The sequence below is a fragment of the Thermus thermamylovorans genome (assembly GCF_004307015.1).
Lineage (GTDB): Bacteria > Deinococcota > Deinococci > Deinococcales > Thermaceae > Thermus > Thermus thermamylovorans.
Window position 1 is genome coordinate 53,682 of sequence record NZ_SIJL01000007.1, and the last position, 55,279, is coordinate 108,960.

Below are 55,279 nucleotides of genomic sequence, written 5' to 3' on the forward strand. Positions count from 1 at the left end.
TCACCACGATCTCGATGACCCCGGTGTGCAGGCTCTCCGTGGAGTACATGGGGGCGGTGCAGCCCTCGATGTAGTGCACCTCCGCCCCCTCGTCCACGATGATCAGGGTGCGCTCAAACTGGCCGAACTCGGGGGTGTTCACCCGGAAGTAGGCCTGCAAGGGAAGCTCCACCTTGACCCCGGGGGGGATGTAGACGAAGGAGCCCCCGGACCAGGCGGCGGAGTTCAGGGCGGCGAACTTGTTGTCCTCGGGGGGGACCACGGTGGCGAAGTGCTCCCGGAAGAGGTCCTCGTACCGGTTCATCCCCTCCTCGATGGCCACGAAGATGACCCCCTGCCGCTCCAGCTCCTCCTTCACCCGGTGGTAGACCATCTCCGAGTCGTACTGGGCCCCCACCCCGGCGAGCACCTTGCGCTCGGCCTCGGGGATGCCCAGGCGCTCGTAGGTCCTGCGGATCTCCTCGGGGATCTCCTCCCAGCTCCTGGCGTCCCGGGTCTCCGCCGGCTTCACGTAGTAGACCAGGTTGTCCAGGTCCAGGCCCGAGAGATCGGGGCCCCAGGTGGGCATGGGCTTCTTCTGGAAGATCTCCAGGGCCCGCAGGCGGAACTTCAGCATCCACTCGGGCTCGTCCTTGTGGTAGCTGATGGCCTCGATCACCCTCCGGGTGAGGCCCCGCTCGGCCACGTAGACCGGCTTGACCTTGTCCACGAAGTGGTACTTGTACTCCTCGCCCAGGGCCTTCAGGTCCACCTGGCTCATGCTCCCTCCTTTACCCTCTCCCGGAGCCACTCGTAGCCCTTCTCCTCCAGCTCCAGGGCCAGCTCAGGGCCGCCTGTGGCCACCACCTTCCCCTCCATCATCACGTGGACCACATCGGGCTGGATGTAGTTGAGGATCCGCTGGTAGTGGGTGATGACCAGGGCGCCGAAGCCGGGGCCCCGCATGGCGTTCACCCCCCGGGCCACCACCTTGAGGGCGTCGATGTCCAGGCCGGAGTCGGTCTCGTCCAAGACGGCGTAGGTGGGCTCCAGCACCAGAAGCTGCAGGATCTCGTTGCGCTTCTTCTCCCCGCCGGAGAAGCCCTCGTTGAGGTAGCGGGAGAGGTAGTCCTCGTCCCAGTCCAGAAGCTCCAGGGCCCGCTTTACCTTGCCCCAGAACTCCGCCACCCCCACCTCCCGGCCGAGCCGGGCCTGGAGGGCCAGGCGCAGGAAGTTGGCCAGGGTCACCCCCGGCACCTCCACCGGGTACTGGAAGGCCAGGAAGAGGCCCTTCCTCGCCCGTTCGTCCGGGGAGAGCTCCAGGATGTTCTCCCCGTCCAGGAGGATCTCCCCCCCCTCCACGGTGTACTCGGGGTCCCCGGCCAGGATCTTGCCCAGGGTGCTCTTGCCCGCCCCGTTGGGGCCCATGAGGGCGTGGACCTGGCCCTTGGGGACCACCAGGTTCACCCCCTTGAGGATGCGCTCACCGTCGATGGAAGCCCAGAGGTCGCGGATCTCCAGCTGGTTCATCTCGCCTCCCGGAACCGGGTCGCCCCTTACTGCGACCCGTTCGCACTAAGAGTATAGCCACCCTCCCCCCAAAAGTATAGTGATTCAGTCGGGATTTGCCAGGTGGAAGCCCAGGGCCTCGGGCAGGGCCAGGGGGGAGGGGGGAAGGCGCAGGTGCAGTTCGGGGCAGAAGCGGCCCAGGGCCCGGCCCAGCTGGAAGCGGAAGGGGGGAGGCAGGGGTCCCCGCCGGGCCTCCTCCAGCTTAGCCCAGGCGGCCTCCTTTTCCCCCAGGCCCAGGAGGGCCAGGACCTCCACCGCCCGGGCCTGGGCCAGGAGGCCTGGGTCCTCCAGGGGGGGGAGGGCCACCACCTGGCCCAAGGCTTCCCCGTAGCTCCCCCCCCGCACCAGCACCTCCGCGTAGCCCAGGCGGGCCTGGGCCCGCAGGTAGGGGTTTTCCAGCTCCAGGAGCGGCCGGAGCAGGGCCTTTCCCTCCTCCGGGGGGAGGAGGAGGGCGAGGAGGCCCGCGGCGTCCAGCCGCAGGGCGGTGTAGCGGTCGGTGTTTTCCCCGGGGAGTTCCTCCAGGAGGCGCGCCAGGAGGCCCCGGGCCGTGGGGGCCTCCTGGCCCCCCAGGAGGGGCGGGCGGTAGGGCTGGCCCGCCTCCAGGAGAAGGTAGGCAGCCCCCAGGCGGAAGAGGGTGCGCAGGTGGCGGTAGCGGGCCTCCTTGGGCCTTTCCTCCGTGCGGCGGAAGTAGGCCTCGGCCCGTTCCAAAAGCGCCAGGGCCTCGAAGGGGCGGCCCCGGGCCACCTCCAGGATGCCCGCCTCGCTCGCCACCCGGGCCTGGGTGAAGGGGTCCAGGGCCTCCTCGAGGGCCCTGCGGATGGCCCTGCCCGCCTCCTCGTAAAGCCCCAGGCGCCTGAGGAGGGTGGCATAGCGGGCCCGCACCCGGGCCACCTCGTCCCTGGGGGCCCCCCCTTCCTCCAGAGCCTTGAGGCCCTCCTCCATGTGCGCCCGGGCCTCGAGGCGCCCCAGGCGCATCAGGAGGTCCCCCATCTGGTAGCGGGCCCGCCCCAGGAGGAGGGGGTCGTGGCCCACCTGGGCCAGGGCGGCGAGGGCTTCCGCGTAGCGCCCCAGGTCCTTGGCCACCAGCCCCCGCCAAAGCTGTACCCGGTCCCGGAGGAAGGGGGCCACAGGCAGGCTTTCCGCCTCCTCCACGAAGCGGGCTGCCCGCTCGTAGTCCCCCTTCCAGCGCTCCACCGCGGCCATCACCAGGAGGCCTTCCGCCTGGGCGGTCTCGTCCAGGTGCCGGAGGTCCGCCTTGGGGGGGAGGAGTTCCTCCGCCTCCCGGTAAAGGGCGGCGTCCGCCTTGGCCTCCGCCCCCTTGATGCGGGCCCAGGTGCGCAGGGCGGGGTCTTGCGCCTGGGAGAGGACTTTTAGGGCCTCCTCCGCCTCAGGGTGGGCGTACTGGCCCAGGACCGCCCGGTAACGCACCACCGCCGCCGCCAGGGCCTCCTGGTCCTCCCGGGGCCAGGCCCTGGCCTCCTCCCAGAGGCCGGGGAGGAGGGCGAGGCGGGTGGGATCTTCCTGGACAAGCTCCAGGAGGACTCCGGTTTCCCAAGCTTTCCGGGCGTGGTAGAGCTTGCGGAACAGGTTCTCCTTGGGGAAAAACTCCAGGGCCAAGCGGTGGAGCGCCCTGGGGGTTTCCTCGGGAAGGAGGCTCCTGAGGGCGGGGCGCACCAGCCCCTCCCCCACCCAGTCCAGAAGGGCCCGTTCCGCCTGGGAGAGCCGTTCCAGGGGCCTTCCCAGGGCCTTTTCCAGGAGCTCCAGGGGGAAGGCGGGGTCGGCCTCGGGGCTGAAGGCGGCCAGGGCCAGGAGGAGGGGCCTCAGGGCGGGGTCGTCCTGCAGGGGGGTCTGGGGGTCGTGCTTGGCGGCCTCCAGGAGGACCAGGCGGGAGAGCTCCCCGAAGTTCCGCCCCGCCTGGTTCACAAGGGCCTCCAGCCTCTCCGGGGGCAGGTGGGGGAGGCGCTCCCGTACGAAGCGCCTGGCCTCCTCCCGGCTCGGGGGGGAGAGGGGCTGGTGGGGGAGGGTGGGGGGCGGCTCGCTCAGGGCGGCCAGGTAGGGGACGGTGAGGGTCTTGAGGAAGGGCTCCAGCCAGGTGGCAAGCCCCCGCTTGGCCCCGTCCGGGCCCCGCAAGGGGAGGCCCTCCAGGGTTCCCTCCGCCTCGGCCCGGAGGAGGAGGGGGCGGCCCGCCCGGTTCAGGGCTTGGGCCAGGAGGGCCAGGACCTCCTGCTGCAGGGCCCCCTGGAGGATGTAGGGCTGGGTGGGGGAGAGCTGGGCCAAAAGGCCCCGCACCTCCTCCGCCACCCCCAAGCCTTCCGCCAGGGGGACCAGGGCCTGGGCCAGCTCTCCCCCCAGGTTGAGGAGGAAGGGCTCCCGCCCCGGCAGGGCGGCCAGGGCCCGCCCTATGGCGGAGAGGAGCACCCCTTTCCCCGTGGCCGGACCGCCCACCACCGCCATCTGGGGCCTTTCCCCGGCCTCGAGCTCCTTCAAAAAGCGCCGGAAGATGCGCCGCTTGTCCCGGCCCAGGGCCTTGCGGGCGCTCTCCAGGAAGAGTTCCGCAGGGGGGGGCGGGGGCTCTAGCCCCGCCTCCCGGTAGAGGTCGGCGAAGACCCCGTAAAGGCGCTCCTTCTCCTCGGGGCTTCCCAGGTCCTTGTAGAGGATGTTGCGCACGGTGCCCGCCCGCCCCCCCCGCTCCCCCATGAGGGTCTCCAGCCAGCGCAAGGAGCCCCGCCTCCCCCGGTGGTCCCGGCCCCGGAGATGGGGACGGAGGTCTTCCAGGTAGCGCAGCCAGGGTGTAGGTGCCTCCGGCATGGTGTTTACACTTTATACCCGGGGTCCCGGTTTTTCCACACACTAAAAGCGGCCCCGCCGGGGCGGGGCCGGGCAAGCCTTCCTGGGGCTCAGGGCTGGGGCGCGGGCTCCGCGAACTGGGCCTCCTCGGTGGAGCCCTTGAGGGCCAGGGTGGAGGCCTCCCCCTGGGTGAGGGCCAGGACCACCTCGTCGTAGTAGCCCGCCCCCACCTCCCGCTGGTGTTTGACGGCGGTGAAGCCCTGGGCCTGGGCCAGGAACTCCTTCTGCTGGAGCTCCACGAAGGCGGGCATGCCCCGGGCCCTGTAGCCCTTGGCCAGCTCCCAGGTGTAGTAGTTGAGGGTGTGCCAGCCCGCCAGGGTGATGAACTGGAACTTGTAGCCCATGGCCCCCAGCTCCCGGTTGAACTTGGCGATGGTCTCGTCGTCCAGGAACTTCTTCCAGTTGAAGGAGGGGGAGAGGTTGTAGGCGAGGAGCTTGTCCGGGAACTCCCGCTTCACCGCCTCGGCGAACTTTCTGGCCTCCTCCAGGTCGGGCTTGGAGGTCTCCATCCAGAGCACGTCCGCGTAGGGGGCGTAGGCCAGGGCCCGGGCGATCCCCGCCTCGATCCCGTTCCGGACGCGGTAGAAGCCCTCGGGGGTGCGCTCGCCCTTCAGGATGAAAGGCCGGTCCCGCTCGTCGATGTCGCTGGTGATCAGGGTGGCGGCCTCGGCGTCGGTGCGGGCGATGATCACCGTGGGCACCCCCATCACGTCGGCGGCCAGCCGGGCCGCTTGCAGGGTGCGGATGTGCTGGGCGGTGGGCACCAGGACCTTCCCCCCCAGGTGGCCGCACTTCTTCTCCGAGGCCAGCTGGTCCTCGTAGTGGATCCCCGCCGCCCCGGCCTCGATCATGGCCCGGGTGAGCTCGAAGACGTTCAGCGCGCCTCCGAAGCCCGCCTCGGCGTCGGCCACGATGGGCACGTACCAGTCCCGGGTCACCTTGCCCTCGGCGCGCTCCACCTGGTCGGCCCGCATGAGGGCCTTGTTGAGCCGCCGCACCACCTGGGGTACGGAGTTCACCGGGTAGAGGGACTGGTCGGGATAGGTTTCGTAGGCCAGGTTGGCGTCCGCGGCCACCTGCCAGCCGGAGAGGTAGATGGCCTCCAGTCCGGCCCGCACCATCTCCACCGCCATGGCCCCGGTGTAGGCCCCGAAGGTGTGCACGTAGGGGCGCTCGTGCAGAAGCCGCCAGAGCTTCTCCGCCCCTCGCCTGGCCAGGGTGTGCTCCACCATCACGCTGGGGCGGAGCCGCACCACGTCCTCGGGGCGGTAGTCCCGCCGCACCCCTTTCCAGCGGGGGTTCGTCTCCCACTCCCGCCTCAGGGCCTCCGCCTCCTGCCGCATCTCCGGGGTCAGCACGCTCAGGGGTTCCATCCGCCACCTCCCAGGTCCAGTCTGGCCGGGGCGGACCCGGTGGTGTAGGGTGTAGCCGGAGTAGGTTTACACCCCGGTGCAGTGTAATCCTGGGTGGGGGGTGGGAGGGCGGGGGTTTGCCTCGAGGTCCTGCGCCCTGGTCCCCAAAGGGGCGCGCCCCTTTGGCCCTCCCAGGCCCCGCGGCGGGGCCGGGGTCCGGGGAGGCGGCCCAGCCGTTCCCACCCGGCCTTCCGCCCCGGGTGCCTAGCGGGCCTGCTGGGCGGCGATGAGAAGGGGGTCCCAGACGGGGCTATAGGGCGGGGCGTAGGCCAGGTCCAGGGCGAGGAGGTCCTCCACCGTGCCTCCGCGGTGGAGGAGGGCCGCCAGGGCGTCGATGCGCAGGGCCCCGTGGCCGCGGGCTACCACGGCCCCGCCCAGGAGCCTTCCCGTCCCTTCCTCGTGGACCAGCTCCACCCAGAGGGGCTGGCTTCCCGGGTAGTAATGGGCCCCGTCGCGGCTTTGGATGAAGACCTTCCGGGCCTGGAACCCCTCCTCGAGGGCCGCCTCCAGGGAGAGCCCGGTGGTGGCCACCGCCAGGCCGAAGGCCTTGAAGATGGCCGTGCCCACCACCCCGGCGAAGCGGGCCTCCTTGCCGGCGATGACGCTTCCGGCGGTGCGCCCCTGCTTGTTGGCCACGTCCCCCAGGGGCAGCCAGTAGGGGCGCTTGAGGACGCGGTGGAAGCTCTCCGCCACGTCCCCGGCGGCGTAGACCCCTTCCAGGTTGGTGCGCATCCCCTCGTCGGTGGCGATGGCCCCGGTGGGGCCCAGGGCCACCCCCATGGCCTGGGCCAAGAGGGTGTTGGGCTTGATCCCCGTGGCCAGGAGCACCAGGTCCACGGGCACCACCCCTTCCGAGGTCTCCACCGCCTCCACCCGGCCTTGGCCGCGGAGGGCCTTCACCCGCACCCCGGTCCAGACCTCCACCCCGTGCCGCTCCAGCTCCTCCTTAAGGAGGCTCCCCACCTCCCCGTCCCAGTGGGGCAGGGGGCGGTCCTTGAGCTCCAGAAGGGTCACCTCCAGGCCCCGCTTGCGGAAGGCCTCGGCCACCTCGAGGCCGATGTACCCCGCCCCCAGGATGGCGGCCCTTTTGGCCCCTTCCAGGGCCCTTAGGAGGGCTTCCCCATCCTCCATGCTCCTTAGGGTGTAGACCCCCCGCTGCTCCGTGCCGGGGATGGGGGGGATGAGGGGCCTCGCCCCGGTGGCCAGGACCAGGTGGTCGTACCGGTCCTGGAAGGTGCGGCCCTCCTTGTGGTCAAAGACGGTGAGGGTCCTAAGCTCCGGATCCACGTCCACCACCTCGTGGTGGGCGTGGATTTCTACCCCCTGTTTGCGAAATTCCTCCGGGGTTCTCGCCACCAGCTTTTCCAGACGGGGGATCTCCCCGGAAAGCACGTAAGGCAGGCCGCAAGCCCCATAGGAGACCCATCCCGACCGCTCGTAGACCACCACCTCCAGGTCCGGGTTCTCCCGCTTGGCCTTGGCGGCGGCGGAGGCCCCGCCCGCCACGCCCCCCACGACCACCAGGCGCTCGCCCATGGGGGGTATTCTGCCACGGGAGGGGTGGGCGGGATGTCCCGGCTCACCGGGAAGCCCGCGGCAGCTCCTCCCGCACCAGCTGCCCGTCCCGGAGGTAGAGGATGCGGTCCGCGCGGCGGGCCAGCTCCAGGTCGTGGGTGACCAGGACCAGGGTCCGCCGCTGCCCGGCCTGGAAGAGGAGGGCGGCCACCTGCTCCCGCGAGGCCGCGTCCAGGTTGCCCGTGGGCTCGTCGGCGAAGAGGATGGGGGGGTCCAGGGCCAGGGACCGGGCCAGGGCCACCCTTTGCTGCTCCCCTCCGGAGAGGCGGCTCGGCAGGTGGGAGGCCCGCTCCCCCAGGCCCACCTCCCGCAAAAGCTCCAAGGCCCGCTCCCGCCTGGCCTTGGGAGGCACCCCCGCGAGGAGGAGGGGGAAGGCCACGTTCTCCNTCCGGAGAGGCGGCTCGGCAGGTGGGAGGCCCGCTCCCCCAGGCCCACCTCCCGCAAAAGCTCCAAGGCCCGCTCCCGCCTGGCCTTGGGAGGCACCCCCGCGAGGAGGAGGGGGAAGGCCACGTTCTCCCAGGCGGTGAGGGTGGGGATCAGGTTCCACTGCTGGAAGACGAAGCCCATGTGCTTGAGGCGTACCCCTGCCCGCTCGTCCTCGGGGAGGCGGTGGAGGGCCACCTCCCCCAGGAAGACCCCGCCCTCCGTGGGCAGGTCGAAGCCCGCGAGGAGATTGAGCAGGGTGGTCTTGCCGCTCCCCGAGGGGCCCACCACCGCGGTGGCCCCTTGGGGGAAGGCGTAGGTAAAGCCCAGCAGGGCCACCACCTCCTTCTCCCCCTGGCGGTAGCGCTTGGTGAGGTTTTCTGCCCGCAGGACCATCCTCACACCCTTCCCAAGGCCTCCACCACCGGAAGGCGGCTGGCGTTGTAGGCGGGCAGGAGGCCCGCGGAAAGGCCCAGGCCCAGGGCCACCAGGAGGGCGAAGAGGGAAAGCCTCAGGGTCACCGCGGAAAGGGCCAGGCCCACCTCGCCCAGGGTGTAGAGGTTGATGAGGTGGGAGACCACCCCCCCCAGGGCCAGCCCCCCCAGGCCCCCCAGGAGGGCCAGGAGGAGGGCCTCCAGGACCACCAGCCGGAAGATGAAGCCCCGCCTGGCCCCCAGGGCCCGCATGACCCCGAACTCCCGGGTGCGCTCGTAAACGGACATCATGACGGTGTTGGCCACCAGGAGCCCCCCCACGATGAGGGCCACCAGGCTGATGCCGAAGCGCACCAGGTCGCTGATGCGCAAGGCGCGCTCGGCAAAGCGCATCACGTCCCCCGTGGTCTGGGCCCGGAGCCCGGGGACGGCGGCCTCCAGGGCCTGCGCCACCTCCTCGGCCTTTTGCTCCGGGGAGAGGGCTACCAGGACGGCGCTGTAGTTCTCGGTGCCCAGCACCTCCTGCAGGGGTGCGAGGGGCACGAAGATCAGGTTGTCCGCCAGACCCCCGCTTTCCCCCAGGATCCCCTCCACCCTGAGCTCCACCCGGGGGGAGAGGCGCAAGGGGTGCCCCAAGGCCAGCTCCGCCCGCCGGGCCAGAAGCCCCCCCACCACCGCTCCCCCCTCCGTGGGCGTCCCCCTCCCCTCCCGGGCCTCCACCCCGGGGTAGAGGAGGTCGGGGCCCACCCCCGGGGGCAGGCCTTGGAAAAAGAAGCTGGTGCGGGGGTCAAACCCTCCCCGGGCCAGGAAGAGGGTGGGGACCAGGGCCCGCACCCCTAAGGCCTTCCCCGCCTCCTCTAGGGCCCGGACCTGATCGGGGGTGATCTCGGGGTAGGCCCCGAAGGCCAGGCCCTCCGTGCCTTCGGGCACCACCTGGATGGCGGGGCCCACCCGGGAGAGCTCCTGGGCCAGGGAGCGCCGCAGGCCCTCCCCGAAGGAGAGGAAGAGGACCATGCTGGTGGTGGCGATGAGGACCCCCAGGAGGGTGAGGAGGCTGCGCACGGGGCGGGCCAGGAGGTTGCGCAGAACCAGGCGCAGGATCTCCACGCCTCCAAGCTTACCCTCTAGGGGTGGACCGGGTGTGGGAAGGGCTACGAGGTTGGCCTCGCCCGGGACCATGCCTCCCCTCGGGAGGCCCTGAAGGGGCGGTGGCCGCACCCCTTCCCCTCCCAGGGGCTTCCGGGGGCGGGAAAGGGCTCAGAGGAGCCTTTCCACGAAGCGGGTCTCGATCTCCTCTATGTACTGGCGGGGGTCCACCTTCCTCCTCTCGGGGTGGTCGTAGTAGGCCTTCTCCGCCTCGGCGAAGCGCTCGTGCTCCACGAACCAGAGGAAGTCCCGCTCCGAGAGCCAGTAGGCCCCCAGCACCCGAAAGCCCAGGGCCTGGCGCAAGGGCACGATGACCTCCAGGAAGACCTTCTGGAATGCCTCCTTGGCCCCTTCCTTCAAGCGGTAGCGGCGCATCTCCACGGCCATGGCCTCATCCTATAATCAGAGGCATGCGCACGGCGGAGATCCGCGAGAAGTACCTCGCCTTCTTCGAGGAGAAGGGGCACCTGCGCCTCCCCTCCTTCAGCCTGGTCCCTGAAAACGACCCCTCCCTCCTCTTCACCTCCGCGGGGATGGCCCCCTTAAAGCCCTACTTCCTGGGGGCCAGGCCCCTCTTCGGGGGGCGGGAGTGGCGGCGGGTGGTCACCTGCCAGGAGTGCCTCCGGGTGGGGGACATCGAGAACGTGGGTCGCACGGGGCGGCACAACACCTACTTCGAGATGCTGGGCAACTTCTCCTTCGGGGATTACTTCAAGAAGGAGGCCATCCTCTGGGCCTGGGAGTTCCTCACCTCTCCCCAGTGGCTGGGCCTGGACCCTGGGCGCCTCTGGGTCACGGTCTACGAGGACGACGACGAGGCCTACGCCCTCTGGCGGGACCTGGTGGGGGTGCCGGAGGAGAGGATCGGCCGCTTCGGGGAGGACGAGAACTACTGGCCGGGCGGGGCCATCACCCACGGGCCCAACGGGCCCTCGGGCCCTTGCTCGGAGATCTTCTACGACCGGGGGCCCGCCTTCGGCACCCCGGACGAAACGGGCCCCAACACGGGGAGCGGGGACCGCTTCGTGGAGATCTGGAACCTGGTCTTCACCCAGTACGACCGCCAGGGCCCCATCCCCGGCCCCGGCATCCTCAAGCCCCTGCCCCAGAAGAACATCGACACCGGCATGGGCCTCTACCGGGTGGCGGCCATCCTGCAGGGGGTGGAGGACTTCTACCGCACGGACACCTTCTACCCCCTCATCGAGCGGGTGGCCCTCCTTAGCGGCAAGCCCTACGAGGGCAAGGCTTCCGTGAGCCACCGGGTGATCGCCGACCACATCCGGGCGGTGGTGGCGGCCCTCGCCGACGGGGTGGTCTTCGCCAATACCGGACGGGGCTACGTGGTGCGCCGCCTCCTGAGGCGGGCCCTCAGGCACGGCTACCTCCTGGGCCTCCAGGAGCCCTTCCTCCACCGCCTGGCCCCCTTGGTGGCCGAGGCCCTGGGGGACTTCTACCCCGAGATGCGGGAGAACCTGCCCGCGGTGGAAAGGCAGATCGGGCTGGAGGAAGAGCGCTTCCTGGAGACCCTGGAGGGGGGGCTTAGGCGGCTCGATGCCCTGCTTTCGGGCCTTAAGCCCGGGGAGGTGCTTCCGGGGCAGGAGGCCTTCCGCCTCTACGACACCTACGGCTTTCCCCTGGACCTCACGGTGGAGATCGCCGCCGAGCGGGGGTTTGGGGTGGACACGGAGGGCTTTGAGCGGGCCATGGAGGCGCAGCAGGAGCGCTCCCGGGCGGCCATGGCCTTCGAGCGGGAGATCTTCAAGCGGAGCGCCCAGGTGCTGGAGGAGCTCTACGCCGAGCGGGGGGCCACGGAGTTTTTGGGCTACGGGGCCCTCGAGGCGGAGGGCACCGTGCTCGCCCTCCTGGCCGGGGACCAGAGCCTCTCCGAGGCCGGTCCCGGCACCGAGGCCCAGGTGGTCCTGGACCGGACCCCCTTCTACGCGGAAGGGGGCGGCCAGATCGGGGACTTCGGCTTCCTGGAGTGGCCCTCGGGCCGGGCCCGGGTGGAGACCACCCAGAAGACGGAGCAGGGCCTCTTCCTGCACCGGGCCCGGGTGGAGGAGGGCATCCTGCGGGTGGGGGAAAGGGTGCGGGCGGTGGTGGACCCCGCCCGCCGGGACACGGAGCGCCACCACACCGCCACCCACCTCCTGCACGCCGCCCTGCGGGCGGTCCTCGGCCCCCACGTGCGCCAGGCGGGAAGCCTGGTGGCCCCCGACCGCCTGCGTTTCGACTTCACCCACCCCGAGGCCCTCACCCCGGAGGAACTGGAGCGCATAGAGCTTTTGGTGAACCGCTGGATCCTGGCGGACTTCCCCGTCACCTGGCGCTACATGCCCCTGGAGGAGGCCAGGCGGGAAGGGGCCATGGCCCTCTTCGGGGAGAAGTACGGGGAGGTGGTCCGGGTGGTGCGGGTGGAGGGAGGCCCCCTGCCGGGGCTGGAGTCCAAGGAGCTCTGCGGGGGCACCCACGTGCGGCGCACGGGGGAGATCGGGGCCTTCCTCATCCAGAAGGAGGAGGCGGTCTCCGCAGGGGTGCGGCGCCTCGAGGCGGTGGCCGGGGAATGGGCCATCCGCTTTGCCCGGGGGAGCCTGAACCGCCTCAAGGCCCTGGCCGAGCGGCTTTCCGTGGGGGAGGCCGCCCTGGAAGAGCGCCTGGAGAAGCTCCTCCAGGAGCTCCGTGCCAGGGAGAAGGAGGTGGAAAGCCTCAAGGCCCGCCTGGTGCAGGCGGAGCTCAAGGGGGAGGTGGCCCTCCTGGAGAAGGGCGGCCTCCGCTACGGGGTGGTGGAGCTTTCCGGGGTGGACCCGGCCGCCCTGCGCCAGGCGGCGGACGACCTGGTGCAGAGGGGGGCGGACGTGGCCCTGGTCACGAGCGGCGGCCAGGCGGTGCTGAAGCTCTCCCCGAGGGCCCAGGAGGGGGGCCTCGAGGCCGGGGCCCTCTTCCGCGCCCTCGCCGCGCGGTCGGGGGGGCGGGGGGGTGGGAAGGGGGCCCTGGCCCAGGGGGCGGGCCTGGACCCGGAGCGGGCCCGGAAGGCCCTGCCGGAGCTCCTCCCGTGAGGCCGCCCCCGGGGTCTTCGGGTAAAATGGCCTCATGGCGCTTGCCTTCAGCCTCCTCGCTGCGGCCCTTTCCTGGGCCCTCTTCGCCCTCCTCTTCGGGCGCTACCGCAGGCGGCCCTCTTGGCACAACGCCTTCTACGCCCTGGGTCTTCTCCTCTTCGCCCTGGCGGTTTCCGCGGAGCTTTTGGCCAAGCTCCTAGGGGCCTGGAACCCCTTCCTCTACCGCCTCTGGTACCTGGCCGGGGCCATGCACGGGGTGACCTTCCTGGGCCTGGGGAGCCTGGCCCTCCTGAACCCCAGGGCGGCCAAGGGGCTCCTCCTCTTCCTCCTCCCCCTCATTCTCTACGGCCTCTTCCTGGTGGCCTGGGCCCCCCTGGACTTCGCCCGCCTTCCCGCCCCCTACACCCCCTCGGGGGCGGCTTTCCCCGACCCCAGCCTCACCTCCCCCCGGCTCTGGACCCTTCCCTTCAACCTCATCGGCACCGCCCTCCTGGCCGGAGTGGCCCTCTACTCCACCCTCCTCTTCTGGCGGAGAAACCCCCTCAGGGCCCAGGGCACGGCCCTCATCTTCCTGGCGGCCCTGGTCCTGGCCTCCACCAGCACCCTGAACCGCTTCGGGGTGGTGGGCCTCGAGGAGATGGGGCGGGCCTTCGGGGTAGCCCTCCTCTACCTGGGGGTGGCCGTGGCGGACCGCAGCGCGGCCTATGCGGGTGGGCGCGCTTGACGTGGGGGAGGCCCGGATCGGCCTGGCGGTGGGGGAGGAGGGAAGCCCCTTCGCCTTCGGCCGGGGCTACCTGGTGCGCAAGGGGCTTTCGGCGGACGTGGAGGCCCTCCTGGACTTCGTGCGCCGTGAGGGCCTCGCCAAGCTGGTGGTGGGCTTCCCCCTGCGCACCGACCTGAAGGAGAGCGCCCAGGCCCAGCGGGTGCTCCCCCTGGTGGAGGCCCTTAGGGCAAGAGGGCTCGAGGTGGAGCTTTTGGACGAGCGCTACACCACCAAGGCCGCCTGGGAGCGCCTCCGCCAGGCCCCCAAAAGGGTGCGCCAGGAAAAGGGCAAGCTGGACGAGATGAGCGCGGTGATCCTGCTGGAGGGCTACCTTGCCCGAGGGCTCTAGGAAGTGGCTCCTGCGGGGGGTGGTGGTCTTTTTCCTCACCTTCGCCCTCCTCCTCTCCTACGCCCTCTGGCTTCTAGGGCCCACGGGAGCCGAGGCCCTGGTGCGCATCCCCCGCGGGGCCACGGGGGCCGAGGCCGCCCGCCTCCTGGAGGAGGCCGGCCTCTTGCGTTCCGCCTACCTCTTCACCGTCTACCTGCGCTTCTCCGGCCAGGCCAGGAGGCTTGTGCCCGGGGTCTACCGGCTCAGGGGGGAAGGGGCTTTCCGCCTGGCCCGGGCCCTCACCGGAGGGCAGAGGCCCCTCACCCTCACCCTCACCTTCCCCGAGGGGGAGCGGGCGGTGGACTACGCCCAAAGGCTTTCCCAGGTGGGGCTGGACGGGGAGGGGTTCTTGCGCCTGGTGAGGAACCCCGCTTCCTTGCGTCCCCCCTATGTGGAGGGGGATACCCTAGAGGGGTATCTTTTCCCCGCCACCTACACCTTCGACCTGCTGGCGGAGCCGGAGGAGGTGGTGCGGGCCATGCTCCGCCGCTTCGAGCAGGAGCTCACCCCCCCGGTGCGGAGGCTTTTGGAGGAGAGGGGGCTTTCCGTTCACGCCTGGGTTACCCTGGCTTCCATCGTCCAGGCGGAGACGGGGGACCCCTGGGAGATGGCCAGGGTCGCCGGGGTCTTCCTAAACCGGCTGGAACGGGGCATGCCCCTCCAGGCCGATCCCACCGTGGCCTACGCCCTGGGCAAGCGCCTGCCCGAGCTCTCCCGGACCGCCGGGGACTTTGCCGTGGACTCCCCCTACAACACTTACCGCTACGGGGGCCTCCCCCCGGGGCCCATCGGCAACCCGGGGCAGGAGGCGCTGCTGGCGGTCCTGAACCCGGTGCGCACCGACGAGGAAGGCCGGCCTTACCTGTTTTTCTTCCACGCTCGGGGCAGGCTTTTCCTCAACCTGGACTTCGAGGGCCACCTGCGGGACCTGGCCCGCTACCGTTACTCCCCCCCGTGACGGAGGAGCCGCAGCTGGGCGTAGGCGAAGAGGAGGGTGAGGAGGAGGATGACCACGGTGATGGCGGCGGCGTAGCCCAGGCGGAAGTTCTCGAAGCCGGCCTCGTACAGGTAGTAGCCCAAGACCCTCGTGGCCCCGTAAGGCCCGCCCCGGGTGAGGAGGAAGACCGCGGCGTAGGACTGCAGGGAGAGGATGGTACCCACCACCAGCAGGAAGGCCACCGCCGGGCGCATGAGGGGAAGCACCACGTACCGGAAGGCCTCAAAGGGCCCCGCCCCGTCCACGTAGGCCGCCTCCAACAGGGTTTTGGGGATGGCCTTGAGCCGGGCCGAGGCCACCAGGACCCCGTAGCCCAGGTGCCGCCACAGGGTGAAGAGGACGACCATGAGGAGGGCCCAGAACCCCTCCCGGTCCCAGGGGGGGATGGGGAGGAACTGGGCCAGGGCCCCGTACTCCGGGGTGAAGAGGGTGTACCAGGAGAGGGTGGCCCCCCCCAGGGTGACGAGGCCCGGGAGGAAGAGGAGGCCCTTGGCCAGGCGCTCGTAGGGGGCTCCCTCTAAGGCCACGGCCAGGGCCAAGGAAAGGCCCACGAAGAGGGGGAGGGCCAGGAGCATGAACTTTAGGGTCACCCAGAGGCTTCCCCAAAAGGCAGGGTCCTGGAGGAGGTTTTGGTAGTTCTCCAGGCCCACGGGGGTGGGGTCGGCGAGCCCGGACCAGTCCCAGGTGGAGAAGCGCAGGACGTCCAAGAAGGGGTAGAGGACGAAGAGGAAGAGGCTCCCTAGGGCCGGCAGGGAGAGGAGGATCAGGGGGGCTTTCCGGCCCATGGGTGGGGTGGGGCTGGTCCGCTACCAGAGGTAGAGGAGGGTGAGGAGGAAGGGGTAGCGGTCGGAGGCGGAGGCTTCCAGGGCCAGGGGTTCCAGGTAGAGCCTGAAGCCCACCCCCCAGGCCAGGTGGAAGCCCCCCTGGTACCCCAGGCCCAGGCTCCCGGAGAGGGCCCCGCCGGGGATCTCCAGGCTCACCAGGGGGCCCAGGTGGGCCCCAAAGGGGTAGCGCAGGTCCAGGCCCAGGCCCAAGGAGGTGTAGAGGTCCATGAGGACCAGGCCGGGGAAGAGGTTGGCCTTGAGGAGGGCGTAGACCTCGGGGCTAGGCGTGAGGAGCACCTGGGCGTCCAGGCCGGTGTCGATGCCCAGGGGGGCGAAGGGGAGGAGGAGGCTCCCCTGGAGGTAGACCCCCCGGTCGGGGGCGTAGCCGAGGCCCAGGGTGTTCTCCGGATAGGCGGGCATCTGGGCCAGGGAAAGGCCTGCCAGAAGGGCGAGGAGGGCAAGGGTCCGCCGCATATCCCCGCCATCATAGCAGAGGTCCGCTAGGATGGCGTCATGGCCGTGCGGTTTTCCCTGGAAAGGGAAGACGGCCTCCGCCCGGTGGGGGAGGTTTCCCTCCTCATCCTGGTGGGCCTCACCGGGGTGGGGAAGAGCACCCTGGTGGCGGCCCTGGGCCTGCCCCGGCTTCCCGACCGCCGGGAGCTGGTGGACCTTTACGTCCTCCCCCGCTACGGGGCCAAGCCCCCCATCCCCCGGGAGGAGCGCTTCCAGCTCACCCGCCGCTTCCGGGAGGAGTTCCCCGGGGGAGTGGCGGAGGTCCTGGCCCGGGGGTACGCGGAAGCCCACCCCCTCCTCCTCTTCGACGGCCTCCGGGGGGAGCGGGAGGTGGCCTACGCCCTGGAGCACCTGCCCCGGGCGCTCTTCGTGGTCCTCCACGCCCGGGAGGCCACGAGGCTCAAGAGGCTCCTCTCCCGCCGGGACGCCTTCGACCGGGTGGCGCTTCGCCCGGAGGATCTGGCTCAGCTGAAGGCCCTGGCGAAAGGGGTTCTTTCCCCGGGGGAGCTGGAGGAGGCTTTGGCCCTGGCCCCTTGGGAAGAGGTCCTGGCCAAGCTCAAGATCGTGGCCGAGGAGGCGCGGAACTACGACCCTCTGGGCCCCTTGCGCCTCCTCGGGGGCCACCCCCGGGCCCTCGTGCTGGACGCGGAAGGGCTTTCCCCGGAGGAGGAGGCCTTGGCGGTGCGGGCCTTTTTGCGGGAACAGGGCCTCTAAAATGGCCCTATGGCGACCCTCAAGGACCTTCGCCTCCTCCCGTTCCGCATCCCCCTGAAGGCCCCCTTGCGCTGGGGGAAGGCCTCGGAGCTTTCCGTCCTCGAGGGGGCCCTTCTGGAGGTGGAGCTTTCCGACGGCTCCCTGGGCCGGGCGGAGGTGGCCATCCGCCCCACCATCTACGGGGAAACCCTGGGGAGCGTCAGGGCCGGGCTTGCGTACCTGAAGCCCAGGCTTCTGGGCCTCGAGGCGGACGACCAGGAGGGGATCCGGGCCGTGCTGGAGGCCTTCCCCTGCAACCTTGGGCTGAAGGGGGCCTTGGACATCGCCCTCTGGGAGGCCTGGGCCCGGAGCGAGGGGGAGGAGCTCCATCAGGTGCTGAAGCCCGCCAAGCACCGGGTGCGGGTGGCCTACCTCCTGGGCCTGGGCTCCGAGGAAGAGGTGCTTTCCGATGCCCGCATGGCCTACGGGGCGGGGGTGCGGGTCTTCAAGGTCAAGGTGGGCCGGGACCTCGAGGGGGATACCCGCAGGATCGCCCGCCTTAAGGAGGCCTTCCCCGACGCCGAGCTCTACGCGGACGCCAACGAAACCCTCTCCCCCAAGGATGCGGAAGCCTACCTTCTGGCCTGGAAGGAGATGGGCCTCCGCTACGTGGAGGAGCCCCTGCCCACAGAGGCGGTGGAGGCCAGGAGGAGCCTGAGGGAGAAGGGCATCCTCCCCCTCATCGCCGACGACTCCGCCATGACCCCCAAGGACCTGCGCCGGGAGCTGGCTCTAGACACCTTCGACGTCCTGAACCTCAAGCCCGCCCGCACCGGCGTCACCTGGACCCTGGAGATGCTGGCCCTGGCCCGGGAAAGGGGCAAGCGGGCCATGGTGGGCAGCCAGGCGCAGAGTTCCTTTGGCGCGTACCAGTCCGCCCTTCTGGCCTTCCAACAGGGGGTCACGGAGCCCAACGAGCTGGCCTTCCACCTGAAGGCGGAGGGGGGCTTCTTCCCCTTTCCCCCCTTCCGCGAGGGCTGGCTCTACTTTGAGGACCTGGTGGAGGGGCGCTTCCACGAGGAGGCCTTCCGCCGCTACGCCCTAGAGCAGCCCTAGGGCCTCCCGGAAATCCCGCAAGACCTCCCGGGTCCCCGCCCTCAGGAGGGCTTTCCCCGGGTGCCCCGTGAGGAGGGCGTAGGTGGGGGCCTCCTGCCAGGCCAGAAGGTGCAGGGTGCCGTCCAGGCTAGAGAGGAGGGCTTCAAGCGTGGGCTTTTTTCCGCTCCAGGCCGGAAACCAAAAGGAAAAGCCCCAGGGCTAGGAGGAGAAAGCCCAGGGGGACTCCCCCTACGGGCAGGAGGGCGAAGAGGGCGGGCATCAGGGTGCTCCCCGTAGCCCCGGCGTAGAAGAGCCCCCCCAGGGCCCGGTGCCCGTAGCGGGCCTGCACCAGGGCCAGGAGGGTGGAGAAGAGGGGTCCGAGGAGGAAGCCCACCAGGGGGAAGAGGAGGGCGGTGGGGGGGACGAGGTTGAGGAGGAGGAGGAGGAGGACCCCGAGGAGCAGGGCCCTCAGGGCGGCCAGGGGGTTTTGCGCCACCCGCTCTGCCCAAAGGAGCCTCCCCAGGGCCAGGAGGAGCCAGTAGAGGGAGAGGAGGAGGCCGCCGGTAGCGGTGGCGTACCCCAGCTCCTCCAGCCAGACCCGGTTCCAGGTGGCCAGGGAGCCCTCGAGGCCGGTGTACAGGCCCGCGGCCAGGAGGAAGGGCCAGTACCCCCTCCCGCCTTCCCGCGGGGTTTGGGCCACCCTCGGGGCCCGCCAGACCAGGAAAGCCCCCACCCAGGCCGCCAGGCCGGCCAAGGGAAGCACGGCGGCGTAGGGCAGGAGGGTGAGGGCCAGGGGGGTGAAGACCGCCCCCAGGCCGAAGGCCGCGTTCACTCGGTTTAAGAGCTGCACCCGCCTTTCCGGGTGGAGCTCCCCCACCAGGCTGTTGCCGTGCAGGTTCATCACCCCCTGGCCCAGGCCCAGGGGAAAGGCCAGGGCCACCACCAGGGGGAAGGAGGGGGCCAGGGCCATGCCCAGGAAGGCCAGGCCCGCCAGGGAGAGGGCCAGGGGGAAGAGGGGATGGCGCCTTTCCCCCTGGGCCAGGCGCACCCCCAGGAGGAGCCCCAGGAGGAGGGCGGTGAAGAACCAGGAGACCTCCCCCTCCACCCCGTAGCGCCCGCGCCAGTAGGGAAGGGCCGCCCCGGGCAGGGCCACGACCACGCCCACCAGGAAGACGGAGAGAAACGAGCCCCAAAAGAGGCGCACATCCGCCATTCTCCCTTTCCCTGAGTCCTTGGTCAATAATGGAAGGCATGGAAACCCTTCTGGAGAACGCCCTGGGCGGGAGGGGGCACTTCGCCTTCCCCGGAGTGCTCCTCCTGCGGGGGCCCGACGCCCTCCCCTTCCTGCAGGGCCAGGCCACCCGGGACCTGAGGGGACTTTCCGGGCCTGCCGGGGCCCTTTTCCTCAACCACCGGGGCCAGATCGAGGAGGCGGCCACGGTCTTCCCCCACCCCGAGGGCTTCCTCCTGGCCCCTTGGGGAGCCCTGGCGGGCCTTAGGGCCCGCCTGGAGCGCTACCTCGTCTTCGACCAGGTGGAGCTTTTGGAACTCCCCCTCTACCGCCTCCTCCATGCCGACGGGCGGGAGGAGGTGGCGGAGAGCGGGGAGGGGGCGTACCCGGAGGCCCTCTACCCCCTCTACACCCTCCTGAAGGGCCTTCCCCTCCTCTCCGACATCCGGGGGGAGCTTCCCCAGAGCGTGGGCCTCCTCCACCTGGTGGACTACGGCAAGGGATGCTACGTGGGCCAGGAGATCATGGCCCGCACGGAGGGCAGGGAGACCCACCACCGCCTGGTGGGCCTGCGGGCCTTGGGGAAGGAGGGTGAGGTTCCTTGCGACCTCCACTGGGGGGGGCGGAGGGTGGGGACGGCCAAGCGCCTCCAGGAGACCCCCTTTGGCCCTTTGGGCCTGGGGGTGGTGCGCAAGGAGGTGCCCTTTGGAGCGGAGCTGGAGGGGGGCGGGGGGCGCTTTCGCCTGGAGCCCCTACCCTTTGAGGAGGCCTCATGGAGCGGGCGGAGATCATCGGCGTAGGGACGGAGCTCCTCTATGGGGAGACCCTGGACACCAACACCGCGGAGATCGCGGCGAGCCTCAAGCCCTACGCCCTCAAGGTGGAGAGGACCCTGCGGGTGGCGGACGAGCCCGGGCCCCTGGTCCGGGAGGTGCGGGCGGCCTGGGAGGGGGCCCGGCTGGTGGTCCTCTCCGGGGGCCTCGGCCCCACCCCGGACGACATCACCCGGGAGGCGGTGGCCGAGGCCTTGGGGGAGGCGTTGGAGCTAGACGAGGCGGTGCTTTCCGAAATCGAGGCCCGCTTCCGCGCCCGGGGCCGCACCATGCCCGAGGCCAACCGTAAGCAGGCCCTGAAGATCCCCTCGGCCACCTGGCTCAGCAACCCCTGGGGCACCGCCCCCGGCTGGTGGGTGCAGAAGGGGAGCAAGGACCTGATCCTCCTGCCCGGCCCCCCCATGGAGTGGCGGCCCATGTGGCGGGAGGTCCTGCCCCGGCTGGGCCTGCCCCGGCGCCCTTATGCGGAAAGGATCCTGAAGACCTGGGGCCTCGGGGAGTCGGACATCGTGGAGCGCCTGGGGGGGCTTTTCCAGAGAGGGGAGGAGGTGGAGGTGGGCACCTACCCCAGGCTCCAGGGGGTGGAGGTGGTGGTCCGGGGCCGGGAGGATCTGGTGGCGGACCTTTCGGAGAAGATCAAGAAGCGCCTCTTGAAGGAAGTCTGGGGCGAGGGGGAGCTCACCCTGGCGGAGGCCGCCCTGCGCCGCCTGGAGCTGGAAGGGGCCACCCTCTCCACCATGGAAAGCCTCACCGGGGGGCTTCTGGGGGCGGAGATCACCCGGGTGCCGGGGGCGAGCCGCTTTTACCTGGGCGGCGTGGTATCCTATTCCCCAGGGGCCAAGGCCCGCTTCGGTGTGCCGGAGGAACTCCTCGCCAAAACGGTCTCCGCCGAAACGGCTAAGGCCATGGCGGAGGCCGCCCGGAGGCTTTTTGGCTCCACTTACGCCCTGGCCACCACCGGGGTGGCGGGTCCCGACCCCCTGGAGGGGGAGCCTGTGGGCACGGTCTACGTGGCCCTGGCGGGCCCTAAGGGGACGGAGGCCCGCCGTTACCGCTTCCCCGGCGACCGGGAGGCCGTGAGGCTTAGGAGCGTGTACGCCGCCCTGGCCCTCTTGCTGACATGAGGCTCTTCTACGCCATTTTTCTTCCCGAAGAGGTGCGGCGCCCCCTGGCGGAAGCCCAGGGGCAGGTGGCCCGCTACCGGGGCTGGAAGGGGGTGGCCCCCCACCAGCTCCACCTCACCCTGCTCTTCCTGGGGGAGAGGCCCGAGGGGGACCTGGAGGACCTTTTGGCCCTGGGGCACCGCCTGGGGCGGCTTTTCCCGACTTTCCCGGCCCGCATCCGGGGCACGGGCTACTTCCCCAACGAGGGCACCCCCCGGGTCTGGTTCGCCAAGGCGGAGGGGGAGGGGTTTGCCCCCTTGGCCGAGGCCCTGAGGCAGGGGGTGGCCGAACTCTTGGGGGAGGAGGCCCTCTTGGCCGGGGGGGATAAGCCCTTCAAGCCCCACATCACCCTGGCCCGGCGCAAGGCCCCGGCCCCCCGGGTGCCCCCGGTGGTCTTCGGCCTGGAGTGGCCCGTGGCCGAGTTCGCCCTGGTGCGCTCGGAGCTCAGGCCCAAGGGGCCTATTTACACCCTTCTGGAGAAGTTTCCTTTGCGAGGTGAGCATGGACGAGAACAAGAGGAAAGCGCTGGAAAACACGCTGAAGACCATTGAGAAGGAGTTCGGCAAGGGCGCGGTCATGCGCCTGGGGGAGATGCCCAAGCTCCAGGTGGACGTGATCCCCACGGGCTCCCTGGGCCTGGACCTGGCCTTGGGCATCGGGGGGGTTCCCCGGGGCCGGGTCATCGAGATCTACGGCCCCGAGTCCGGGGGCAAGACCACCCTGGCCCTCACCATCATCGCCCAGGCCCAGAAGCAGGGGGGCGTGGCCGCCTTTGTGGACGCGGAGCACGCCCTGGATCCCCTCTACGCCGGGAAGCTCGGGGTGAAGGTGGAAGACCTCCTGGTCTCCCAGCCGGACACCGGGGAGCAGGCCCTGGAGATCGTGGAGCTCCTCGCCCGTTCGGGGGCGGTGGACGTGATCGTGGTGGACTCGGTGGCCGCCCTGGTGCCCAAGGCGGAGATCGAGGGGGAGATGGGGGACCAGCACGTGGGCCTCCAGGCCCGGCTCATGAGCCAGGCCCTCCGGAAGCTCACCGCCGTGCTCTCCAAGAGCAACACCGCCGCCATCTTCATCAACCAGGTGCGGGAGAAGGTGGGGGTGATGTACGGCAACCCGGAAACCACCCCCGGGGGAAGGGCCCTCAAGTTCTACGCCAGCGTGCGCCTGGACGTGCGCAAAAGCGGCCAGCCCATTAGGGTGGGCCCCGAGGCCGTGGGCATCAAGGTGAAGGTGAAGGTGGTGAAGAACAAGCTGGCCCCGCCCTTCCGCGAGGCGGAGCTGGAGATCTACTTCGGCAAGGGCCTGGACCCGGTGATGGACCTGGTGAACGTGGCCGTGGCCGCGAACGTCATCGAGAAGGCGGGGAGCTGGTTCTCCTACGGGGAGGCCCGCCTGGGCCAGGGCAAGGAGAAGGCGGCGGAGTACCTCAAGGAGCGGCCGGAGCTTCTGGAGGAGATCCGGGCCAAGGTGCTGGAGCGGGCCCACGAGGTGGTTCTCTCGGGGGCTGGCGAAGGGGAGGAAGGATGACCCTGACCCTTTTGGACTGGGTGCTCCTGCTCCTGGTCCTGGTCCTGGCGGGGGCTTTGCTCCTCAGGCGCAGGGGAGAGGACCGCTCGGGGGAGGAGGCCAGGCGGCTGTTGGAGACCGCGCGGGAGGAGGCCCGGGAGGTCCTGGAGGCCGCCCGCCAGGAAGCCAGGGATATCCTCGAGGCCGCCCGCCAGGAGGCTAGGGCCTCGAGGGAGGAGGCGGAGGCCAGGGCCAAGGTCCTCCGCCAGGAGCTGGAGGCGGAGCTCCGGCGCAAGGAGGAGGCCCTGGAGGCCGAGGCGAGGCGGCGCCTGGCCGAAGCCGAGGAGCGGCTTAAGGGGGAGCGGGAGGAGCTCAAGGCGGAGCGGGAACGGCTCAGGGCCCTCCAGGAGGAGCTTCGGGGGGAGCGGGAGCGCCTCAAGGAGGAACGGGAGGAGCTCCGCCGCGAGGCGGAAAGGCTCTCCAAGCGGGGGGAGGCCCTGGACGCCCGGGCCCTCAGGCTGGACGCCCTGGAGGAGGCCCTCGGCCAGCGGGAGGAGGCCCTGAAGGGGCGGGAAGGCCTCCTCGCCGAGCGGGAGAAGGAGGTGGAGAGGCGCCTTTACGAGGCGGCGGGCCTCTCCCCCGAGGAGGCGAGGCGCCTCATCCTGGAAAGGCTGGACCGGGAGCTGGAGGAGGAGAAGGCGCAAAGGGTCAGGGCTGCCCTGGAGAAGGCCCGCCTCGAGGCCCGGCGGGAGGCCCAGAAGATCCTGGCCCAGGCCATGCAGCGCCAGGCCTCGGAGACGGCGGCGCAGCTGGCGGTCTCCGTGGTGCCCATCCCCTCCGACGCCATGAAGGGACGGATCATCGGGCGGGAGGGGCGGAACATCCGCACCTTCGAGGCCTTGACGGGCGTGGACCTGATCATCGACGACACCCCGGAGGCGGTCCTCCTCTCCTCCTTCAACCCCATCCGCCGGGAGATCGCCCGCATGGCCCTGGAGGAGCTCCTGAAGGACGGGCGCATCCACCCGAGCCGCATCGAGGAGGTGGTGGAGAAGGCCAAGGGGGAGATGAAGACCTTCATCTACGAAAGGGGGGAGGAGGCGGCCCTCGAGGCCGGGGTGGTGGGCCTGAAGCCCGGCCTCGTCCAGCTCTTGGGGCGGCTCCACTTCCGCTCCAGCTACGGCCAGAACGTCCTCAAGCACTCCGTCCAGGTGGCCCACCTCGCGGGGATCATGGCCGCGGAGCTGGGCCTGGACGCCGCCCTGGCCCGCAGGGCAGGGCTTCTCCACGACATCGGCAAGAGCGTGGACCGGGAGGTGGAGGGGAGCCACGTGGAGATCGGCATCGCCCTGGCCCGGCGCTTCGGGGAGCCCGCGGAGGTCCTGGACGGCATCGCCCACCACCACGACCCGGAAAACGCCGAGACCGTGTATGCGGTTTTGGTGGCCGCCGCGGACGCCCTTTCCGCCGCAAGGCCGGGGGCGCGGCGGGAGTCCTTGGAGGAGTACCTGCAGCGCCTGGAGGCCCTGGAGCGCATCGCCCTCTCCTTCCCCGGGGTGGAGACGGCCTTCGCGGTGCAGGCGGGAAGGGAGGTGCGGGTCATCGTCAAGCCGGACCGGATCACCGACGCCAGGGCCACCCTCCTGGCCCGGGAGATCGCGGGCCGCATCGAGCGGGAGATGAACTACCCCGGCCAGGTGCAGGTCACCGTGGTGCGGGAGACCCGGGCGGTGGAGTACGCCCGTTAGGCTAGAATGGGGCGATATGCTGAGGGGCGAGGACATCGGGATCGACCTGGGGACGGCCAGCGTCCTCATCTACGTGCGGGGTAAGGGCATCGTCTTGAAGGAGCCTTCCGTCATCGCCGTGGTCCAAGGCAAGCGGGAGGTCAAGGCCGTGGGGGCCGAGGCCTACCGCATGCTGGGGCGTACCCCGGGGAACATCGTGGCGGTAAGGCCCCTCAAGGACGGGGTGATCGCCGACTACGCCCTCACGGAGCGCATGCTCCTCCTCTTCCTGCAGAAGGTGCTCTCCCCCATGAGCCGCTTCTTCCGCCCGCGGGTCATGGTGGGGGTGCCCTCGGGGGTCACGGACGTGGAACGGCGGGCGGTGGTGCAGGCGGTCTCCGCCCTGGCCCAGAAGGTCTACCTCATCGAGGAGCCCCTGGCCGCGGCCATCGGGGCGGGGATCCGGGTGGCCGAGCCCACGGGGAGCATGGTGGTGGACATCGGGGGGGGCTCCACGGACGTGGCCGTGATCTCCCTGGGGGGCATCGTGCGCTCCGAGAGCCTGCGCATCGCCGGCAACGAGATGGACCAGGCCATCATCCGCTACGTGCGGCAGAAGTACAACCTGCTCATCGGGGAGCGCACCGCTGAGGAGCTCAAGATCCAGCTGGGCCGGGCCAAGCTCCTGCCGGGGGAGGAGCGGGAGGTGGCCGAGGTGCGGGGCCGGGACCTTCTCTCCGGCCTTCCCCGCACCGCGGAGATCCCCGCCGAGGACGTGGCCGAGGCCCTGAAGGAGCCCCTGGACAAGATCTTCCAGGGGGTGAAGGGGGTCTTGGAGGCCACGCCCCCGGAGCTGGCCTCGGACATCTACGAGCGGGGCATCCTCCTCACCGGGGGCGGGGCCCTCCTGAGGAACCTGGACGTGGCCCTGCAGGAGGCTACGGGGGTGCCGGTGGTGGTGGCGGAAAACCCCATCGAGGCCGTGGCCCTGGGCACGGGGCGGGCCCTGGAGATGCTCCACGTCCTGGAGGACACCATCCTCTCCTCCGACGACGTCTTGCGGAGGTGATGGGGTGGAGATCGGGGAGATCCTCAAGCTCCTGCCCCACCGCTACCCCTTCCTCCTCATCGACCGGGTGCTCCACGCGGACGAACGGTCCTTCCGGGCCCTGAAGAACGTGACCTTCAACGAGCCCCACTTCCAGGGCCACTTCCCCGGCTATCCCGTGATGCCCGGGGTCCTGATCCTGGAGGCCATGGCCCAGGCGGCGGTGGGGACCATCGCCCGGCAGCCGGGCTTCCAGCCGGGGGGCCTGGTCTTCCTGGTGGGGGTGGAGGAGGCCCGCTTCCGGAAGCCCGTGGTCCCGGGGGACACCCTGGTCCTGGAGGGGGAGCTCCTCCGCTACCGCCTGGGCCTGGGCAAGGTGGCGGTCCGGGCCCTGGTGGAGGGGGAGGAGCGGGCGGCCGCCACCTTGAGCTTCGCCGTCCGGCAGGAGGGGGCCTGACGCCCGCCCGGGCTCCCGGGGTTGGGCAGGGCTTCCCCCTGGGGCAAGGGGGGAAGGGTTCGGCGGAAAAGGGTATTAGGGGACAGGGGCCACGTCCCGGGGCAGCCCGGGGACCCCTGCCTCCCACTCCCCCTCCAGGAGGGCTCCGCGGCGCAGGAGGTAGACGAGGGCTACCCGCAGGTGGGCTTCGGGGAAGCGGGCCTTGCGGGTGTTCCAGCGCTTTAGGGTTTCCTGGAGGCCGGGCCAGTCCCGGGCCCCCTCCCTGCGCACCGCCCAGTGCACGGAGGCCAGAAGCTCCAGGCCATAAGGGCTTTCGAAGCCCTCTATCCAGGAAGCAGCACGCGAGGCGGCCTCATCTGCCTCAGGGAAATCCGCCAGGAAGAGGAGGACCTCTTCCAAAACATTTGGCTTGAGGCGCATGCGGGACCGCCCGGTGCGGTCGCCAAAACCCACGATGTAGTGGCCTTCCAAGCGCTCTAAAACGTGGTTGAGAGCCTCAGCATAGGGCCCATACCTGTTTGCTGCGAAGGCCAGCCGCAGGTCGAGCCCGGCTTCTTGGAGGAAGTAGGCCAGCTTCTGGGCCTCGAGGCGGCCCAGGGTTTCTCCCAACGCATCGTAGAGACCAAAGAGCTTGAGCAAGGCAGCCCGGGCCGGGGTGAGCCTGGGCTTTTTCCCTGTGGGGCTGAGAAAGCGGGTTACCCCCTGTGGCGAGGGGGCAAAGACCAGAACCTCTACCCCCTCCAGACCTTCCAAAGCCGCTTGGATGCGTTCCCGGACGGCGGGCCAGGGTAGGCCGCCGCTACCCGCCCCCAAGGGGGGAAGGGCCAGGGAGCGGATGCCCAGTTCCCGGACCACCCGCACCAGGTCCCTCAGCCCGGCTTCCACGTACTCAAGGCGCGAGGGCTGCCGCCAGTGGCGCTTGGTGGGGAAGTTGAGGATGTAGCGGGGACGGAATAGGGGGCCGCGATCGTGGACGAAGACGCGGCCGATCTGCACCTCTCCCCGGCGGCAAGCCGCCGCGTACGCTCGGTAGTTCTCCGGGAAGGCCCGCTTGAACTGCAGGGCAACCCCCTTGCCCATGACCCCCACCGTGTTCACGGTGTTGACCAGGGCTTCCACGTCGGCTTTCAGAAGGTCGCCTTGCACAAAGCGAAGCACCCTCTTAATAGTACCACTCCCGCCGCACCCGCACCGGGGGGTGCGGGGCGCGGGGAAAGGCCTGAAGGATTTTTCGGACCTCTGCCGCCACTCCCGGGTCCATGACCGCGATCTCCTCCACCAGCTCCCAGGGGAAAAGGCCGTGGACCAGGAACTCCGCCTGCTTTCTCTCCTTCCGGTCAGGGAGTTCCTTCGTGTTCGCCCAGTTCCGGGCCCCGATGGTCCCCCAGTCCAGGCGGGCCAGGTCCTCAAGCCGCCCCAGGAAGGCGGCATACCGCACCGTCGCGTGCCGGTCGGTGAAGACAAACCTCAGGTCCGCCCTCGCCACCCGCTGGACCGAGCTCACCAGGTGGAGGATGGGCCGCTGCCCTCCTTGGTAAGGAAGCTCGCTGGGCCTGGGATGCGCCAAGGCGTAAAGCATGGGAGGACGAGGGCAGAAGTAAAAGGGAACGTACTCGTGGAGTGTTCCCCCCGGGGGCAAGGGAACCTTGATCCCGGCGCGACGTGCCTGGATATGGGGGTAGGCCACCGACTGCACCGTTGGGGGAGCTTGGGCTTTAGGACGCAGCCCTCCTTCAACCAGGATGCCCCTAAGGTTGTCCGCGTGGGTCAGGTGGTAAATGGGGGTGGGGGCCGGGTAGCCCCCCCCGTCCCGCCACGCCCCCTGGGGTAGGGGAAGGCCCTCCCGGGGGTCCCCCAGGTACAGGTAGGCCCAGGCCTCGAGGACCCCCTCCCCCGTCGCCACCCTCACCCGGGCCCGCCGGTACTCCACCCCCTCCTCCTCCAGCCGGTCCAGGAGGGGGAGGGCCTCCCGGGGCAGGAGGAGCACCTCCCCATAGACCCGCCCCTCCCCCGGGACCATGGCCGGGTAGGCGTAGGGGCGGCCCCTTCCCGGGAGCAGGTGGTAGAGGGCGAACCCCTCCACGTGCCCCGGGAGCACCCCCCTCACCAGACCCGCCACCAGAGGGTGGTTGCGCTCCCCCCGCTGCAGGGTGCCGTAGGCGAAGACCGCCTCCACCTACTCCCCCAGGAAGCGGTACCCCACCCCCACCACCGTCTCGATGAACCGGGGAGCGCGGGGGTGATCCCCGAGCTTCTTGCGCAGAAGGCGGACGTAGGCGTCCACCACCCGCTCCGAACCCTCGAACTCCGGCCCCCAGACCCTTTCCAGAAGCTCTTCGCGGGTGTAGACCCGTCCCGGGGCCTGGGCCAGGGCCAGGAGGAGGCCCATCTCCGTGGCGGATAGCCTCAGGGGTTCCCCTTCCAGATAGGCCTTCCGCCCCTCCAGGTCCAGCTCCAGGGGGCCGAAGCGGCGCCTCCCCTCCTTGCCCGCCCGGCGCAAGAGGGCCCGGATCCGGGCCAGAAGCTCCTTCAGGGAGAAGGGCTTGCCCAGGTAGTCGTCCGCCCCCTCCAGCAGGCCCTCCACCCGGCTCGCCTCGTCGGCGCGGCCCGTGAGGAGGAGCACGGGGAGGAGGGGGTCCAGTTCCCTCAGGGACCGCAGCACCTCCAGCCCCTCCAGGTCCGGCAGCCCCCGGTCCAGGACCACCAGGTCGGGCCTTGGGCCCTGCCAGGCCCGTTCCAGGGCCTCCCGCCCCGCCCGGGCCCAGGCCACCTTCAGCCCTTCCTTTTCCAGGAACCGCTTGACCAACTCCCCCACCTGGGGGTCGTCCTCGACCAGGAGAATGCGCGCCATAAATCCTTCCCGAAATACTAGCGCCCCAAAATCACCACCACCCCAGGGTATTCCCCTTCGGGCAGCCTCAGCAGGCGGGCCACCCCCTCATCGTAAAAGGTCTCCGCCGGGTAGGCGAAGAGCCCCTGGCCCACGGCGGAAAGCAGGACCAGGCCCGCGGCGTAGCCCGCCTCCAACAGAGCATACCGGTAGCCCCGGAGACCGAAGAGGGCCTCGCTGCGCTCGGGCAGCAGGGTGAGGACCAGGAGGGCGGCCGCCTGGGCCAGGGAAAGGCCCATGAGGGCCTCGGACCAGGCCCCCTCCTCGGCCCGGGAGGAGAGCTGGAAGAGCTGGTGCTCCTTGGGGAAGTAGTGATAGACCCCGGGGAAGACCCCCTCCACCCGGCGCACCACCAGGTAGGCCTCCAGGGGGTAGGCCTCCCCGGCGGAGGGGAAGCCCCGTACCCCTCCCCGCTCCGCCAGGGGGTAGAGCACCTGGGAGAGGTCCTTGAGGGTCAGGGCCGCCCCCAGCTCGGGCAGGCGGGGCTGCAGGTGGGCCAGGGCCCGGAAGAGGGGCGCCCCCCCTTCCTGGCGGAAGGGGGGGAGGGCCTGGGTCTCCAAGGGGTTGGCGTACACCTTGGCCTTGGGCTTGCGCCTCAGGGGCAGCCGGTCCTCCGGGCTCAGGCGGGAAAGGCGGTAGAAGAGCTTGCCGGGGTGCTTCTCCATGGCTAGAAGCGGTAGCTCTTGGGAACCACCACCACCCCTTCCAGGGTCACGGTGAAGCCCCGGGCACGGTCGGCCTCCAGGTCGTAGCCGATCTCGGTGTGGGGGGGGATCTTCACGTTCTTGTCCACGATGGCGTTCCTTACGCGGCAGTAGCGGCCCACCTCCACGTCGTCGAAGAGGACCGAGCGCTCCACCAGGCTGTAGGAGTTCACCCGGACCCGCCGGAAGAGGACGGACTCCCGCACCGTCCCCCCGCTCACGATGACCCCGCCTGCCAGGAGGCTGTTGAGGGCCCGGCCCACCCTTTCCCCGGTCTCGTGGACGAACTTGGCGGGGGGGCTGAAGAGGTTGGCGGTCCTTAAGGGCCACTCGGGGTTGAAGAGGTCGAACTCGGGGATGACCTTGACCAGATCCATGCTGGCCTCGAAGTAGGCGTCCAGGGTGCCCACATCCCGCCAGTAGAGGTTGGGGCCCTCCTGGCCGGGGATGGGGTTGCGGTGGAAGTCGTAGGCGAAGACCCGGTAGCCCTCCTTGAGGGCCTTGGGAATCACGTCCTTGCCGAAGTCGTGGCTGCTGGCCTCCTCCCGGGCGTCCGCCTCCAGAAGCTCGAAGAGGGCCTCGGTGCGGAAGATGTAGTTGCCCATGGAGGCCAGGGCCAGGTGGGGCTTCCCCGGGATGGGGTTGGGGTCTTTGGGCTTTTCCTGAAACTCGGTGATGCGCCACTCCGGGTCCACCTGCAGGACGCCGAAGCGGGAGGCCTCCCCCACGGGCACCGGGTAGGCGGCGATGGTGACGTCCGCCCGCTTCTCGTAGTGGTACTCCACCATGTGGCGGACGTTCATCTTGAAGATGTGGTCCCCGCCGAAGACGGCCACCGCGGCGGGGGCGTGGTTGTGCACCAGGTGGAGGTTCTGGTAGATGGCGTCCGCGGTGCCCCGGTACCAGACGGGCCCGAGCTCCTCGTAGCGGTACATCTGGGCGGGGACCAGGAGGATGAAGTGGTCGTCCAGAAAGGCCCCGAAGCGCCAGTAGCGCTGGATGTGCTCCGTGAGGGACTGGGCCTTGAACTGGGTGAGGACGTAGATGGCGTAGATCCCGGAGTTCACGAAGTTGTTGAGGACGAAGTCGATGATGCGGTACTTGGCCCCGAAGGGCACCGCGGGCTTGGCCCGCTTGGCGGTGAGGGGGTAGAGGCGGCTTCCCTGCCCTCCCGCTAGGATCATGGCCAGAACCTCTACCTTGACCATCGCTGCCCCCTTTGCCCGTAGTCTACCCCAAGGCCTGAGGGACGAAGGTCCGGGTATAGTGGGGGGGATGCGGGTTCCCCCTCCCCACTGGTTCACCCCCCCCGTCGCCCCCAGGCCCGCCCCGGCCTTCTTCGGCCAGGAACGGGCCCTGAGGGCCCTGGAGGCCGCCTTCCGCCAGGGGGGGCATGGCTATCTGGTGGGCCCCAGCGGCCTGGGCAAGCGCAGGCGCTTCCTCGAGTACCTCCAAGGCCGCTCCTTTCCCAAGGAAGAGCTGGTCTACCTCCCCCTAGGGGAGGAGGCCTTCCCCCTCCTCCTCCCCCAGGGGCGGGGTCGCGCCCTCCTCGAGGGGGTGGAAGCCCTTCTCGCCGAGTTCACCCCGGGGCTTTTCCGGGAGCAGGGCTTCCTCTACGCCAAGAGCCTGGTGGAGGCCCGCCACCAGACGGAGGCGGAGGAGCTCCTCAAGGGGCTTTCCCGGGAGGCGCAGGCCCAGGGCTTTACCTTGGAGGAGGGGGAAGGGGGCCTTCGGCTTGCGGGCCAGGGCCGCCTGCCCCCGGAGCTCTCCGCGAGGCTGGAGGAGGCGGTCCTGGCCTACCTGGACGTGCGGCAGAAAGCCGAGGCCGAGGTGGCGGCCCTGAGGCGGGGTTTCGCGGAGCGCTTCCTCCTCCCCAAGGCCCAGGAGCTCAAGGCCCGCTTCCCCGAGGCCGGGCGCTACCTGGATTGGCTTCTGGAGAGCCTGCTGCGGGTCGCGGCCCTGGAGGAGGAGGTGGAGCCCCAGAGGCTCCTGCCCCACCTCCTCGTGGAGGGGGGGGAGCGGGTGGTCTACGAACCCAACCCCAGCCCGGAGAGGCTCTTCGGCCACCTGGAGTACGAGGTGCGGGAGGGGGCCCTGGCCACCCACCTGGGCCTCCTGCGCCCCGGGGCCCTGCACCGGGCCACGGGAGGGGTGCTGGTCCTGGAGGCCCACCGGGTCTGGGAGCTGGGGAGCTACCCCCTCCTGAAGCGGTCCCTGGCCACGGGCCAGGTGGAACCCCTGGCCCCCAGGCCCGAGGTGCGGGGGCCCCGCCTCCAGCCCGCCCCCCTCCGGGCCCAGGTCTTCCTGGTGGGGCCGCCCGAGGTGATCGCCTTCCTGGAGGAGGACGAGGAGTTTCTGGAGCTCTTCCCCTTCCGGGTGGAGTTTGGCCCGGAGGTGCCCTACACCGAGGAGAACGTGGCCTACCTCGGGGGGTTCCTGCAGGCCCAGGGGGTGGCCCTCACCCCCGAGGGCCTGGCGGCCCTGGCCGATGAGGCCCGGCGGCTCGCAGGGCACCGCGACCGCCTGGACGCCCGGCTCTACCGCCTCCTGGACCTGGCCAAGGAGGCCCTGGTCCTGGGCAGCCCCCTGGAGCGGGCCACGGTGGAGCGGGCGGTCCGGGTGCGGGAGGAGCGCTTCGGCCTCGAGGAGGAGCTCTACCTGCGGGAACTCCAGGAGGGGGTGGTGGCCCTCGAGGTCCGGGGGGAAGGGGTGGGGGAGGTGAACGGCCTGGTGGTCCTGGAGGGCCCCCTGCCCCGGGGGCGGCCGGTGCGCATCACCGCCCAGGCGGGCCCCGGGCGGGAGGGGGTCCTCTCCATCGACCGGGAGGTGGGCCTGGGGGGTCAGGTCTTCCACAAGGCGGTCCTAACCCTGGCGGGGTACCTGCGGGGGGCCTACGCGGAGGTGGGGGCCCTTTCCGCCACCGTGAGCCTGGTCTTCGAGCAGAGCTACGGGGGCATCGAGGGGGACTCGGCGGGGCTCGCCGAGCTCCTGGCGGTCCTCTCGGCCATCGCCGGCCTGCCCCTGAGGCGGGACCTGGCGGTCACCGGGGCCATCGACCAGACGGGGAGGGTCCTGGCCGTGGGCCGGGTGGCGGAGAAGGTGGAGGGGTTCTTCCGGGTCTGCCAGACCCTGGGCCTCACCGGCACCCAGGGGGTGGTCCTCCCCCGGGCCAACCTGCCCCACCTGGTCCTCCGCCGGGAGGTGGTGGAGGCGGTGGCCGAGGGGAGGTTCCACCTCTACGCGGTGGAGCGGGCGGACGAGGCCATCGAGCTCCTCTTCGCCCGGCGGGCCTACTGGGTGCACGAGCGGGTGCGGGAGGCCCTCCTGCGCTTCCGCCAGCTGGAGGACGGGGAGGAGAAAACGGCCTCCTAGGGGCCGGGGGCCGCGCCGCCGGGACTTGTGCGGCCTTTAGAATGGACCCGTGGCCAAGCGGCGCGAATCCCCTTCCAAGAGGCAGCTGGAGCTGCGCCTGAGCGGGCAGGCCTTCGAGATCCCGCCCCTTTGGGACGTCCTCCTCATCGGCCACCAGGCCCCCATCGGCCCCGAGGCCGCCAAGCGCATGGCGGAAAGCCTGGCCCCGGGGCAGTTCGAGCTGGTGCGGGTGCAGAGGGCCCCGGTGGAGGCCCTTTTGGTGCGCAAGAGCCTCCTCAAGGCCCTGGCTGCCGAGCCCCTGGTGGAGCTTCTCCTGGAGGAGCTTGCGCCCCTCCTCGGGGAGGACCAGGTGGTGCGGGCTCAGGTGGAGATCGTATTGCACACAGGGAGGACCATCCGGTTAGAATAGACCCCAACCATGGCCCGGGTCCGGGAGATCATGACCAAGGCCCCCGTCACCGTGAACCCCTGGGCCAGCGTGCGCGAGGCCGCCCGCCTCATGGCCCGGCACCGGGTGGGCAGCCTGCCCGTGCTCCTGGACGGGGCCCTCCTGGGGGTGATCACCAGCCGGGACCTAAGGGGGGTCCACCCCAACCGGGTGGTCCAGGACGTGCTCAAAGGGCCTCCTCTCTGCATCTCCCCCGAGGCCAGCCTCCTCGAGGCCCGCGCCCTCATGGAGGAGAAGGGGGTGGAGCGGCTTCTGGTGGTCAAGGAGGGGCGGCTTTTAGGCCTCCTCACCAAGCGCACCCTGGCCTTTGCCCTGGGCCAGCGCTTCGATCCCCTCACGGGCCTGCCCCGGGCCGACCTCCTGCGGGACGGGCTGGAGCGCTGCCTGGGGCGGGGCCTGGACCCCACCCTGGTCTTCGCGGACCTGGACGATTTCGGCAAGCTGAACAAGCGCCTGGGCCACACCTTCGGCGACCGGGTGCTGCAGGCGGTGGCCGAGAGGTTCACCGCCTTCGCCCGCCGCCACCGGGGGGAGGCCTACCGCTACGGGGGGGACGAGTTCGCCCTCCTCTTCCCCCGGCTGCGCCAGGGCCTCCTGCCCCACCTGCAAGCCCTCCTGGACCCGCCCCTGGTGGTGGAGGGGGTACGGGTGGGCCTCTCCCTGGGGGTTTCCGGGGGAAGGCGGCGGAGGCGGCGGCCCGGCAACCCCCGGGCCACCGCCGACGACCTCCTCCGCCTGGCCAGCCTGGCCTCCACCCTGGCCAAGGGCCGCCCGGAGAGGATCGCTCTCTCCGAGGACGTGGAGCGGGCTAGCGCCCGGGCTCCAGGAGGAGCACCCGCTCCCTAGGGGCCCGGAAGGCCATGGGCAGGTACCCGCCCTCCGCCCACAGGGGCAGGAGGTCGGCGTAGCGGGGGGAGAGGAAGTGCCCCCCCTGGCCCAGGGGGTGGACGAAGCGGGAGGCCTCGGGGTCCGCGAGGTCCACGAGCTGGCGGTAGCTGGGCCCGTGGGTCATCCGGAGGGTCTCGGGGTCGAAGGGCCCCACGTTCACCGTGTACCGGTCCCCCCCGAAGGGCACCGCCCGGTCCGCAAGGCGCCTTAAGGGGGTGTGGGTGAGGACGGGGTGGGCAAAGGTGGCCCGGTGCGCCTGGCCCCAGGCCCCTAGCCGCCCCCGGCGCTCCAGGGCCCTTTCCAGGGCCAAGGCGGCGAAGTCCAGGCAGCTCTCCTCGTATCCCGTCTCCGGCTGGTCGCAGTTCCGGTCCCCCTCCCTGAGGGCCCTCAGCAGGTAGCGGGGCCGGTCCCAGAAGGCCTCCCCCACCTCCCGGGCGGGCAGGCGGGTGAGCTCGGTGTACCAGAGGGCGAAGACCAGGGCCTCCTGGGAGTCCTTGCCCATGGTGCCGTCCCAGGCGAGGAGCCTTTCGCGCCAGGCCTGGCCCCTCTCGGAAAGGGGGGTGAGGAGTTCCAGCACGGGGCGGAAGTCCCGGAAGAGGAGGCTCTTCTGGTCCAGCTGGATGGCCTTCATGTCCTCCAGGGAAAGCCCCTCCTTGCCCAGCAGGAGCTCGCGGATGCGCTCCGCCCGGTAGGGCTCGGCCCAGTCGTAGGTGAGGGGGTAGGGGAAGCCCTCGGGGGTCACCTTGTGGTTGGCGGTGAGGAGGAAGCCCTCCTCGGGGTTCAGCGCCCGGAACCAGGCCTCGGGCTCCCGGTAGCCCTGCCAGTCCCACGCCCCGTCCCCGGGCACGGGCACGGTGCCCGTGTGCCCCGGGCGGCGGACGGGGAACCTCCCGGGGACGATGTGGCCGATGTTGCCCTCCACGTCGGCGTAGAGGAAGTTCTGGCTGGGGGCGGAGTAGTGCCTTAGGGCGTCCGTGAACTCCTGCCAGTTTCGCGCCCGGTTCACCCCCAAAAAGGCCAAGAGGATGTGGTCCTCCTCGTCCAGGCTCACCCAGCGGAGGGCCATGGGGGTCCTGGGGGGGTCCTCCAGGGCGTCGGTGATCACCGGGCCGTAGTGGGTCTCCCGCACCCGGAGGACCACCTCCCCGCCCCCCCGCACCCGGATCCTCTCCTCCCGCACCCGGTAGGGCACCACCTGGCCCCGGTGGCGGTACCCCTGTCCCTCCACGTCCTCGAGGAGGTAGAGGTCCTGGACATCCGCCCCCACGTTGGTGAGCGCCCAGGCGATGCGCTCGTTCCGGCCGATGACCACCCCGGGCACCCCGGGCAGGGTGGCCCCCATGACCCGGTACCCGGGGGCCTCCAGGGCCATCAGGAACCAGAGGCTGGGGGCCTGGAGGCCCAGGTGGGGGTCGTTTGCCAGGAGGGGCTTGCCGGTGACGGTGCGGCTTCCCGAGACCGCCCAGTTGTTGCTGGCCTCCAGGAAGCGGGGCGGGGCCATCCGCAGGAGGGCCGCCGGGGCCTCCTCCCGGGAAAGGGCCAGGCGCAGGTCCTCCGCCTCCAGGAGGGCGGGGAGGTCCTCCGGGTAGGGGGGCCAGAGCTCCAGAAGCCGCCCGGGGCTGATCCCCCGGGCGAGGAGGCGGTGGCGGAGAAGCTCCTCCTCCCAGTTCCCGGAAAGGTCGAAGCTCATCATCTTGGCCCAGACCAGGACGTCGGGCCCCGTCCAGGGCTCGGGGCGGAAGCCGAGGAGGCGGAACTCCGGGGGCAGGGGCGCTTTGCTCCCCAAGAAGGCGTTCACCCCGGCCACGTAGGCGTCCACCGCCGCCTTTTCCTCGGGGTAGAGGCGCTCGTAGGCGCTTTCCGCCGCCCGGTAGAAGCCCCAGGTGCGCAGGAAGCGGTCCTGGGGAAGGGCTGCCTCCCCCAGGACCTCCGCGAGCCGCCCCTGACCCACCCTCCGCTGGAACTCCATCTGCCAGAGCCTTTCCTGGGCGTGGACGAACCCCTGGGCGAAGAAGAGGTCCTCGAGGGTCTGGGCCCGGATCCGCACCACCCCCCGCCCGTCCCGGGCCACCTCCACCGGGGCGGAAAGGCCCCTTAGGGGGATGCGCCCCTCCACCTGGGGCAAGGAGGCCCGCAGGGTGACGTAGGCCAGGGCTCCCGCCAGGGCGCCGAGGCCGAGGAGCCAGGCCAAGGCCCGCAGGAAACGCTTCATGGTGGGAGGGAGTATACCACGGCCTGTGCCCTGGCTTCCCTTCCCCTCCGGCCGAGCCCGTAGCATGGGGGCATGCGGCTGGAGTTCCTGGAGAACGGTCCCATCCGGGTGGAGGGCGGGCGCTTCCGGGTGCGGGTGGGGGAGAAGGAAGAGGTCCTGGAACGGCCCCGGGTCTTCCTCTGCCGCTGCGGGGCCTCGGGGAACAAGCCCTTCTGCGACGGCGCCCACAAGCGCATCGGCTTTCAGGCCCCGGGTGGGGTGCTGGAGGTGGAGGGGGGCTGACCCGCTGGTCAACCCCGGGCCAAGGGGGTAGACTCCGGTAGCCATGGGCGCCATGCGCTACCGGAAGCTGGGCCAGTGGGGCCTAAGGGTCTCGGAGATCTCCCTGGGGGCCTGGGTCACCTTCGGGGACGCGGTGAAGGACAAGGAGACCGTCCGGGAGATCGTGCGGATCGCCTACGAGGGCGGGGTCAACTTCTTCGACAACGCCGACGTCTACGCCAAGGGCCTGGCGGAGGAGGTCATGGGAGAGGTGCTCAGGGAGTTTCCCCGGCACACCCTGGTCCTCTCCACCAAGGCCTACTGGCCCATGTCCGAGGACGTGAACGACCGGGGCCTGAGCCGCAAGCACCTCCTGGAGAGCATCACCAAAAGCCTCAAGCGCCTGAAGACCGACTACGTGGACCTCTTCTTCGCCCACCGCTACGACCCCGAGGTACCCATGGAGGAGATCGTCCACGCCATGCACACCCTCGTGGAAAGGGGCTACGCCCTCTACTGGGGCACCTCGGAGTGGCCCGCAGCCCGCATCGCCGAGGCGGTGGCCTTCGCCAGGGCTAACGGCCTCCACCCGCCCGTGGTGGAGCAGCCCCAGTACTCCATGCTCTACCGGGAGCGGGTGGAGGGGGAGATCCTCCCCGAGGCGGAGCGCTTCGGCCTGGGCCTGGTGGTCTGGAGCCCCCTGGCCATGGGGATGCTCACCGGGCGGTACGACGGGGGCATCCCGGAGGATAGCCGCTTCGCCCGCTACCCCCAGTTCGGCGAGCGCTTCCTCACGGAGGAGAACCGCAGGAAGGTGTTGCGGCTCAAGGAGGTGGCGGACGGGCTGGGCCTGACCCGCACCCAGCTGGCCCTGGCCTGGACCCTCCGGCTTCCCGGCATCAGCAGCGCCATCACCGGGGCCACCCACCCGGAACAGATCCGGGAGAGCCTGGGGGCCGCGGGGGTGGACCTGCCAAAGGAGGCCCTGGCGCGCATCGAGGCCATCCTGAAGGGGGAAGCCTAGCGCCATCCCCCACGAGCCCCGCCTCGGCGGCAGGCGCTCCCTTTGGCCGCCGGCCCTCCCTGGACTAAACTTTGGTCCATGGAAAGGCTGGAGGCCCTGAGGCACCTCCTCCCCGGGAGGGTGGACACCTCCCCCTCCGAGCGCCGCCGCCACGGGCGGGACGAGGGCTACCCGGAGGAGGGGGAGGTGCTGGCGGTGGTCTACCCCGAGGGGGTGGGGGACGTGCAGAAGGCCCTCCTCTGGGCCCGGGAGCACCGGGTGGCGGTCATCCCCTTCGGGGCGGGGACCAGCCTCGAGGGCCACCTCCTCCCCCTGGGGGAGGCCATCAGCCTGGACCTCGCCCGCATGAACCGCCTCCTGGAGGTCCGGCCCGAGGACTTCCTCTGCGTGGTGGAACCCGGCCTCACCCGCAAGGCCCTGAACGAGGCCCTGAAGGGCACGGGCCTCTTCTTCCCCGTGGACCCGGGGGCGGACGCCACCTTAGGCGGCATGGCCGCCACCAACGCCAGCGGCACCACCACGGTGCGCTACGGGGGGATGCGGCAAAACGTCCTCGCCCTGCAGGTAGTCTTGGCCGGGGGGGAGGTCCTGGAGCTGGGGCGGCCCGTGCGCAAGACCAGCGCCGGCTACGACCTCAAGGACCTCTTCATCGGCTCGGAGGGCACCCTGGGGGTCATCACCCGCCTCACCCTGCGCCTCCACCCCCTCCCCGAGCACGTGCACACCTTAAGGGTCTTCTTCCCCGGGGTGGAGGCGGCGGCTTGGGCCAGCTACCGGGTGATGGCCAGCGGGCTTCCCGTGGCCCGGCTGGAGCTATTGGACGAGCTCGCCCTAAAGGCCTTAAACCGCCACCTGGGGACCGGTTTCCCCGAGCGCCCCGCCCTCTTCCTGGAGTTCCACTCCTCCACAAGGGAGGCCCTGGAGGCGGAAAGCGCCCTGGCCCTAGAGCTCACGCGGGAAGCCGGGGCTTTGCAGGCGGAGGCTGCCAAGACCGAGGAGGAGCGCAGGCGGCAGTGGGAGGCCCGCCACCAGGCCTACTGGGCCCTGGTCCACCTCTTCCCCGGCCACCGCTTTGCCATCACCGACGTGGCCGTGCCCCTTTCCCGCCTGCCCGAGATGGTGCGCTATGCCCAGGGCCTCCTCCGGGAGATGGGCCTCACCGGCAACATCTTGGGCCACGTGGGGGACGGGAACTTCCACACCCTGGTCCCCGTCCTGCCGGAGGACTACCCCAAGGCGGAGGCCTACGCCGAGCGCCTGGTGCAAAAAGCCCTGGCCCTCGGGGGTACCTGCACCGCCGAGCACGGGGTGGGCCTCAGGAAGAAGAGGTACCTCCCCCTGGAGCATGGGTCCGCCTTGGACTGGATGCGAAAACTGAAGGCCCTCCTGGACCCCGAGGGCCTCCTGAACCCGGGCAAGGTGCTTGACACGCCCTAGGCCCTCCGCTATAGTTAGGGATGGCGACGCGGGGTGGAGCAGCCTGGTAGCTCGTCGGGCTCATAACCCGAAGGTCGCGGGTTCAAATCCCGCCCCCGCAACCAAACCTGCCCCCGGGCACGAAAGGCCCGGGGGGTTTCCTTTACCCTGGAGGGCATGGACTGGGAGGTGCGGCAAAACCCGGAACGCCTTTACAAGGCTTTCCGCTTCAAGAACTTCCAGGAGGCCTTGGCCTTCGCCAACCGGGTGGGGGAGCTGGCGGAACGGGAGAACCACCACCCCCGCCTCACGGTGGCGTGGGGACAGGTGGCGGTGGAGTGGTGGACCCACAGCCAGGGGGGCATCACCGAGAAGGACCGGGAGATGGCCCGCCTCACCGACCTTCTCCTGGGGTAGCCTGGGAGAGGTATGGAGGCGCGCACCTTAGAGCTCGTCTTCCCCGAGCACACCAACCCCCTGGGGGCTGCCTTCGGCGGCTTTGTGCTGGGCCTCATGGACAAGGTGGGTTCCTACGCCGCCGCCCGCAGGGCCAGGAAACCCGTGGTCACCGTGGCGGTGAGCAGTGTGGAGTTCAAGGTGCCCATCCGCACCGGCGACCTCCTGGAGGTGGTGGCCCGGGTGGTGCGGGTGGGGCGCACCTCCCTCACCGTGGAGGTGGAGGTCTACAAGGAGGGCTTCGGCCAGGAGGACGGCCGGGTCCTGGCCACCCGGGGGGAGCTCACCTACGTGGCGGTGAACGAAAGGGGCCAGCCCGTGCCGGTGGAGGCCCATGCGGGTACTGATTGACGGGGAGTGCCCTTACTGCCGGGCCTTGGGCCGGGCGGTGAAGGCCTTGGACCTGCGGGGGACCCTCCGGGTGGAGCCCCTGCAGGAAGCCCGGGGCTGGGACCGGGAAGCCCTCCTCCAGGAACTCCACGTCCTGGAAGGGGAGAGGGTCCACCGGGGCTACCGGGCCCTCCTGGCCCTGGCCCGGAGGCTACCCCTCCTCTGGCCCCTCTACCCCCTCCTCCTCCTGGGACGGGCCTTCGGCCTGGGGCCCAGGCTCTACCGGGCCTTTGCCCGGAGGAGGCCCCGTGCCTGAGCTCCCCGAGGTGGAAACCACCCGGAGGCGCCTTCTGCCCCTCCTCCTGGGACAGAGCTTCCTGGAAATCCGCCACCAGGACCCCAGGCGCTACCGCCACACGGAGCGGGCCCTGGGGCAAAGGGTGGAAGAGGTGGGGCGGCGGGGGAAGTTCCTCCTCCTGGGGCTTTCCGGCGGGCTGGAGATGGTGGTCCACCTGGGCATGACCGGGGGCTTCCGCCTGCGGGAGACCCCCCACGCCCGGGTGGCCTTCCGCCTGGACAGGGGAGAACTCTTCTTCCACGATCCCCGGCGCTTCGGGCGCCTCTGGGTGGTGAAGGCGGGGGACCACCGGGAGATCCCCCTCCTCTCCCGCCTGGGCCCCGAGCCCCTTTCCGCGGCCTTCCGCTTCCCGGAGTTCTGGGAGGGCCTAAGGAGAAGCGCCAAGCCCCTTAAGAGCCTCCTCCTGGACCAGCGCCTGGCCGCGGGGGTGGGGAACATCTACGCGGACGAGGCCCTCTTCCGGGCGGGCCTCTCCCCCTTGCGCCGGGGGAAGGAGGTGGGGGAGGAAGAGGCCAGGAGGCTTTTCGCGACCATCCGTCAGGTGCTCGCCGAGGCCCTGGCCCAGGGAGGGAGCACCCTGGGGGACCGCACCTACCAGCAGCCCGATGGCCTCCCCGGGAGCTTCCAGGAGCGGCATGCGGTCTATGGCCGCAAAGGCCTCCCCTGCCCCCGCTGCGGCCACCCGGTGGCCCGGGCGGTGGTGGCGGGGCGGGGCACCCACTTCTGCCCCCGTTGCCAGACCTAGCCCCACCTTCCCCGCCCCCGGTCCAGGAGGTAGAAGAGGAGCCCGGAGATGAGGGCGAGAAGGGCGGCGATGGCCAGGGCTTCCTTGAAGGGCACCTCCCCCGGCCTTCCCAGGCGCTCTTGGATGGCCAGGGTCAGGGTGGTCCATTCGGGCCGCCAAAGCACTAAGGTTGCCCCGAACTCCCCCAAGATGGCGGCTAAGGCCAGAGCCAACCCCGAGCGCAGGGCAGGAAAGACCAAGGGAAGCTCGACGCGGAAGAAGGCCCTGAAGGGGGTGGCTCCCAGCACCCGGGCTGCCCATAGGAGGCTTGGGGGTAGGCCCTTTAGGGCGGGGAGCAGGGCCCGGGCCAAAAGGGGGTAGGCCAGGAGGGCGTAGGCCGTGAGGAGGAGCCCTAAGGAACCCCGGAAGGAAGGGTAGGCGAGAAGGTAGCCCAGGCCCACCGCCACCGGACTCACCATAAGGGGGAAAAGCCCTAGGAGGTCCAGAAGGCGGTTCTTCTGGGCAGCCGCCGCGTAGGCTATCCCGAGGGGCAGGGCCAGGAGGAGGGCCAAGGCAGTGAAGCGGAGGCTGTTGCCGAGGGCTAGGGGAAGGGACGTGAACTCCTCCGAGGTCCAGGCGGAGACCAGGGCGGCGGTTTCGGTTCGCAGGAGAAGGCCCCAAAGAGGAGCATAGAGCAGGAGGAAGAAGGTCCCTAGCCCCACGGTCCAAGCCCAAGAGAGGGGGGAGAGAAGCCCCCCAGGGGCGAAAGGGTGGGGCTGGAGTTGCCGGTAGAGGAGAAGGGCGAGGCTTAGGGTCAGGATCTGTAGGAGCATGAGGGCGCTGGCCTCGGAAAAGGCTAGGCGGTGGGCCAGGAGGGTGTAGACCTCCACCTCGAGGGTGGCATAGCGGGGCCCGCCTAAGAGAAGCGGCACCCCGAAGGCGGAGAAGGTGTAAAGGAAGACGAGCAGTCCGGCTGAACCTAAGGTGGGAAGAAGCAGGGGAAGTCCCACCCGCAGAAAGGCCCGAAAAGGGGTAGCCCCCAGGACTCTTGCCGCCCGCATGGGCTCTGCCAGGTGCACCGCCACGGGAAGGAGGATACGCAGGGCCAGCCCCAGGTTGTAAAAGACCGCTGCTAGGAGGAGAAGGGCCTTGGTGCCGTAGAGGTCCACTCCCAGAAGTCCGCGGGGGCCGAGGAGGGCCAAAAACCCCAGGGCCACCACCGGTGTGGGGAGGACAAAGGGGAGGATGGAGAGGGCAAGGAAGACCTCCCTAAGGGGAAACTGCCTGCGGAAGAGAAAGGCCAGGGGGAGGGCCAGGGAAAGGGTCAGGAAGGCGGAAAGGAGCCCATACTCCAGGCTCCAGAGGTAGCGTTCCCAGTAGTAGGGGTTCGCTAGGGTTTGAGCGAACCCCTCCCCCACCCCCAGGGCCAGGATGCGCCCGAGGGGGTAGAAGAGCGCGAGGCCCAGGAAGAGGAGGACGAAAAGCCCCGCGAGCCTGGCCACGCCCCTTTATACCCCCTCGCCTGGCCGGAGGAGGCCCTGGGCAGCCTCACCGCCGCCCACGGCGCACCGCCTCGGGGCTTTGCCCCTGGAGGACCACCTTGGTCCACTCCTCGATCCAGCGCTCCCGGTTCTGGGCCATGGCCCTGGGGTCCAGGCGCACGCTGCCCAAGGGCTCAGGAGCGAAGCGGAACACCGGGGGCAAGGCAGCGTCCCGGCGGGCCGGGTACATCCACATCTCCGTGGGGATGTTCTCCTGCACGGGCTTGGAGAGGAGCCAGTCCACTACCCTCTTGGCCCCTTCCAGATTCTTGGTCCCCTTCAGGATGCCCACGAACTCCACCTGGAAGAAGGCGAGTTCCGGGAAAAGGTTCCCCGTGGGGGGTTCCTGGTACTTGCCCTCGGAGTAGTAGACCTCCGCCGCGGGGCTCGTGGTGTAGGAGACCACCAGGGGCCGATCCCCCTTGTAGAGGGTGAAGTGGGTGTAGTAGGCCTCGCTCCAGCCCTTGGCCACCCGCACGCCCCCGTCGCGGAGCCTGGCCCAGAAGTCCAGGTACCCGTCCTCGCCGAAGCGGGCCACGGTGGCCATGAGGAAGGAAAGCCCCGGGGAGCTGGTGGCGGGGTTTTGCACCACCAGGAGCCGGGCGTACTCGGGGCGGGTGAGGTCCGCGGGGGCCTTGGGCAGGGGGCGGTCCTTGAAGTAGGCCCGGTCGTGGTTCAGGCTCACCCAGCCGTAGTCCACGGGAAGGGCGCGAAAGCTGGGGTCCAGGAGCAAGGTGGCCTTCAGGTTCCGGATCTCGGGGCTCCGGTAGGGCAAGAGGATGTCCGCCTCCAGGGCCCGGGAAAGGAAGGTGTTGTCGAAGCCGTAGATCACGTCGGCGATGGGGGCCCCCTTGGTGAGGATGGCCCGGTTCAGGGTCTCCCCCGCGTCCCCCCCTTTGAGGAAGCGGAGCCTTAGGCCCGTCTCCCGCTCAAACTGGGCCATCAGGTTCTTGTCCAGGGAGAAGCTCCCGTGGGTGAGAACAGCGATCTCCTGGGCAAAGGCCAAAGCCAAAAAAACCGCAAGGGCAAAGGCTCGCAACATAAAACCCCTCCTTGTCACCGGGAGGGGCCTCGGTCACCTTCCCTACGCCGGCATTACCCGGATCAGGTTCCAAGGGTATCTCTCAGCCCCTGGTGGGGCACCCCCGGTGACATCCCCAGTCTAGCACCTAGGCCTTCCGGGCCAGGAGGGCCCTCAGGGAAGCGGTCAGAGCTTCCCCAAAGGCCTCCGGCTGGTCGATCCAGGGGTAGTGTCCCGCCTCCGGCACCACGTGAATGGGGGCCCCAAGGCGGGCGGCTACCTCCTCCGCGTAGGGGTAGCTGGTGCCGTCCCGTTCCCCCACCACCACGGCCACCGGCTTGCGGCTTGGGGAGAGGTAGGGGGTGTAGTCCAGCCGCCAGAGGCCGTTTTGCAGGAAAGCCCGGGCCGGGGTGTCGGGGCCCAGGATGCCCGAGCCCTCGGCCACCCACTCGTACTGAAGGCGCCCGTGGGGGGTGGGGAACGTGAGCCGGTCGAAGAGGAGCTTGGCCTCGGCCCGCTCCAGGGCGGCCTTTAGGTTTTCCTCCGGGTCGGGAAGGGGCGCGAGCCCCGCGGCCTCCGCCAGCCTCCGGGCGAGCCAGGGGAGGCTCACCCAGGGGGCGAGGAGGACCGCCCCCTCGGCCTCGGGGTAGCGGCGGAGGAGCTCCAGGGCCACGATGGCCCCGAAGCCGTGGGCCAGGAGGCCGAAGCGCTCCACCCCCAGGGCCTCGGCCAGGCCCAAGGTGTCCTCCACCAGGGCGTCCACGGTGAAGAGCCGGGGGTCTTGGGGGAGCTCCAGGCTCCGCCCCGAGCCCCGCTGGTCGAAGTAGACCACCCGGAAGCCCTCCAGGTACTCCTCCAGGCCCTCCCGCAGGGCGTAGGCGTTGCCCCCGGGCCCCCCGTGGAGGACGAGGAGGGTGGGGGCGCGGGGATCCCCCACGTCCTCCACGTAGAGCTCCGCCTCCCCTACGGGGATGTAGCCGATTTCTTCCCGCATCCCCTATAGACTACCCCATCCTCGAGGGTGAAAGCCCAAACCCTAAGGCCCGGCAGGGCCCGGGCCCTCACCTCCGCCTCCTCCCCCGTCCCGAAGACCTCCAGCAGCCACACCCCTTCCCCCTGCAGGAGCCAGTAAGGGTGGGGGAGTTCTCGGGCCAGGGCCTGGAGGGCCTCCCGATCTTTCCCTTCCACAAAAAGCACCCTCATCCCTTCCCCCAAAGGCGATGGTACAGAAGAATCTCCGCGCTCTCCTCCAGGGTGGTGAGGAGGCTGTAGGCTTCCAGAAGGGCCTCCTCGGGCCTCTCCTTAAGGCCTATGGCGAAGGCCCCGTGGCCCCGGAGGAGGCAGGCCCGGTGCGCCTTGAGGGCCTCAGCCACGGCAAAGGCGGCTTCCTCGGTGGCGGAGAGGGTCCTGGGAGCGAGCACCGGCACCTCTTTCAGGTAGTACTGGCCCTCGAGGTCCACGGGCACCAGGCGCTCCAGATGGAAGGAGAGGGCCACCGCCACCCGGGGATGGGCGTGGACGATGGCCCGGGCGGGGGTCTTCAGGTAGACCTCCCGGTGGATCACGCTCTCCACGCTGGCCCCTTCCGGAAAGGGACCCTCGAGGGGCACCTCCACCAGGTCCTCGGGGGTCAGGCGGGCCTTCTGCACCCCGCTTCGGGTGATGAGGAAGCCCTCCTTGGTGCGCGCGGAAAAGTTGCCCGCGGTGGCGGAGATGAGCCTTTGGGCGAAGAGGTCCTCCCCCACCTGGCGGAAGGCGGTGTAGAGCCGCGCCCGCATGGGCCCATTATGGCCCGGGGGGAAGGAATGGGGCTACCCCTCAAAGGCCCCGCACCGGGCCACATCCTGAAACCACCGGGATCCCCGCCCCGGCGCACGCCGGAGCAGGGTATCCTTGCCGGGGCCCCCACGCGGGCTTTGCCCGCGTGGGGTGATCTCAGGCCTGCTTCCCGGGCTGCTCCCGGCGCAAGGGGCGGCGGAGGGCCGGCTCCTTCTCCTTGGCCTCCACCGCCTCCTTCCGGGCCTCCTCGATGGCCTTCAGGGTCCTCCGGTCCACCACCTGGGTGAAGCGCACGAAGTCCGAGCCCGTGCCCGCGGGGATCAGGCGGCCCAGGATGACGTTCTCCTTAAGGCCGATGAGCTCGTCCTTCTTCCCGGCGATGGCCGCCTCGGTGAGCACGTGGGTGGTGTTCTGGAAGCTGGCGGCGGAGAGCCAGCTCTTGGTGGAAAGGGCGCTCTTGGTGACCCCCATGAGGAGGGGTTTCCAGGCCACCGGGGTCTTGCCCTCGGCGATGAGCCGCTCGTTCAGGGCCTCCACGTCCCACCGCTCCAGGACCTGGCCCTCCAGGAGGCGGCTGTCCCCGGGGTCGGTGACCTCCACGTACTTGAGCATCTGCCGCACCACGATCTCGATGTGCTTGTCGTGGAGCTTCACCCCCTGGGCCCGGTAGACCTTCTGGATCTCGTCCACCAGGTAGCGCTCCACCGCCTCGGGGCCGCGGGCCTCCAGGAGCTGATGGGGGTCCACCGCCCCGCGGGTGAGGGGCTGGCCCGCTTCCACGTAGTCCCCGTCCTTGACCACCAGGCGGGCGTCCTTGGGCAGCTTGTACTCCTTGGCGAAGCCCTCGGACTCCACGAAGACGGAAAGCCGCTCCTCCGTCTCCTCGATGCGCACCGTCCCGTCGATCTCGGAGATCACCGCCTTGGCCTTGGGCCTGCGGGCCTCGAAGAGCTCGATCACCCGGGGCAGGCCCTGGGTGATGTCCGTGCCCACCGCTACCCCGCCCGTGTGGAAGGTGCGCATGGTGAGCTGGGTGCCGGGCTCCCCGATGGACTCCGCCGCCACCACCCCCACCGCTTCGCCGATGGAGACGGGCCGGGCCATGGAGAGGTCGTAGCCGTAGCACTTCTGGCAGACCCCGTAGCGGGTCTGGCAGGTGAGGGGGCTCCGCACCGGCACCTCCCGGATCTCCCCGGCCTCCGCCGCCTTGATGAGGAGCCCCACGTCCTCGAGGGTGAGGTAATGCCCCTCCTCCAGCTTCTGCCCCAGCACCTCCACCTCCCGGGCCAGGACGCGGCCGTAGAGGCCGGACTCGATGTCCGAGCGCTTCCTGAGGCGCAAGGAGCGGGTCACCTCGTCGGGCTGGAAGAGGGGGATGGAGATGAAGTTGGTGGTGCCGCAGTCCGCCTCCCGCACCACGATCTCGTGGGCCACGTCCACCAGCTTCCTGGTGAGGTAGCCGGAGTCCGCGGTGCGCAGCGCGGTGTCCGCCCCACCCTTCCGGGCCCCGTGGCTGGAGATGAAGTACTCCAGCACGGTGAGGCCTTCCCGGAAGGAGGAGCGTACCGGCACCTCGAAGGTCTCCCCCGAGGGCTTCTGCATGAGGCCCCGCATGCCACAAAGCTGGCGGATCTGCTGGGGGTTACCCCGGGCCCCGGACTGGGCCATCACGTAAAGGGGGTTGAAGGGGTAGTTCTCCTCGAAGTTCTTGAAAACCGCCTGGGTGACCTTTTCCGTGGTCTCCGTCCAGAGCTGGATCACCTGGTCGTAGCGCTCCCGGTCGGTGAGGAAGCCCATCTCGTAGGCCTGCTCGATCTGCAGGAGCTTGCGGTCGGCCTCCTCCAGATACTTCTGCTTCTCCGCGGGGATCACCGCGTCGTCGATGCCGATGGTGATGCCGCTGGTGGTGGAAAGGGTAAAGCCGTAGTGCTTGAGGGCGTCCAGGAGCCTTGCCGTCTTCTCAATCCCCAGGCGCAGGAAGGACTGGTAGACCAGGTCCTTGAGGGAGTTCTTCTCCTGGGGCACGTCCATCTGGAGAAGCTCCTGGGCCACCTTTTCATCCCCCACCGCCTCGCCCACGATGCGGGCGAAGAGGACCCGGCCCGGGCTCGTCTCCAGGCGCCGGCCCAGGTAGCGCACGGTGACCGCGTCCTGCAGGTCCAGAAGCCCGTGGGCCACGGCCAAAAGCGCTTCGTCGGGGCTGGCGAAGACGAACTTGAGCCGGCCCACGCTGGTCTCCTGGCCGGCCACCCGGATGGGGGCGTTCAGGGCCACCTCGCCCCGCTCGTGGGCGGCGAGGGCCTCCTCCGGGGTGGCGAACTCCCTGCCCGCGCCCCTCTTCTCCTTGCGCACCTGGGTGATGTAGTAAAGCCCCAGGATGATGTCCCGGCTGGGCTTGGCCAAGGGCTCTCCCGAGGCCGGGGAGAGGAGGTTGTGGGCGGAGAGCATCTGGATGCGGGCCTCCGCCTGGGCGAAGGAGGAGAGGGGCACGTGCACCGCCATCTGGTCCCCGTCGAAGTCGGCGTTGAAGGCTTCGCAGACCAGGGGGTGAAGCTGGATGGACTGCCCTTCCACCAAGACGGGCTGGAAGGCCTGGATCCCCAGGCGGTGCAGGGTGGGGGCCCGGTTCAGGAGGACCACCTTGCCGTGGATGACCTCCTCCAGGGCGTCCCACACCTCGTCCTTGATGTCCCGCTGGCGCTCCAGCATGCGCCGGGCGGCCTTCACGTTGGGGGCGATGCCCTTCTCCTCCATCTTCTTGAGGAGGAAGGGCTTGAAGAGCTCCAGGGCCATGCGCTTGGGCAGGCCGCACTGGTGGAGCTTGAGCTGGGGCCCCACCACAATGACGCTCCGCCCCGAGTAGTCCACCCGCTTGCCCAGGAGGTTCTGCCGGAAGCGGCCCTGCTTGCCGGAGAGGATGTCCGTGAGGCTCCTGAGGGGCCGCTCGGAGCCGGGGTTGGTGACGGGGGCCCCCCGGCGGCCGTTGTCGATCACCGCGTCCACCGCCTCCTGGAGCATGCGCTTCTCGTTGCGGATGATGATCTCCGGAGCCCCCTGGGCCAGGAGCTTCTTCAGGCGGTTGTTGCGGTTGATGAGGCGGCGGTAGAGGTCGTTGAGGTCGCTGGTGGCGAACCGCCCCCCGTCCACCTGGACCATGGGGCGGAGGTCGGGGGGCAGCACGGGCACCGCCTCCAGCACCATCCACTCGGGGCGGTTGCCGGAGTCCAGGAAGGCCCGCACCACCTCCAGGCGCTTCCTTGCCTTGGCCCGCCGGGCCCGGGAGGGATGCCGCATCTCCTCCAGAAGCTCGGCCTCCAGCTTTTCCAGGTCCAGCTCCTTGAGGAGGGCCTGGATGGCCTCCGCCCCCATGCGGGCGTCGATGTCGTAGGACTCCACCACCCGCACCACGTTGCGGACCAGGTCCACCTCCACCCGGCCGTAGATCTCGCTCTTGACCCGGCCCCCATCCGCCAGCACGTCCCCCGGGGCCACCCGGTCCCCGGTGGTGACCTCCACGTCGTCCTCGAAGGGGTAGAGGCGGGCCCTCATCACCACGATGCTGGCGGGCTCGTGCAGGTGGACCACCCCCTCGGCCTCGGCGATCACCTCCTCCTCGGGGTCGATGGCGGCCACGATCTTTTCCCCAGGAGCCACCCTGGCCCCTTCGGGCACCACCACGTTCATGTGGGGGGCCACCCGGTAGTCCTTGGGCTCGGTCCACTCCAGGAAGAGGGTGAGGTGGACGGTGTCCCCCTCCTCCTCCGCCTCCACCTCCTTGGCGGTCACGTGGCGGGGCAGGCGCAGGAGGCCCCGGCCCTCCGCCAGGGGCTGCCCCTTCTCCACGATCTCCCCCTGGGCCACCAGGGGAGCGAGGCCCACGGGCAGGAAGTAGCGGGCCACCACCGCCTCCTCCTGGCGCACCTGGAGGAGGTGGCCCTCCTCAAGCTCCCTGAGCTCCGCCACCCCCGCCTCCTCCGCCCGGAAGCGGTAGGGCTCGGGAAGCTCCCCCAGGACCTCCCCGGGCTTGTAGCCCTCCTTCTCCACCCACGCCTCCAGGGGCAGGCGCAGGGCGGCCCGCTCCTTCCTCAGGTAGTCCACCCGCACCCGGCGGGGGAAGCGGTAGAGGGCCACCCCGTCCATGCGGCTCGTCACCCCAGGGGCCAGCTCCTGCCCCTTCACCACCTCCTCCCCGTCCTTGACCAGGGCATCCGCCCCTGGGGGCAGGGGGTAGGTCTCCTGCTTGCCGTAGCGGAGCCCCCGGTACTCCTCGTCCGTGAGGAGCTGGCGCTTCTGTACGGGTACCCCATCCAGCACCGCCCCCTTGGGGTCCAGGACGATGTACTTGCTGAAGTAGAGGACCTGCTCCAGCTCGGTGGCGGAGAGGTCCAGGAGAGTGCCGATCTTGGAGGGCACGTCCTTCACGAACCAGATGTGGGCCGCGGGGGTGGCCAGCTCGATGTGGCCCATGCGGTAGCGGCGCACCAGGCTCTTGGTGACCTCCACCCCGCAGCGCTCGCACACCTTGCCCTCAAAGCGCTGCCGCTTGTACTTGCCGCAGGCGCACTCGTAGTCCTTGATGGGGCCGAAGATGCGCTCGTCGAAAAGCCCGTCCCGCTCGGGCTTCAGGGTGCGGTAGTTGATGGTCTCGGGCTTCTCCACCTCCCCGTAGCTCCAGGAACGGATCTTCTCCGGGGAGGCCAGGGCGATGCGGACCTTGCGGACTTCCTTTTTCATCCTTCCTCCAACTCGCCTGAGGGTGCTACCGCTTGGACGCCAGGCCCTCGAAGATGTCCACGGGGTTGTCCCGTTCGTCCAGGGTCTGCACGTCTAGGGCCAAGGCCTGAAGCTCCTTCACCAAGACCCGGAAGGACTCCGGTACGCTGGGCTCGGGCACGTCCTCCCCCTTGATGATGGCCTCGTAGGCGGCGTTGCGGCCCTCGATGTCGTCGGACTTGAGGGTGAGCATCTCCTGCAGGGTGTGGGCGGCCCCGTAGGCCTCGAGGGCCCAGACCTCCATCTCCCCGAAGCGCTGCCCGCCGAACTGGGCCTTGCCCCCCAGGGGCTGCTGGGTGATGAGGGAGTAGGGGCCGGTGGAGCGGGCGTGCATCTTGTCCTCCACCATGTGGTAGAGCTTCATGATGAACATCTGCCCCACGGCGATGGGGCCCTCCAGGGGCTCCCCGGAGCGGCCGTCGTAGAGGACCACCTTGCCCTGGACGAAGAGTTCCTTGAGCTGCTCCTCCGGGCTCTTGCCCGGGCTCACCAGGCCCAGCTTCTCCGCCCGGGCCAGGACCTCCCGTTCCCGCTTGTCCACCCCGAAGCCCTCCTCCTTACGCCGGCCGAAGTAGAGGTCGAAGGCCTCTTCCAGGAGGGTCTTGACCTCGGGTTCGGTGGCCCCATCGAAGACCGGGGAGATGTAGCGCTCCCCCAGGAAGAAGCCCGCCAGGCCCAGGTGGGTCTCCAGGATCTGGCCCAGGTTCATGCGGCTGGGCACGCCCAGGGGGTTCAGGAGGATGTCCACCGGGGTGCCATCGGGCAGGTGGGGCATGTCCTCCACGGGGAGGATCTTGGCCACCACCCCCTTGTTCCCGTGGCGGTTGGCCAGCTTATCCCCCACCTGGAGCTTGCGCTTTTGGGCCACGAAGACCCGCACCACCTCCCGCACCCCGGGCTTGAGCTCCACCCCGGGGTCGCCCCGCCGCAGGCGCAGGGTGCCCACCACGATCCCCCCTTCCCCTGGAGGCACCCTTAGGGAGGTGTCCTTCACGTCCCGGGCCTTCTCCCCGAAGATGGAGCGCAGGAGGCGCTCCTCGGGGGAAGGCTCCTGCTCGCCCTTGAAGCTGGTGCGGCCCACCAGGATGTCCCCGGGCTTCACCTCGGCCCCGATGCGCACCACCCCTTCCTCGTCCAGGTCCCGCAGGGCCGCCTCGGAGAGGTGGGGGATGTCCCGGGTGATGCGCTCGGGGCCCAGCTTGGTGTCCCGGGCCTCGATCTCGTAGCGCTCGATGTGGATGGAGGTGTAGTAGTCCCGCCGGAGGAGCTCCTCGCTGATGACGATGGCGTCCTCGAAGTTGTAGCCGTCAAAGGGCATGATGGCCACCAGGACGTTCTGTCCCAGGGCCAAAAAGCCCCCCTCGGAGGCGGGGCCGTCCGCCAGGAGGTCGCCCTTCCTGACCCGCTGCCCCACGTCCACCCGGGGGCGCTGGTCCAGGGCGGTGCCCTGGTTGGAGCGCACGAAGCGGCGCAGGGTGTGCTCCACCAGGCGGCCATCCGCGTAGCGCACCGCGATGCGGCGGCCGTCCACCGCCACCACCTCCCCGTCCTCCTCCGCGTAGACCGCGGCCAGGGAGTCCCGCACCACCCGCTCCTCGAGGCCCGTCATCACCACCGGGGCCTGGGCCCGGACGAGGGGCACCGCCTGGGTCTGCATGTTGGAGCCCATGAGGGCCCGGTTGGCGTCGTCGTGCTCCAGGAAGGGGATGAGGTTGGTGTTCACGGAGAAGACCTGCTTGGGGCTTACGTCCATGAACTCCACCTCCTCCGGGCCCACGATCACCGGTTCTCCCCGGCGCCTGGCCACCACCCGGTCGGTGGCGATGCGGTCCCCCTCCAGGGGGGTGTTGGCCTGGGCGATGGTGTAGCGGTCCTCCTCGGTGGCGGTCATGTAGACCACCTCCTCCGTCACCACCCCATCCCGCACCCGGCGGTAGGGGGTGCGGATGAAGCCCAGCTCGTCCACCCGGGCGTAGGCGGCCAGGGAGGTGATGAGGCCGATGTTGGCCCCTTCCGGGGTCTCCACCGGGCAGATGCGCCCGTAGTGGGTGCGGTGCACGTCGCGCACGTCGAACCCCGCCCGCTCCCGGGTGAGGCCCCCGGGGCCCAGGGCGGAGATGCGGCGCTTGTGGCGCAGGGAGGAGAGGGGGTTGGTCTCGTCCTTGAACTGGGAGAGCTGGCTGCGGCCGAAGAACTCCCGGATGGCCGCCTCCAGGGGCCGGTTGTTCACCAGCTTGGCCGGGGTGAGGGTGTCGGAGGACCCCATGACCATCCGCTCCCGCACCCCCCGGGCCAGGCGGCTCAGGCCCACGCGGAACTGGTCGGCCATGAGCTCCCCCACGGTGCGGATGCGGCGGTTGCCCAGATGGTCGATGTCGTCCGCCTCGTGGCCCGGCACCCCGGCGGTGAGGGCGAAGAGGTAGCGCAGGGTGGGCAGGAAGACCGCGTCCTTGAACTCGCCCTCCTCAAAGCGCACCAGGGTGCGCCCCTGGAGGGCCACCCCCAGCTTCTCCTCCGCCTTGTACCGGCCCGCCTCCCCCAGGTCGTAGCGCTTGGGGTCGGCCAGGAGGCCGAAGAGGTAGGCCAGGGCCTTGTCCTTCTTGGGCGGGTCCCCGGGGCGCAGGAGGGTGAAGAGGCGCACCAGAGCTTCCTCGGGCCGCATGGCCAGCACCCCCTCGTCCAGAAGGCCCCCCACCAGGTCGCCGTAGGCCCCGAGCTCCCGGGAGAGGGTCTCGGCGTCGTAGCCCAGGACCCGGAGGAGGAGGATGAGGGGGAACTTGCGCTTGTTGACCTTCATGGAGACGGTGCCGTTCGGCTCCACCTCCAGGTCGATCCAGGGGCCCCTTTTGGGCAGGGGGATGATGCTGGCCACGTACCGCCCCAGGCGGGCCGGGTCGGGGGTGAAGTAGACCCCCGGGGAGCGGTGGATCTGGGAGACGATCACCCGGTCGGCCCCGTTCACGATGAAGGAGCCGTCCTCGGTCATGAGGGGGAGGTGCCCCAGGAAGACCTCGTCCTCCTTGATGAGGCCGGTGTCCTTGTGGATGAGCTGGAGCCGGGCATAGAGGGGAGCCTGGTAGGTCAGGTCCTTCTCCCGGCACTCGTCCTGGGAGAAGGGGGGCTCCCCCAGGCGGTACTCCAGGAAGTCCAGCACCAGGCCGCCCTTGCCCTTGTCCCCCTCCTCCACGGGGAAGGTTTCCTTGAAGGCCGCCTGGATGCCCACGTTCTCCCGCTTATCTGGGGGAACGTCCGCCTGCAGGGCCTTCCTGTAGGAGTCCACCTGGATTTCCGTCAGGGGGGGAAGGGGGATGACCTCTCGGATGCGACCGAACCGCTTGATCTCCATGCGCCACCTCAAAGGGGGAAGCGGGCCGCCCGAGGTAAGCTAACAGGGTTCTTCCGCGGGGAGGCTGCCTTCCCGCGGCGGCTGGCTCTTACCGTGCTCCCTTGGCCCGACCAAAGAGCACAAACCTTAGCCTATAGGGCTAACCCCGGTCCCGTCAAGCCCATTCCGCCCAGTCCCTTGGCCCTTAGCGCGTCACCTCCACCTTGATTTTATAGTTGCCCCGCCTTGTTTCGCCAAGCACCTCCAAAAGCCTCAGGCTCCCCAGGCCCTCCGCCAGGAGGGTGTCCCCCGGGGCCATCTCGTCCTTGGGGGAGGCGGGCCTGCCCCTCAGGCGCACCTTCCCCGCCCTCACCCCCTGGGCGAAGTAGGTGCGGGAGACGCCGAAGCCCTTGGCCCCCACCGCGTCCACCCTTAGGGAGGGCACCACCAGGGTGCGCACCCGCTCGCCCCTGGCCCGCAAGGCCCCTTCCGGGGGGGGCAGGAGGAGGAGGCCCGCCTCCTGCAGGGCCTTCCTCCCCTGGGGCAGGAGGGCCACCAGATAGCCCCCTTCCCACTCCTCCACATCCCCCAGGGCCTCCCCCAGGTCCGGGGGCTCCCGCTCCAGGAAGGCCACCTCCACCGGGTCGTGCACAGAAGGGACCTCCGGCGGGTGGAGCACGGCCACCTTCCGCTCCGCCAGGGGGAAGCCCCCGAAGAAGGCCACCCTAAGCCCCTCGGCCCGGGCCGCCTCCTCCAGAAGGGCTTGGGCCTCGAGGTCCAGGAAGCCGGTCCGCACCACCCGCCCCCCCCGGGCCCGCTTGAGGTAGGAGGAGAGGTCGGTCACGGCAAGGGTGAGGATACCACCTTTCCCGCCCAAGGGGGTAACATGGGCCCCGTGCGCGTCCTCCTGGTGGCCCCCGAGGCCTTTCCCCTGGTGAAGGTGGGGGGGCTTGCGGATGTGGTGGGGGCCCTGCCCAAGGCCCTCAGGCCCCTCGGGGTGGAGGCCGCCGTCCTCCTCCCCTGGCACCGGGGCCTTCCCGCCCGGGGGGTGGGGGAGGTGGCCTACCGCTTCGCCGGCCGGGAGGTGCGGGCCTCCCTGGGGGAGCGGGTGGAGGGGGGGGTGCGCTTTCTCCTCCTCGGGGTGGAGGGCTTCGACCGGGAGCGGGTCTACGGCTACCCCGACGACGCCGAGCGCTACCTGCGCTTCACCCTGGGGGCGGCGGAGGTGGCCTTGGGGTTTGACCTGGTCCACGCCCACGACTGGACCGCGGCCCTCCTGGCCCTCGCCGCCAAGGTGCCCGCCGTCTACACCATCCACAACCTGGCCCACCAGGGCCTGGTGGAACCCGCCCTCTTCTTCCACTGGACGGGGCTTCCCTGGAGCCTTTTCCACATGGAGGCCCTGGAGTTCCACGGCCGGGTGAACCTGATGAAGGCGGGGATCGTCTTCGCCCGGGCCGTGACCACGGTGAGCCCCTCCTACGCGGAGGAGATAAAGACCCCCGAGTTCGGCATGGGCCTGGAGGGGGTCTTGCGCCGGCATGCCGGGAAGCTTTTCGGCATCCTGAACGGCCTGGACCTCGAGGCCTTCGACCCGGCCCAGGACCCCCACCTCCCCGCCCCCTACTCCCGGGAGGACCCCTCGGGCAAGGCCCGGGCCAAGGAGGCCCTTTGGGGGCGCACGGGGCTCGCCGCGCCCCTCCTCGCCTACGTGGGCCGCCTGGACCCCCAGAAGGGCCTGGACCTCGTTCTGGAGGCCCTGCCCCATTTCCTGGAGCTGGGCTTCCGCCTCCTGGTCCTGGGGGTGGGGGAGGAGGGGCTGGCCCGGCCCTTCCGGGAGGCGGAGGCGGCCCACCCCGGGCGGGTGCGCTTCGTGGAGGCCTACGACGAGACCCTGGCCCGCCTGGTCTACGCGGGGGCGGACGCCCTCTTAGTCCCCAGCCGCTTCGAGCCCTGCGGCCTGGTGCAGATGATCGCCCAGCGCTACGGCACCCCCCCCGTGGCCCGGGCGGTGGGGGGGCTTAGGGACACCGTGGAGGACGGGAAGACGGGGGTCCTCTTCCGGAGCTACCACC

48 protein-coding genes, 1 tRNA gene, 3 pseudogenes and 1 riboswitch (2 of these 53 only partly in view) are annotated in these 55,279 nt (G+C 70.3%); of the genes and pseudogenes, 25 read left to right on the forward strand and 27 right to left on the reverse strand.

Translation table 11 applies throughout. The features are described 5' to 3' along the window. The 9 genes and pseudogenes from sufB to ETP66_RS06850 form a co-directional block, all read right to left on the reverse strand. Positions 1 to 760, reverse strand: the 5' portion of a protein-coding gene (gene sufB, locus ETP66_RS06810) for a Fe-S cluster assembly protein SufB (protein ID WP_130841847.1). The gene continues 647 nt to the left of window position 1, outside the view; 760 of the gene's 1,407 nt are visible here — the first part of the coding sequence; the start codon lies at positions 758 to 760; its stop codon lies beyond the left edge, outside the window. Beyond that, entirely contained in the window at positions 757 to 1,509 is a 753-nt protein-coding gene (gene sufC, locus ETP66_RS06815; protein ID WP_130841849.1) for a Fe-S cluster assembly ATPase SufC, read from the reverse strand. The genes sufB and sufC overlap by 4 nt, the downstream gene beginning before the upstream one ends. An 84-nt stretch (positions 1,510 to 1,593) precedes the next feature. Beyond that, a complete protein-coding gene (locus tag ETP66_RS06820) occupies positions 1,594 to 4,356 on the reverse strand; it encodes a tetratricopeptide repeat protein (protein WP_130841851.1) in 2,763 nt (920 codons plus the stop codon). An 89-nt stretch (positions 4,357 to 4,445) separates the two neighbouring features. Next, positions 4,446 to 5,768 (reverse strand): isocitrate lyase, encoded by a 1,323-nt coding sequence (gene aceA, locus ETP66_RS06825; protein WP_201738489.1) that lies wholly within the window; start codon positions 5,766 to 5,768, stop codon positions 4,446 to 4,448. Positions 5,769 to 6,011: 243 nt separating this feature from the next. Further along, the gene (locus ETP66_RS06830) at positions 6,012 to 7,343 is read right to left on the reverse strand and encodes an FAD-dependent oxidoreductase (protein ID WP_130841944.1); all 1,332 of its coding nucleotides are present in this window, start codon (positions 7,341 to 7,343) and stop codon (positions 6,012 to 6,014) included. A 43-nt stretch (positions 7,344 to 7,386) separates the two neighbouring features. Further along, positions 7,387 to 7,767, reverse strand: a pseudogene (locus ETP66_RS06835) (ABC transporter ATP-binding protein); the annotation flags it as partial. A 62-nt stretch (positions 7,768 to 7,829) separates the two neighbouring features. Then, positions 7,830 to 8,201 (reverse strand): annotated as a pseudogene (locus ETP66_RS06840) (ABC transporter ATP-binding protein); the annotation flags it as partial. A gap of 2 nt (positions 8,202 to 8,203) precedes the next feature. After that, positions 8,204 to 9,346 carry an ABC transporter permease gene (locus ETP66_RS06845; protein ID WP_130841853.1) on the reverse strand — a complete coding sequence of 381 codons (1,143 nt, stop codon included), beginning with the start codon at positions 9,344 to 9,346 and terminating at the stop codon, positions 8,204 to 8,206. 150 nt (positions 9,347 to 9,496) lie between these two features. Beyond that, positions 9,497 to 9,772 carry an NIPSNAP family protein gene (locus tag ETP66_RS06850; protein WP_130841855.1) on the reverse strand — a complete coding sequence of 92 codons (276 nt, stop codon included), beginning with the start codon at positions 9,770 to 9,772 and terminating at the stop codon, positions 9,497 to 9,499. A 23-nt stretch (positions 9,773 to 9,795) separates the two neighbouring features. Between ETP66_RS06850 and alaS the strand changes: the two genes are divergently transcribed. From alaS to mltG, 4 genes are read left to right on the forward strand one after another with little or no spacing between them, the layout of a single operon-like run. Beyond that, a complete protein-coding gene (gene alaS, locus ETP66_RS06855) occupies positions 9,796 to 12,444 on the forward strand; it encodes an alanine--tRNA ligase (RefSeq protein ID WP_130841857.1) in 2,649 nt (882 codons plus the stop codon). Positions 12,445 to 12,478: 34 nt separating this feature from the next. Continuing rightward, the gene (locus ETP66_RS06860) at positions 12,479 to 13,168 is read left to right on the forward strand and encodes a hypothetical protein (protein WP_130841859.1); all 690 of its coding nucleotides are present in this window, start codon (positions 12,479 to 12,481) and stop codon (positions 13,166 to 13,168) included. Further along, positions 13,149 to 13,556: a Holliday junction resolvase RuvX gene (gene ruvX / locus ETP66_RS06865; protein WP_130841861.1), complete on the forward strand. Its 408-nt coding sequence runs from the start codon at positions 13,149 to 13,151 to the stop codon at positions 13,554 to 13,556. Before ETP66_RS06860 ends, ruvX begins: the two co-directional genes overlap by 20 nt. Then, on the forward strand, positions 13,540 to 14,553 hold the full coding sequence (gene mltG, locus ETP66_RS06870; protein ID WP_201738490.1) for an endolytic transglycosylase MltG: 1,014 nt from the start codon (positions 13,540 to 13,542) through the stop codon (positions 14,551 to 14,553). The genes ruvX and mltG overlap by 17 nt, the downstream gene beginning before the upstream one ends. On the opposite strand, the gene ETP66_RS06875 is transcribed toward mltG, so the two are convergent. Continuing rightward, entirely contained in the window at positions 14,538 to 15,377 is an 840-nt protein-coding gene (locus ETP66_RS06875; protein WP_130841863.1) for a carbohydrate ABC transporter permease, read from the reverse strand. The two genes, mltG and ETP66_RS06875, sit on opposite strands and share 16 nt — an antisense overlap. Positions 15,378 to 15,398: 21 nt before the next feature. Next, positions 15,399 to 15,890, reverse strand: coding sequence for a bioflim formation protein (locus tag ETP66_RS06880; protein WP_130841865.1), 492 nt, complete (start codon positions 15,888 to 15,890; stop codon positions 15,399 to 15,401). A gap of 39 nt (positions 15,891 to 15,929) precedes the next feature. On the opposite strand from ETP66_RS06880, the gene ETP66_RS06885 reads away from it, so the two are divergent. Then, on the forward strand, positions 15,930 to 16,643 hold the full coding sequence (locus ETP66_RS06885) for a DEAD/DEAH box helicase family protein (protein WP_130841867.1): 714 nt from the start codon (positions 15,930 to 15,932) through the stop codon (positions 16,641 to 16,643). Between the two features lie 9 nt (positions 16,644 to 16,652). Further along, entirely contained in the window at positions 16,653 to 17,738 is a 1,086-nt protein-coding gene (locus ETP66_RS06890) for an enolase C-terminal domain-like protein (protein ID WP_130841868.1), read from the forward strand. Between the two features lie 142 nt (positions 17,739 to 17,880). Here the strand turns inward: ETP66_RS06890 and ETP66_RS06900 are convergent, their stop codons facing one another. Beyond that, on the reverse strand, positions 17,881 to 18,930 hold the full coding sequence (locus ETP66_RS06900) for an MFS transporter (RefSeq protein ID WP_130841870.1): 1,050 nt from the start codon (positions 18,928 to 18,930) through the stop codon (positions 17,881 to 17,883). Positions 18,931 to 18,968: 38 nt separating this feature from the next. On the opposite strand from ETP66_RS06900, the gene ETP66_RS06905 reads away from it, so the two are divergent. Genes ETP66_RS06905 through fabZ form a run of 7 tightly spaced genes read left to right on the forward strand, consistent with a single transcriptional unit; the run spans position 18,969 to position 25,682 of the window. Next, a complete protein-coding gene (locus tag ETP66_RS06905; RefSeq protein WP_201738491.1) occupies positions 18,969 to 19,748 on the forward strand; it encodes a YgfZ family protein in 780 nt (259 codons plus the stop codon). After that, a complete protein-coding gene (locus ETP66_RS06910) occupies positions 19,721 to 20,905 on the forward strand; it encodes a CinA family nicotinamide mononucleotide deamidase-related protein (RefSeq protein WP_130841874.1) in 1,185 nt (394 codons plus the stop codon). Before ETP66_RS06905 ends, ETP66_RS06910 begins: the two co-directional genes overlap by 28 nt. Beyond that, entirely contained in the window at positions 20,902 to 21,495 is a 594-nt protein-coding gene (thpR, locus tag ETP66_RS06915) for an RNA 2',3'-cyclic phosphodiesterase (protein ID WP_130841876.1), read from the forward strand. Before ETP66_RS06910 ends, thpR begins: the two co-directional genes overlap by 4 nt. Then, positions 21,446 to 22,471: a recombinase RecA gene (gene recA, locus ETP66_RS06920; protein WP_130841878.1), complete on the forward strand. Its 1,026-nt coding sequence runs from the start codon at positions 21,446 to 21,448 to the stop codon at positions 22,469 to 22,471. The genes thpR and recA overlap by 50 nt, the downstream gene beginning before the upstream one ends. Positions 22,472 to 22,473: 2 nt before the next feature. Further along, positions 22,474 to 24,198, forward strand: coding sequence for a ribonuclease Y (rny, locus tag ETP66_RS06925; protein WP_130841946.1), 1,725 nt, complete (start codon positions 22,474 to 22,476; stop codon positions 24,196 to 24,198). A gap of 16 nt (positions 24,199 to 24,214) precedes the next feature. Further along, positions 24,215 to 25,246: a rod shape-determining protein gene (gene mreB, locus ETP66_RS06930; RefSeq protein WP_130841880.1), complete on the forward strand. Its 1,032-nt coding sequence runs from the start codon at positions 24,215 to 24,217 to the stop codon at positions 25,244 to 25,246. A gap of 4 nt (positions 25,247 to 25,250) precedes the next feature. Continuing rightward, complete coding sequence (gene fabZ, locus ETP66_RS06935; protein ID WP_130841882.1) at positions 25,251 to 25,682, forward strand: 3-hydroxyacyl-ACP dehydratase FabZ; 432 nt, start codon at positions 25,251 to 25,253, stop codon at positions 25,680 to 25,682. Between the two features lie 75 nt (positions 25,683 to 25,757). On the opposite strand, the gene darG is transcribed toward fabZ, so the two are convergent. The 6 genes and pseudogenes from darG to glgC form a co-directional block, all read right to left on the reverse strand. Then, positions 25,758 to 26,828: a type II toxin-antitoxin system antitoxin DNA ADP-ribosyl glycohydrolase DarG gene (gene darG, locus ETP66_RS06940; RefSeq protein ID WP_236630110.1), complete on the reverse strand. Its 1,071-nt coding sequence runs from the start codon at positions 26,826 to 26,828 to the stop codon at positions 25,758 to 25,760. A 16-nt stretch (positions 26,829 to 26,844) separates the two neighbouring features. Then, positions 26,845 to 27,462: a type II toxin-antitoxin system toxin DNA ADP-ribosyl transferase DarT gene (gene darT / locus ETP66_RS12500; RefSeq protein WP_330848616.1), complete on the reverse strand. Its 618-nt coding sequence runs from the start codon at positions 27,460 to 27,462 to the stop codon at positions 26,845 to 26,847. 30 nt (positions 27,463 to 27,492) lie between these two features. Beyond that, positions 27,493 to 27,858: pseudogene (locus tag ETP66_RS12505) on the reverse strand (gamma-glutamylcyclotransferase family protein); the annotation flags it as partial. Further along, complete coding sequence (locus ETP66_RS06950) at positions 27,859 to 28,533, reverse strand: response regulator transcription factor (protein WP_130841887.1); 675 nt, start codon at positions 28,531 to 28,533, stop codon at positions 27,859 to 27,861. A gap of 17 nt (positions 28,534 to 28,550) precedes the next feature. Beyond that, positions 28,551 to 29,237, reverse strand: coding sequence for a SagB/ThcOx family dehydrogenase (locus ETP66_RS06955; protein WP_130841889.1), 687 nt, complete (start codon positions 29,235 to 29,237; stop codon positions 28,551 to 28,553). Between the two features lie 2 nt (positions 29,238 to 29,239). Further along, the gene (glgC, locus tag ETP66_RS06960; RefSeq protein ID WP_130841891.1) at positions 29,240 to 30,484 is read right to left on the reverse strand and encodes a glucose-1-phosphate adenylyltransferase; all 1,245 of its coding nucleotides are present in this window, start codon (positions 30,482 to 30,484) and stop codon (positions 29,240 to 29,242) included. A 67-nt stretch (positions 30,485 to 30,551) separates the two neighbouring features. Between glgC and ETP66_RS06965 the strand changes: the two genes are divergently transcribed. Genes ETP66_RS06965 through ETP66_RS06975 form a run of 3 tightly spaced genes read left to right on the forward strand, consistent with a single transcriptional unit; the run spans position 30,552 to position 33,942 of the window. Continuing rightward, complete coding sequence (locus ETP66_RS06965; RefSeq protein ID WP_130841893.1) at positions 30,552 to 32,648, forward strand: AAA family ATPase; 2,097 nt, start codon at positions 30,552 to 30,554, stop codon at positions 32,646 to 32,648. A 49-nt stretch (positions 32,649 to 32,697) separates the two neighbouring features. After that, positions 32,698 to 33,057: a hypothetical protein gene (locus ETP66_RS06970; protein ID WP_130841895.1), complete on the forward strand. Its 360-nt coding sequence runs from the start codon at positions 32,698 to 32,700 to the stop codon at positions 33,055 to 33,057. A 9-nt stretch (positions 33,058 to 33,066) separates the two neighbouring features. Further along, positions 33,067 to 33,942, forward strand: coding sequence for a GGDEF domain-containing protein (locus tag ETP66_RS06975; RefSeq protein WP_201738492.1), 876 nt, complete (start codon positions 33,067 to 33,069; stop codon positions 33,940 to 33,942). Here ETP66_RS06975 and ETP66_RS12000 read toward each other — a convergent pair. Beyond that, a complete protein-coding gene (locus tag ETP66_RS12000) occupies positions 33,905 to 36,196 on the reverse strand; it encodes a penicillin acylase family protein (protein ID WP_201738493.1) in 2,292 nt (763 codons plus the stop codon). The two genes, ETP66_RS06975 and ETP66_RS12000, sit on opposite strands and share 38 nt — an antisense overlap. Before the next feature lie 72 nt (positions 36,197 to 36,268). On the opposite strand from ETP66_RS12000, the gene ETP66_RS06980 reads away from it, so the two are divergent. From ETP66_RS06980 to mutM, 8 genes are all read left to right on the forward strand, one after another. Then, a complete protein-coding gene (locus ETP66_RS06980; protein WP_130841897.1) occupies positions 36,269 to 36,478 on the forward strand; it encodes a CDGSH iron-sulfur domain-containing protein in 210 nt (69 codons plus the stop codon). Positions 36,479 to 36,521: 43 nt separating this feature from the next. Continuing rightward, positions 36,522 to 37,481 (forward strand): aldo/keto reductase family protein, encoded by a 960-nt coding sequence (locus tag ETP66_RS06985; RefSeq protein ID WP_201738494.1) that lies wholly within the window; start codon positions 36,522 to 36,524, stop codon positions 37,479 to 37,481. A gap of 78 nt (positions 37,482 to 37,559) precedes the next feature. After that, entirely contained in the window at positions 37,560 to 38,918 is a 1,359-nt protein-coding gene (locus tag ETP66_RS06990) for an FAD-binding oxidoreductase (protein WP_130841899.1), read from the forward strand. A 27-nt stretch (positions 38,919 to 38,945) separates the two neighbouring features. Next, a tRNA-Met gene (locus ETP66_RS06995) sits at positions 38,946 to 39,022 on the forward strand. Between the two features lie 52 nt (positions 39,023 to 39,074). Further along, a complete protein-coding gene (locus tag ETP66_RS07000) occupies positions 39,075 to 39,314 on the forward strand; it encodes a 4a-hydroxytetrahydrobiopterin dehydratase (RefSeq protein ID WP_130841900.1) in 240 nt (79 codons plus the stop codon). A gap of 12 nt (positions 39,315 to 39,326) precedes the next feature. Continuing rightward, the gene (locus ETP66_RS07005; RefSeq protein WP_130841902.1) at positions 39,327 to 39,704 is read left to right on the forward strand and encodes an acyl-CoA thioesterase; all 378 of its coding nucleotides are present in this window, start codon (positions 39,327 to 39,329) and stop codon (positions 39,702 to 39,704) included. After that, positions 39,688 to 39,999, forward strand: coding sequence for a DCC1-like thiol-disulfide oxidoreductase family protein (locus ETP66_RS07010; protein ID WP_130841904.1), 312 nt, complete (start codon positions 39,688 to 39,690; stop codon positions 39,997 to 39,999). Before ETP66_RS07005 ends, ETP66_RS07010 begins: the two co-directional genes overlap by 17 nt. Next, a complete protein-coding gene (gene mutM / locus ETP66_RS07015; protein WP_130841905.1) occupies positions 39,992 to 40,786 on the forward strand; it encodes a DNA-formamidopyrimidine glycosylase in 795 nt (264 codons plus the stop codon). The genes ETP66_RS07010 and mutM overlap by 8 nt, the downstream gene beginning before the upstream one ends. On the opposite strand, the gene ETP66_RS07020 is transcribed toward mutM, so the two are convergent. The 8 genes from ETP66_RS07020 to ETP66_RS07055 all read right to left on the reverse strand — a co-directional run bounded on the left by ETP66_RS07020 (position 40,783) and on the right by ETP66_RS07055 (position 54,048). Then, positions 40,783 to 42,267, reverse strand: coding sequence for an ABC transporter permease (locus ETP66_RS07020; RefSeq protein ID WP_130841907.1), 1,485 nt, complete (start codon positions 42,265 to 42,267; stop codon positions 40,783 to 40,785). The two genes, mutM and ETP66_RS07020, sit on opposite strands and share 4 nt — an antisense overlap. Before the next feature lie 46 nt (positions 42,268 to 42,313). Further along, a complete protein-coding gene (locus ETP66_RS07025) occupies positions 42,314 to 43,348 on the reverse strand; it encodes a thiamine ABC transporter substrate-binding protein (protein WP_130841909.1) in 1,035 nt (344 codons plus the stop codon). A 21-nt stretch (positions 43,349 to 43,369) separates the two neighbouring features. Beyond that, a riboswitch (TPP riboswitch) is annotated at positions 43,370 to 43,463 on the reverse strand. A 12-nt stretch (positions 43,464 to 43,475) separates the two neighbouring features. Beyond that, positions 43,476 to 44,321: an alpha/beta fold hydrolase gene (locus ETP66_RS07030; protein ID WP_130841911.1), complete on the reverse strand. Its 846-nt coding sequence runs from the start codon at positions 44,319 to 44,321 to the stop codon at positions 43,476 to 43,478. Continuing rightward, on the reverse strand, positions 44,291 to 44,530 hold the full coding sequence (locus tag ETP66_RS07035; RefSeq protein ID WP_130841913.1) for a hypothetical protein: 240 nt from the start codon (positions 44,528 to 44,530) through the stop codon (positions 44,291 to 44,293). The genes ETP66_RS07030 and ETP66_RS07035 overlap by 31 nt, the downstream gene beginning before the upstream one ends. Continuing rightward, a complete protein-coding gene (locus ETP66_RS07040; RefSeq protein WP_130841915.1) occupies positions 44,527 to 45,105 on the reverse strand; it encodes a fuculose-1-phosphate aldolase in 579 nt (192 codons plus the stop codon). Before ETP66_RS07040 ends, ETP66_RS07035 begins: the two co-directional genes overlap by 4 nt. 157 nt (positions 45,106 to 45,262) lie before the next feature. Further along, positions 45,263 to 49,840: a DNA-directed RNA polymerase subunit beta' gene (rpoC, locus tag ETP66_RS07045; RefSeq protein ID WP_130841916.1), complete on the reverse strand. Its 4,578-nt coding sequence runs from the start codon at positions 49,838 to 49,840 to the stop codon at positions 45,263 to 45,265. Positions 49,841 to 49,865: 25 nt separating this feature from the next. Beyond that, a complete protein-coding gene (gene rpoB / locus ETP66_RS07050) occupies positions 49,866 to 53,225 on the reverse strand; it encodes a DNA-directed RNA polymerase subunit beta (RefSeq protein WP_130841918.1) in 3,360 nt (1,119 codons plus the stop codon). Between the two features lie 184 nt (positions 53,226 to 53,409). Then, entirely contained in the window at positions 53,410 to 54,048 is a 639-nt protein-coding gene (locus ETP66_RS07055) for an RNA-binding protein (protein ID WP_130841920.1), read from the reverse strand. 42 nt (positions 54,049 to 54,090) lie between these two features. Here ETP66_RS07055 and ETP66_RS07060 point away from each other — a divergent pair, with 42 nt between their 5' ends. Further along, on the forward strand, positions 54,091 to 55,279 hold the 5' portion of the coding sequence (locus tag ETP66_RS07060) for a glycogen synthase (protein ID WP_130841922.1). Its footprint extends 161 nt past the window's final position; 1,189 of the gene's 1,350 nt are visible here — the first part of the coding sequence; the start codon lies at positions 54,091 to 54,093; its stop codon lies beyond the right edge, outside the window.

Bases quoted from the DNA above. Each gene is read 5' to 3' on its own strand.
- sufC (WP_130841849.1), bottom strand. From the start codon at position 1,509: ATGAACCAGCTGGAGATCCGCGACCTCTGGGCTTCCATCGACGGTGAG.
- ETP66_RS06820 (WP_130841851.1), bottom strand. From the start codon at position 4,356: ATGCCGGAGGCACCTACACCCTGGCTGCGCTACCTGGAAGACCTCCGT.
- aceA (WP_201738489.1), bottom strand. From the start codon at position 5,768: ATGGAACCCCTGAGCGTGCTGACCCCGGAGATGCGGCAGGAGGCGGAG.
- ETP66_RS06830 (WP_130841944.1), bottom strand. From the start codon at position 7,343: ATGGGCGAGCGCCTGGTGGTCGTGGGGGGCGTGGCGGGCGGGGCCTCC.
- ETP66_RS06850 (WP_130841855.1), bottom strand. From the start codon at position 9,772: ATGGCCGTGGAGATGCGCCGCTACCGCTTGAAGGAAGGGGCCAAGGAG.
- alaS (WP_130841857.1), top strand. From the start codon at position 9,796: ATGCGCACGGCGGAGATCCGCGAGAAGTACCTCGCCTTCTTCGAGGAG.
- ETP66_RS06860 (WP_130841859.1), top strand. From the start codon at position 12,479: ATGGCGCTTGCCTTCAGCCTCCTCGCTGCGGCCCTTTCCTGGGCCCTC.
- ruvX (WP_130841861.1), top strand. From the start codon at position 13,149: ATGCGGGTGGGCGCGCTTGACGTGGGGGAGGCCCGGATCGGCCTGGCG.
- ETP66_RS06875 (WP_130841863.1), bottom strand. From the start codon at position 15,377: ATGGGCCGGAAAGCCCCCCTGATCCTCCTCTCCCTGCCGGCCCTAGGG.
- ETP66_RS06880 (WP_130841865.1), bottom strand. From the start codon at position 15,890: ATGCGGCGGACCCTTGCCCTCCTCGCCCTTCTGGCAGGCCTTTCCCTG.
- ETP66_RS06885 (WP_130841867.1), top strand. From the start codon at position 15,930: ATGGCCGTGCGGTTTTCCCTGGAAAGGGAAGACGGCCTCCGCCCGGTG.
- ETP66_RS06890 (WP_130841868.1), top strand. From the start codon at position 16,653: ATGGCGACCCTCAAGGACCTTCGCCTCCTCCCGTTCCGCATCCCCCTG.
- ETP66_RS06900 (WP_130841870.1), bottom strand. From the start codon at position 18,930: ATGGCGGATGTGCGCCTCTTTTGGGGCTCGTTTCTCTCCGTCTTCCTG.
- ETP66_RS06905 (WP_201738491.1), top strand. From the start codon at position 18,969: ATGGAAACCCTTCTGGAGAACGCCCTGGGCGGGAGGGGGCACTTCGCC.
- ETP66_RS06910 (WP_130841874.1), top strand. From the start codon at position 19,721: ATGGAGCGGGCGGAGATCATCGGCGTAGGGACGGAGCTCCTCTATGGG.
- thpR (WP_130841876.1), top strand. From the start codon at position 20,902: ATGAGGCTCTTCTACGCCATTTTTCTTCCCGAAGAGGTGCGGCGCCCC.
- recA (WP_130841878.1), top strand. From the start codon at position 21,446: ATGGACGAGAACAAGAGGAAAGCGCTGGAAAACACGCTGAAGACCATT.
- mreB (WP_130841880.1), top strand. From the start codon at position 24,215: ATGCTGAGGGGCGAGGACATCGGGATCGACCTGGGGACGGCCAGCGTC.
- ETP66_RS06950 (WP_130841887.1), bottom strand. From the start codon at position 28,533: ATGGCGCGCATTCTCCTGGTCGAGGACGACCCCCAGGTGGGGGAGTTG.
- ETP66_RS06955 (WP_130841889.1), bottom strand. From the start codon at position 29,237: ATGGAGAAGCACCCCGGCAAGCTCTTCTACCGCCTTTCCCGCCTGAGC.
- glgC (WP_130841891.1), bottom strand. From the start codon at position 30,484: ATGGTCAAGGTAGAGGTTCTGGCCATGATCCTAGCGGGAGGGCAGGGA.
- ETP66_RS06965 (WP_130841893.1), top strand. From the start codon at position 30,552: ATGCGGGTTCCCCCTCCCCACTGGTTCACCCCCCCCGTCGCCCCCAGG.
- ETP66_RS06975 (WP_201738492.1), top strand. From the start codon at position 33,067: ATGGCCCGGGTCCGGGAGATCATGACCAAGGCCCCCGTCACCGTGAAC.
- ETP66_RS12000 (WP_201738493.1), bottom strand. From the start codon at position 36,196: ATGAAGCGTTTCCTGCGGGCCTTGGCCTGGCTCCTCGGCCTCGGCGCC.
- ETP66_RS06980 (WP_130841897.1), top strand. From the start codon at position 36,269: ATGCGGCTGGAGTTCCTGGAGAACGGTCCCATCCGGGTGGAGGGCGGG.
- ETP66_RS06985 (WP_201738494.1), top strand. From the start codon at position 36,522: ATGGGCGCCATGCGCTACCGGAAGCTGGGCCAGTGGGGCCTAAGGGTC.
- ETP66_RS06990 (WP_130841899.1), top strand. From the start codon at position 37,560: ATGGAAAGGCTGGAGGCCCTGAGGCACCTCCTCCCCGGGAGGGTGGAC.
- ETP66_RS07000 (WP_130841900.1), top strand. From the start codon at position 39,075: ATGGACTGGGAGGTGCGGCAAAACCCGGAACGCCTTTACAAGGCTTTC.
- ETP66_RS07005 (WP_130841902.1), top strand. From the start codon at position 39,327: ATGGAGGCGCGCACCTTAGAGCTCGTCTTCCCCGAGCACACCAACCCC.
- ETP66_RS07010 (WP_130841904.1), top strand. From the start codon at position 39,688: ATGCGGGTACTGATTGACGGGGAGTGCCCTTACTGCCGGGCCTTGGGC.
- ETP66_RS07025 (WP_130841909.1), bottom strand. From the start codon at position 43,348: ATGTTGCGAGCCTTTGCCCTTGCGGTTTTTTTGGCTTTGGCCTTTGCC.
- ETP66_RS07030 (WP_130841911.1), bottom strand. From the start codon at position 44,321: ATGCGGGAAGAAATCGGCTACATCCCCGTAGGGGAGGCGGAGCTCTAC.
- ETP66_RS07035 (WP_130841913.1), bottom strand. From the start codon at position 44,530: ATGAGGGTGCTTTTTGTGGAAGGGAAAGATCGGGAGGCCCTCCAGGCC.
- ETP66_RS07040 (WP_130841915.1), bottom strand. From the start codon at position 45,105: ATGCGGGCGCGGCTCTACACCGCCTTCCGCCAGGTGGGGGAGGACCTC.
- rpoC (WP_130841916.1), bottom strand. From the start codon at position 49,840: ATGAAAAAGGAAGTCCGCAAGGTCCGCATCGCCCTGGCCTCCCCGGAG.
- rpoB (WP_130841918.1), bottom strand. From the start codon at position 53,225: ATGGAGATCAAGCGGTTCGGTCGCATCCGAGAGGTCATCCCCCTTCCC.